At 71.3% G+C, this 54,004-nt stretch carries 56 protein-coding genes and 1 tRNA gene (1 of these 57 cut by a window edge); 17 read left to right on the top strand and 40 right to left on the bottom strand.

Going from position 1 to position 54,004, the window contains the following annotated elements; all coding sequences use genetic code 11:
• Window positions 1-485, bottom strand: the 5' portion of a protein-coding gene (locus BGO91_RS00625; protein ID WP_290470951.1) for a hypothetical protein. Its footprint begins 10 nt before the window's first position; 485 of the gene's 495 nt are visible here — the first part of the coding sequence; the start codon lies at window positions 483-485; the stop codon falls past the left edge of the window.
• 122 nt (window positions 486-607) lie between these two features.
• On the opposite strand from BGO91_RS00625, the gene map reads away from it, so the two are divergent.
• The gene (gene map / locus BGO91_RS00620; protein WP_290470950.1) at window positions 608-1,372 is read left to right on the top strand and encodes a type I methionyl aminopeptidase; all 765 of its coding nucleotides are present in this window, start codon (window positions 608-610) and stop codon (window positions 1,370-1,372) included.
• 11 nt (window positions 1,373-1,383) lie between these two features.
• On the opposite strand, the gene trmD is transcribed toward map, so the two are convergent.
• The gene (gene trmD / locus BGO91_RS00615) at window positions 1,384-2,070 is read right to left on the bottom strand and encodes a tRNA (guanosine(37)-N1)-methyltransferase TrmD (RefSeq protein WP_290470949.1); all 687 of its coding nucleotides are present in this window, start codon (window positions 2,068-2,070) and stop codon (window positions 1,384-1,386) included.
• A gap of 10 nt (window positions 2,071-2,080) precedes the next feature.
• Entirely contained in the window at window positions 2,081-3,286 is a 1,206-nt protein-coding gene (locus tag BGO91_RS00610; RefSeq protein ID WP_290471142.1) for an MFS transporter, read from the bottom strand.
• An 89-nt stretch (window positions 3,287-3,375) separates the two neighbouring features.
• Between BGO91_RS00610 and BGO91_RS00605 the strand changes: the two genes are divergently transcribed.
• Entirely contained in the window at window positions 3,376-4,038 is a 663-nt protein-coding gene (locus BGO91_RS00605; protein WP_290470948.1) for a GntR family transcriptional regulator, read from the top strand.
• A 52-nt stretch (window positions 4,039-4,090) separates the two neighbouring features.
• Here the strand turns inward: BGO91_RS00605 and rimM are convergent, their stop codons facing one another.
• From rimM to rpsP, 3 genes are read right to left on the bottom strand one after another with little or no spacing between them, the layout of a single operon-like run.
• A complete protein-coding gene (gene rimM, locus BGO91_RS00600; RefSeq protein ID WP_290470947.1) occupies window positions 4,091-4,792 on the bottom strand; it encodes a ribosome maturation factor RimM in 702 nt (233 codons plus the stop codon).
• Between the two features lies 1 nt (window position 4,793).
• Window positions 4,794-5,024 (bottom strand): RNA-binding protein, encoded by a 231-nt coding sequence (locus tag BGO91_RS00595; protein ID WP_021758175.1) that lies wholly within the window; start codon window positions 5,022-5,024, stop codon window positions 4,794-4,796.
• A 4-nt stretch (window positions 5,025-5,028) separates the two neighbouring features.
• On the bottom strand, window positions 5,029-5,505 hold the full coding sequence (gene rpsP, locus BGO91_RS00590; protein ID WP_290470946.1) for a 30S ribosomal protein S16: 477 nt from the start codon (window positions 5,503-5,505) through the stop codon (window positions 5,029-5,031).
• Between the two features lie 183 nt (window positions 5,506-5,688).
• On the opposite strand from rpsP, the gene BGO91_RS00585 reads away from it, so the two are divergent.
• From BGO91_RS00585 to BGO91_RS00575, 3 genes are all read left to right on the top strand, one after another.
• Complete coding sequence (locus BGO91_RS00585; protein WP_290470945.1) at window positions 5,689-6,825, top strand: glutamate--cysteine ligase; 1,137 nt, start codon at window positions 5,689-5,691, stop codon at window positions 6,823-6,825.
• A gap of 63 nt (window positions 6,826-6,888) precedes the next feature.
• Window positions 6,889-7,596 (top strand): SGNH/GDSL hydrolase family protein, encoded by a 708-nt coding sequence (locus BGO91_RS00580; protein ID WP_290470944.1) that lies wholly within the window; start codon window positions 6,889-6,891, stop codon window positions 7,594-7,596.
• 88 nt (window positions 7,597-7,684) lie between these two features.
• Entirely contained in the window at window positions 7,685-8,389 is a 705-nt protein-coding gene (locus tag BGO91_RS00575; RefSeq protein ID WP_290470943.1) for an SGNH/GDSL hydrolase family protein, read from the top strand.
• A gap of 72 nt (window positions 8,390-8,461) precedes the next feature.
• Here the strand turns inward: BGO91_RS00575 and ffh are convergent, their stop codons facing one another.
• The 3 genes from ffh to ftsY are packed head-to-tail and all read right to left on the bottom strand — an operon-like array spanning window position 8,462 to window position 11,451.
• Window positions 8,462-10,033: a signal recognition particle protein gene (ffh, locus tag BGO91_RS00570; RefSeq protein WP_290470942.1), complete on the bottom strand. Its 1,572-nt coding sequence runs from the start codon at window positions 10,031-10,033 to the stop codon at window positions 8,462-8,464.
• Window positions 10,034-10,065: 32 nt separating this feature from the next.
• Window positions 10,066-10,566, bottom strand: coding sequence for a DUF2004 domain-containing protein (locus tag BGO91_RS00565; RefSeq protein ID WP_290470941.1), 501 nt, complete (start codon window positions 10,564-10,566; stop codon window positions 10,066-10,068).
• Between the two features lie 9 nt (window positions 10,567-10,575).
• The gene (gene ftsY, locus BGO91_RS00560; protein ID WP_179702360.1) at window positions 10,576-11,451 is read right to left on the bottom strand and encodes a signal recognition particle-docking protein FtsY; all 876 of its coding nucleotides are present in this window, start codon (window positions 11,449-11,451) and stop codon (window positions 10,576-10,578) included.
• 30 nt (window positions 11,452-11,481) lie between these two features.
• Here ftsY and BGO91_RS00555 point away from each other — a divergent pair, with 30 nt between their 5' ends.
• On the top strand, window positions 11,482-12,252 hold the full coding sequence (locus tag BGO91_RS00555) for a CHAD domain-containing protein (RefSeq protein WP_290470940.1): 771 nt from the start codon (window positions 11,482-11,484) through the stop codon (window positions 12,250-12,252).
• Window positions 12,253-12,269: 17 nt separating this feature from the next.
• On the opposite strand, the gene BGO91_RS00550 is transcribed toward BGO91_RS00555, so the two are convergent.
• From BGO91_RS00550 to BGO91_RS00520, 7 genes are all read right to left on the bottom strand, one after another.
• Window positions 12,270-12,581 (bottom strand): hypothetical protein, encoded by a 312-nt coding sequence (locus BGO91_RS00550; RefSeq protein WP_290470939.1) that lies wholly within the window; start codon window positions 12,579-12,581, stop codon window positions 12,270-12,272.
• 16 nt (window positions 12,582-12,597) lie between these two features.
• Entirely contained in the window at window positions 12,598-16,161 is a 3,564-nt protein-coding gene (gene smc / locus BGO91_RS00545) for a chromosome segregation protein SMC (protein ID WP_290470938.1), read from the bottom strand.
• A gap of 102 nt (window positions 16,162-16,263) precedes the next feature.
• Window positions 16,264-16,971, bottom strand: a complete 708-nt coding sequence (locus BGO91_RS00540; RefSeq protein ID WP_366925283.1) for an ABC transporter ATP-binding protein — start codon at window positions 16,969-16,971, stop codon at window positions 16,264-16,266.
• Window positions 16,964-17,860 (bottom strand): ABC transporter ATP-binding protein, encoded by an 897-nt coding sequence (locus BGO91_RS00535; protein ID WP_290470936.1) that lies wholly within the window; start codon window positions 17,858-17,860, stop codon window positions 16,964-16,966. Before BGO91_RS00535 ends, BGO91_RS00540 begins: the two co-directional genes overlap by 8 nt.
• Window positions 17,857-19,098, bottom strand: coding sequence for a branched-chain amino acid ABC transporter permease (locus BGO91_RS00530; protein ID WP_290470935.1), 1,242 nt, complete (start codon window positions 19,096-19,098; stop codon window positions 17,857-17,859). Before BGO91_RS00530 ends, BGO91_RS00535 begins: the two co-directional genes overlap by 4 nt.
• A complete protein-coding gene (locus BGO91_RS00525) occupies window positions 19,095-20,102 on the bottom strand; it encodes a branched-chain amino acid ABC transporter permease (RefSeq protein ID WP_290470934.1) in 1,008 nt (335 codons plus the stop codon). Before BGO91_RS00525 ends, BGO91_RS00530 begins: the two co-directional genes overlap by 4 nt.
• 114 nt (window positions 20,103-20,216) lie before the next feature.
• The gene (locus tag BGO91_RS00520) at window positions 20,217-21,437 is read right to left on the bottom strand and encodes a branched-chain amino acid ABC transporter substrate-binding protein (protein WP_290470933.1); all 1,221 of its coding nucleotides are present in this window, start codon (window positions 21,435-21,437) and stop codon (window positions 20,217-20,219) included.
• A 241-nt stretch (window positions 21,438-21,678) separates the two neighbouring features.
• Between BGO91_RS00520 and BGO91_RS00515 the strand changes: the two genes are divergently transcribed.
• Window positions 21,679-22,749, top strand: coding sequence for a GNAT family N-acetyltransferase (locus tag BGO91_RS00515; protein ID WP_290470932.1), 1,071 nt, complete (start codon window positions 21,679-21,681; stop codon window positions 22,747-22,749).
• A 103-nt stretch (window positions 22,750-22,852) separates the two neighbouring features.
• Here BGO91_RS00515 and mutM read toward each other — a convergent pair whose 3' ends face one another.
• The 10 genes from mutM to BGO91_RS00465 all read right to left on the bottom strand — a co-directional run bounded on the left by mutM (window position 22,853) and on the right by BGO91_RS00465 (window position 33,403).
• Window positions 22,853-23,764: a bifunctional DNA-formamidopyrimidine glycosylase/DNA-(apurinic or apyrimidinic site) lyase gene (gene mutM, locus BGO91_RS00510; protein ID WP_290470931.1), complete on the bottom strand. Its 912-nt coding sequence runs from the start codon at window positions 23,762-23,764 to the stop codon at window positions 22,853-22,855.
• Window positions 23,742-24,470: a ribonuclease III gene (gene rnc / locus BGO91_RS00505; RefSeq protein ID WP_290470930.1), complete on the bottom strand. Its 729-nt coding sequence runs from the start codon at window positions 24,468-24,470 to the stop codon at window positions 23,742-23,744. Before rnc ends, mutM begins: the two co-directional genes overlap by 23 nt.
• Window positions 24,471-24,483: 13 nt before the next feature.
• A complete protein-coding gene (gene rpmF, locus BGO91_RS00500) occupies window positions 24,484-24,687 on the bottom strand; it encodes a 50S ribosomal protein L32 (RefSeq protein WP_021759817.1) in 204 nt (67 codons plus the stop codon).
• Window positions 24,688-24,689: 2 nt separating this feature from the next.
• Window positions 24,690-25,187 carry a DUF177 domain-containing protein gene (locus BGO91_RS00495; protein ID WP_290471141.1) on the bottom strand — a complete coding sequence of 166 codons (498 nt, stop codon included), beginning with the start codon at window positions 25,185-25,187 and terminating at the stop codon, window positions 24,690-24,692.
• A 77-nt stretch (window positions 25,188-25,264) separates the two neighbouring features.
• Complete coding sequence (locus tag BGO91_RS00490; RefSeq protein ID WP_290470929.1) at window positions 25,265-27,532, bottom strand: DUF3488 and transglutaminase-like domain-containing protein; 2,268 nt, start codon at window positions 27,530-27,532, stop codon at window positions 25,265-25,267.
• Window positions 27,525-28,832: a DUF58 domain-containing protein gene (locus BGO91_RS00485; RefSeq protein ID WP_290470928.1), complete on the bottom strand. Its 1,308-nt coding sequence runs from the start codon at window positions 28,830-28,832 to the stop codon at window positions 27,525-27,527. The genes BGO91_RS00490 and BGO91_RS00485 overlap by 8 nt, the downstream gene beginning before the upstream one ends.
• A gap of 1 nt (window position 28,833) precedes the next feature.
• On the bottom strand, window positions 28,834-29,895 hold the full coding sequence (locus BGO91_RS00480) for a MoxR family ATPase (protein WP_290470927.1): 1,062 nt from the start codon (window positions 29,893-29,895) through the stop codon (window positions 28,834-28,836).
• Between the two features lie 13 nt (window positions 29,896-29,908).
• Complete coding sequence (gene coaD / locus BGO91_RS00475; protein ID WP_290470926.1) at window positions 29,909-30,391, bottom strand: pantetheine-phosphate adenylyltransferase; 483 nt, start codon at window positions 30,389-30,391, stop codon at window positions 29,909-29,911.
• A gap of 55 nt (window positions 30,392-30,446) precedes the next feature.
• Window positions 30,447-32,666 carry an ATP-dependent DNA helicase RecG gene (locus tag BGO91_RS00470; RefSeq protein ID WP_290470925.1) on the bottom strand — a complete coding sequence of 740 codons (2,220 nt, stop codon included), beginning with the start codon at window positions 32,664-32,666 and terminating at the stop codon, window positions 30,447-30,449.
• Window positions 32,663-33,403 (bottom strand): hypothetical protein, encoded by a 741-nt coding sequence (locus tag BGO91_RS00465; RefSeq protein WP_290470924.1) that lies wholly within the window; start codon window positions 33,401-33,403, stop codon window positions 32,663-32,665. Before BGO91_RS00465 ends, BGO91_RS00470 begins: the two co-directional genes overlap by 4 nt.
• Before the next feature lie 64 nt (window positions 33,404-33,467).
• Here BGO91_RS00465 and rsmD point away from each other — a divergent pair, with 64 nt between their 5' ends.
• Entirely contained in the window at window positions 33,468-34,040 is a 573-nt protein-coding gene (gene rsmD, locus BGO91_RS00460; RefSeq protein ID WP_290470923.1) for a 16S rRNA (guanine(966)-N(2))-methyltransferase RsmD, read from the top strand.
• Between the two features lie 102 nt (window positions 34,041-34,142).
• Here the strand turns inward: rsmD and thiL are convergent, their stop codons facing one another.
• On the bottom strand, window positions 34,143-35,144 hold the full coding sequence (thiL, locus tag BGO91_RS00455; protein WP_290470922.1) for a thiamine-phosphate kinase: 1,002 nt from the start codon (window positions 35,142-35,144) through the stop codon (window positions 34,143-34,145).
• A 26-nt stretch (window positions 35,145-35,170) separates the two neighbouring features.
• On the opposite strand from thiL, the gene BGO91_RS00450 reads away from it, so the two are divergent.
• The gene (locus tag BGO91_RS00450; RefSeq protein ID WP_290470921.1) at window positions 35,171-35,701 is read left to right on the top strand and encodes a DUF3515 family protein; all 531 of its coding nucleotides are present in this window, start codon (window positions 35,171-35,173) and stop codon (window positions 35,699-35,701) included.
• A gap of 33 nt (window positions 35,702-35,734) precedes the next feature.
• Here BGO91_RS00450 and BGO91_RS00445 read toward each other — a convergent pair whose 3' ends face one another.
• The 8 genes from BGO91_RS00445 to BGO91_RS00410 all read right to left on the bottom strand — a co-directional run bounded on the left by BGO91_RS00445 (window position 35,735) and on the right by BGO91_RS00410 (window position 44,094).
• Entirely contained in the window at window positions 35,735-36,832 is a 1,098-nt protein-coding gene (locus tag BGO91_RS00445; protein ID WP_290470920.1) for a D-alanine--D-alanine ligase family protein, read from the bottom strand.
• Entirely contained in the window at window positions 36,729-37,877 is a 1,149-nt protein-coding gene (locus tag BGO91_RS00440; protein ID WP_290470919.1) for an NAD(P)H-dependent glycerol-3-phosphate dehydrogenase, read from the bottom strand. The genes BGO91_RS00445 and BGO91_RS00440 overlap by 104 nt, the downstream gene beginning before the upstream one ends.
• Window positions 37,870-38,658: a 1-acyl-sn-glycerol-3-phosphate acyltransferase gene (locus BGO91_RS00435; protein ID WP_290470918.1), complete on the bottom strand. Its 789-nt coding sequence runs from the start codon at window positions 38,656-38,658 to the stop codon at window positions 37,870-37,872. Before BGO91_RS00435 ends, BGO91_RS00440 begins: the two co-directional genes overlap by 8 nt.
• Before the next feature lie 19 nt (window positions 38,659-38,677).
• The gene (gene murA, locus BGO91_RS00430; RefSeq protein ID WP_290470917.1) at window positions 38,678-40,048 is read right to left on the bottom strand and encodes a UDP-N-acetylglucosamine 1-carboxyvinyltransferase; all 1,371 of its coding nucleotides are present in this window, start codon (window positions 40,046-40,048) and stop codon (window positions 38,678-38,680) included.
• On the bottom strand, window positions 40,045-40,644 hold the full coding sequence (gene leuD / locus BGO91_RS00425) for a 3-isopropylmalate dehydratase small subunit (protein WP_021763047.1): 600 nt from the start codon (window positions 40,642-40,644) through the stop codon (window positions 40,045-40,047). Before leuD ends, murA begins: the two co-directional genes overlap by 4 nt.
• Window positions 40,644-42,134 carry a 3-isopropylmalate dehydratase large subunit gene (gene leuC / locus BGO91_RS00420; RefSeq protein ID WP_290470916.1) on the bottom strand — a complete coding sequence of 497 codons (1,491 nt, stop codon included), beginning with the start codon at window positions 42,132-42,134 and terminating at the stop codon, window positions 40,644-40,646. Before leuC ends, leuD begins: the two co-directional genes overlap by 1 nt.
• A gap of 119 nt (window positions 42,135-42,253) precedes the next feature.
• Window positions 42,254-43,009 (bottom strand): protein phosphatase 2C domain-containing protein, encoded by a 756-nt coding sequence (locus tag BGO91_RS00415; RefSeq protein WP_290470915.1) that lies wholly within the window; start codon window positions 43,007-43,009, stop codon window positions 42,254-42,256.
• Window positions 43,006-44,094: a TerC family protein gene (locus tag BGO91_RS00410; protein ID WP_290470914.1), complete on the bottom strand. Its 1,089-nt coding sequence runs from the start codon at window positions 44,092-44,094 to the stop codon at window positions 43,006-43,008. Before BGO91_RS00410 ends, BGO91_RS00415 begins: the two co-directional genes overlap by 4 nt.
• A 211-nt stretch (window positions 44,095-44,305) precedes the next feature.
• Here BGO91_RS00410 and BGO91_RS00405 point away from each other — a divergent pair, with 211 nt between their 5' ends.
• The 3 genes from BGO91_RS00405 to BGO91_RS00395 all read left to right on the top strand — a co-directional run bounded on the left by BGO91_RS00405 (window position 44,306) and on the right by BGO91_RS00395 (window position 45,489).
• A complete protein-coding gene (locus tag BGO91_RS00405; protein ID WP_290470913.1) occupies window positions 44,306-44,518 on the top strand; it encodes a KTSC domain-containing protein in 213 nt (70 codons plus the stop codon).
• A gap of 123 nt (window positions 44,519-44,641) precedes the next feature.
• Window positions 44,642-45,004, top strand: a complete 363-nt coding sequence (locus BGO91_RS00400; RefSeq protein WP_290470912.1) for a metalloregulator ArsR/SmtB family transcription factor — start codon at window positions 44,642-44,644, stop codon at window positions 45,002-45,004.
• A complete protein-coding gene (locus BGO91_RS00395; protein WP_290470911.1) occupies window positions 45,001-45,489 on the top strand; it encodes an SRPBCC domain-containing protein in 489 nt (162 codons plus the stop codon). The genes BGO91_RS00400 and BGO91_RS00395 overlap by 4 nt, the downstream gene beginning before the upstream one ends.
• A gap of 58 nt (window positions 45,490-45,547) precedes the next feature.
• On the opposite strand, the gene BGO91_RS00390 is transcribed toward BGO91_RS00395, so the two are convergent.
• The 3 genes from BGO91_RS00390 to BGO91_RS00380 form a co-directional block, all read right to left on the bottom strand.
• Window positions 45,548-45,623, bottom strand: a tRNA-Glu gene (locus tag BGO91_RS00390).
• 80 nt (window positions 45,624-45,703) lie between these two features.
• Window positions 45,704-46,606 (bottom strand): YegS/Rv2252/BmrU family lipid kinase, encoded by a 903-nt coding sequence (locus BGO91_RS00385; RefSeq protein ID WP_290470910.1) that lies wholly within the window; start codon window positions 46,604-46,606, stop codon window positions 45,704-45,706.
• Window positions 46,607-46,677: 71 nt separating this feature from the next.
• Entirely contained in the window at window positions 46,678-48,807 is a 2,130-nt protein-coding gene (locus tag BGO91_RS00380) for a copper-translocating P-type ATPase (protein ID WP_290470909.1), read from the bottom strand.
• Between the two features lie 90 nt (window positions 48,808-48,897).
• Here BGO91_RS00380 and BGO91_RS00375 point away from each other — a divergent pair, with 90 nt between their 5' ends.
• Window positions 48,898-49,536, top strand: a complete 639-nt coding sequence (locus tag BGO91_RS00375; protein WP_290470908.1) for an MBL fold metallo-hydrolase — start codon at window positions 48,898-48,900, stop codon at window positions 49,534-49,536.
• Complete coding sequence (locus BGO91_RS00370) at window positions 49,533-50,924, top strand: deoxyribodipyrimidine photo-lyase (protein ID WP_290470907.1); 1,392 nt, start codon at window positions 49,533-49,535, stop codon at window positions 50,922-50,924. Before BGO91_RS00375 ends, BGO91_RS00370 begins: the two co-directional genes overlap by 4 nt.
• Before the next feature lie 74 nt (window positions 50,925-50,998).
• Here the strand turns inward: BGO91_RS00370 and BGO91_RS00365 are convergent, their stop codons facing one another.
• Entirely contained in the window at window positions 50,999-51,262 is a 264-nt protein-coding gene (locus BGO91_RS00365; protein ID WP_290470906.1) for a hypothetical protein, read from the bottom strand.
• A gap of 39 nt (window positions 51,263-51,301) precedes the next feature.
• Here BGO91_RS00365 and BGO91_RS00360 point away from each other — a divergent pair, with 39 nt between their 5' ends.
• Both BGO91_RS00360 and BGO91_RS00355 read left to right on the top strand, forming a co-directional pair.
• Entirely contained in the window at window positions 51,302-51,484 is a 183-nt protein-coding gene (locus BGO91_RS00360) for a hypothetical protein (RefSeq protein ID WP_290470905.1), read from the top strand.
• A 64-nt stretch (window positions 51,485-51,548) separates the two neighbouring features.
• Window positions 51,549-52,310 (top strand): nuclease-related domain-containing protein, encoded by a 762-nt coding sequence (locus tag BGO91_RS00355; RefSeq protein WP_290470904.1) that lies wholly within the window; start codon window positions 51,549-51,551, stop codon window positions 52,308-52,310.
• A 15-nt stretch (window positions 52,311-52,325) separates the two neighbouring features.
• On the opposite strand, the gene BGO91_RS00350 is transcribed toward BGO91_RS00355, so the two are convergent.
• On the bottom strand, window positions 52,326-53,201 hold the full coding sequence (locus tag BGO91_RS00350) for a metal-dependent hydrolase (protein ID WP_290470903.1): 876 nt from the start codon (window positions 53,199-53,201) through the stop codon (window positions 52,326-52,328).
• Window positions 53,202-53,248: 47 nt separating this feature from the next.
• Here BGO91_RS00350 and BGO91_RS00345 point away from each other — a divergent pair.
• A partial coding sequence (locus BGO91_RS00345) for a lipase family protein (RefSeq protein ID WP_290470902.1) occupies window positions 53,249-54,004 on the top strand: 756 nt, incomplete at its 3' end.

Raw genomic sequence — 54,004 nt, 5'->3', positions numbered from 1 at the left:
TCGTGCCGTTCTTCGACGACGATGTACTCGACGCTGTCGAGGGGAGGCTCCGGACGGCGCACCTGCTGCGGCTGCGCGGCCCGCTCGTAGGCGGCGAACGTCTCCTGCACGCGCGCCCGCATGTCGGTGACGAGCTCCCAGAGGACGAGCCAGAACGTCCCGAGGAAGAACACGACCGCGAGCACCGCCAGCCAGCCGGAGGCGCCGGCCGGGAAGAAGCCGAAGGCGATGACGGAGGCGTGCCAACCCGTCAGGAGCGCGACGTCGCGCCAGGAGACCGCGCGCACATCCCGCGCGCTGCGGCGGGCGACGGTGATGCCGCTGACGGCGAGCTGGGCCAGGAAGAGGATCGGGCACAGGATGAGCAGGCCGAGGAAGCTCCAGCCGCTCCCCTGGCTGAACGCCGCCCAGCCGATCAGCAGCCACACCGGAAGCACCACGGCGGACGGGAAGAGCCACCAGTAGAACGCCTTGCGGATGATCACGCGACCAGCGTAGCCGCGGCCGCCTGTGCAGCGGCTGCGGGTTCGCCGAGGGCCGAAACGCCGTGGAAGACTGGGATGCACCGGGCGCACGACGCGCGCCGCGACTGGAGGAGGACGCACCCGTGATCGAGTTGAGGACCCCCGCCGAGATCGAGCAGATGCGGCCGGCCGGCCGGTTCGTCGCCGAGGTGCTGGCGGAGACCGCCGCCGCCGCGAAGGTGGGCGTCAACCTCCTCGAGCTCGATCGCCTCGCGCACGACCTCATCCGCCGCCGCGGAGCCGAGTCCTGCTACATCGACTACCACCCCTCGTTCGGCGCCAGCCCGTTCGGCAAGGTGATCTGCACGTCGGTGAACGACGCCGTGCTGCACGGCCTCCCCCACGACTACAGGCTGAAGGACGGCGACCTCCTCAGTCTGGACTTCGCGGCCAGCGTCGACGGCTGGGTCGCCGACTCGGCCGTCTCGATCGTCGTCGGTTCGGCGCGCGACGAGGATCTGCGCCTCATCGACACCACCCGTCGCGCCCTCACGGCGGGGATCGCCGCGGCGCAGCCGGGCGGACGGATCGGCGACATCTCGGCCGCGATCGCCGCGGTGGCGCACGCCGAGGGCTACTCCATCAACACGCAGTTCGGCGGCCACGGCGTCGGGCGCACGATGCACGGCGACCCGCACGTGCCCAACGACGGGCGTGCCGGACGCGGTTTCCCGCTGAAGCCCGGTCTCGTCATCGCCATCGAGCCCTGGTTCCTGGAGACCACGGACGAGATCTTCACCGACCCGGACGGCTGGACGCTGCGCAGCGCTGACGGCTCGCGCGGGGCCCACTCCGAGCACACTGTCGCCATCACCGCGGACGGCCCGCTGGTCCTCTCCGCCCCGTAAGGGAGGGGATGCTACGGCAGCAGGTCCGGGCGGACGCGCCGCGTGCGCTCGAGCTGCTGCTCGTGGCGCCAGGTCGCGATCGCGCCGTGGTTGCCCGAGAGCAGCACCGGCGGCACCGCGTGGCCGCGCCACTCGGCGGGCTTCGTGTAGCTGGGGTACTCCAGGAGCCCGTCCTCGTGCGACTCCTGCACCAGGCTCTCCGGGTTTCCGACCACGCCAGGGATGAGCCGGCCGACGGCCTCGATCATGGCCATCGTGGCCACCTCGCCGCCGTTGAGGACGTAGTCCCCGATGCTCATCAGCCGTACGCGTGCGCGCGCCGCCGTGTCGTCGAAGACGCGCTGGTCGATGCCCTCGTAGCGGCCGCAGCCGAACACGAGGTGCTGCTCCTGGGCGAGCTCGCGCGCGATGGCCTGGGTGAAGACCTCGCCCGCCGGCGACGGGAAGATCACGACCGGGTCGTCCGCGCCGTCGCCCAGCACGTGGTCGAGGGCCTCGCCCCACGGCTCCGGCTTCATCACCATGCCGGCGCCGCCACCGTACGGCGTGTCGTCGACCGTGCGGTGCCGGTCGTGGGTGTGGTCGCGGAGGTCGTGGACGCCGAGCTCGATGATCCCGGACTGCCGGGCCTTGCCGAGCAGGGAGATGTCCAGCACATCGAAGAACGTCGGGAAGATCGTGACGATGTCGATGCGCATGCAGACGAGTCTATTCGGGCACGACGGCCAGCTCCCGATCACGCGGGACGAGCGGGGTCGCGACGGCCGGGCAGAGGGCGACGACGGCGAACGCGATCGGGTAGCCGAGCCAGCCGATCAGGCCGCCGACGGCCGGGCCCACCACGGACGCGGCCAGGAACTGCCCCGTGTTCTGCGCGCCGAGCGCACGCCCCGACCAGAACGGCCCGGCGATCTCGGCGACCGACGTGTACGCGAGCCCGTTGTCCGCGACGGTGACGATCGCGGCGACGATCAGGATGACCGCCGCGGGCACCGAGCCCAGCGCGGAGGCCGCCGCCATCAGCAGCATCACCGCGACGGCGGCGAGCGACACCCAGCGCAGTGGACGCAGGTGGCTGCCGACGCGGTCGCTCAGCACGCCCACCCCGATGCGCCCGATCGCGCCGGCGAACTGGCTCACGCCGATGACGATGCCGGCGGCCAGCGACGAGAAGTGCAGCTGGGTGACCAGCCACACCAGACCGAACGTGGACACGGTGAACTGCGGCACCACCAACAGCATCGACACCGAGTGGATGCGCCACAGCAGCGACGTCTCCCGGTACGGACGCCAGGCGGCCTGCCGGTGCGGGGCCTCCCCCGTCGCGGCCTTCCTCGGCGGACGGGGCGGATCCACGATCCCGACGGCGCACAGCACGGCGGAGATCGCGCACAGCACGGTCGGCACGACGAGCGCCGCGGCGATGCCTCCGCTGGCGGCCAGGAGCGGGATCGAGAGCGCGGCGACGGCGACGCCCAGCGGCTGGCACATCTGCCGGATGCCCATGGCGAGGCCGCGGCGCTCCTTCGGGAACCAGCCGATCACCACGCGGCCGCTCGCGGCGTTCGGACTGGCCGCCGCCATCCCGCCGAGCAGGAAGAACGCGCCGAGCGCGAGGTACGACGAGACGAACATCGCGCCGAATCCGGCGATGGCCGTCAGGGCCAGTCCCGACGCGATCACCCAGCGCTCCCCGATCCGGTCGCTCAGCGCTCCCCACGCGATCAGGGTGAGGACGAGCCCGAGCGTCGGGGCCGACGCCAGAAGGCCGGCCTGGGCGAGGCTCAGCCCGCGCTCACTGTGCAGGAGCGGGATGAGGAACGCCGGGGTCGACACGAACACCGTGGAGCTCGCCTGGGCCAGGACGCCGAAGCCGAGCATCAGCCACGGGCGGGGCTGTCGCGGAGAGAACATCATGCGGTATACCCTAGTGGTATACCAAACCGGTGCACCAAATCGGTCCGCCAGAATGGGCGCAGCACCCCGCGTTCCGAGAGGACTCCATGCCAGAGCAGCCGACCGCCTACGAGCGCCTCCGCGCCGAGATCCTCGACCTCGATCGCATCCCGGGATCCCGGCTCACCGAGCGCGGGCTGGAGACCGACCTCGGCGTCTCGCGCACGCCCCTGCGCGCCGCGCTCCAGCGCCTGGAGAACGAGGGCCTCGTCGCACGCGACGGCCGCGCCTGGCAGGTCTCCCCCATCGACCTGGGCGAGATCGCCCGCCTGAGCGAGCTCCGCGATGCCCTGGAGACCGGGGCGGTGCGGCTGACCTGCGCGCGGGCCACCGACGACGACATCGCCGCTCTCGCCGCCCGGCTGGGCTCGTACGACCTCGGTCGCACCCACGAGGACGCGATCGGCGCCGGGACCGGATTCCACGTGCGCCTCGCCGCGCTGAGCGGCAACCACTTCTTCGCCGACTCCGTGGACTCCGCCATGACCCGCCTGGCCCGCACGCGTTGGCTCGAGGTGCGCAGCGAGGAATCGCGCCGGACCGCCTGGGAGGAGCACCGTCGCATCGTGGAACTCGTCGCCGCGCGCGACGCGGACGCCGCCGCCGAGCACATCCACCGCCACATCGTGGCGACGCACGAGCGCCTCGCCGGGGCGCTGGGTTCGGACGCCCGCGGTCTGCGCGCGCGCGGCCTCGCGATCGTCGGCTGAGACGCGAAGAGCCCCGACCAGCTGGTCGGGGCTCTTCGCAGTGCGTGATGGATCAGTCCTCGGTGGACGTCTCCTCCGTGGACGTCTCCTCAGCGGACGCTTCGTCAGTGGATTTCTCCTCGGTGGAGGCTTCCTCGGTCGACGCTTCCTCGGTGGAGGCTTCCTCGGTCGGCTCCTCGTCGGGCAGCTCTTCGAAGAGCCCCGGCGGCGGAGTGAGGGTGACGGTCCCGGCGGCCAGGTCGACCTCCGGCACGATCGCCTTCACGAACGGCACGAGGACCTCGCCGGCGTCGGTCTTGATCGCCAGCAGGTCCTGCGCCGGGAAGTGGTCCACCCGGGCGACGGTCCCGACCTGATCGCCGTCGCGGACGGCGCTCAGACCGACCAGCTGGTGGTCGTACCAGGCGTCCGGCTCCTCCGGGAGTTCCTTGACGTCCTGGCTGACCCACAGGATGGCCTTGACCAGGGTCTCGGCCTCGGTGCGGTCGTCCACGCCCTCGAAGAATCCGACGGCGTGACCGTTGTACCAGCGGAGCTCGGTGAGCGTCAGCGTCTTGCCGTGCCACTTGGAGGCCGTGGGCACCTGGAGGGTGAACTCGGCGCCCGGGACGAACCGCTTCTCCGGCTCGTCCGTGAACAGCTCCAGCTTGAGGGCTCCCTTGAGCCCGTGCGCCTTGGTGAGCCGGCCGATGCGGAGCTCGGTCTGATCCGGCCGCGGGGCGACGTCCTTGCGGGGCAGCTTGTGGTCGGCCACCTCAGTCGTCGACGACGTCGACGCGGACGCGCCGGCCGTCGGCCAGCGCGGACACGAGCGTGCGGAGTGCCTTGGCCGTACGGCCGGAACGGCCGATCACCCGGCCGAGGTCCTCGGGATTCACACGAATCTCGAGGACCTCGCCACGCGGCGAACCTTTGGCCACGACGTGCACGTCGTCCGGGTGGTCGACGATGCCCTTGACCAGATGCGTGAGCGCGGGTGCGAGCAAGGTGTTACGCCTTCTCGCCGTCGGCGTCGGCGACGATCTCTTCGGCCTCGGCGACAACCTCGGCCTCAGCGGCCTCCTCGGCCTCGATCTCGGCCTCGACGACGGCCTCCGCCTCGGCGACGACCGGCTTCTCGGCCTTCGGCTTGAGGACCGGCTTCTTCTTGTCGTCGGCGACGAACGCGACCTTCTCGTCGGCCGTCTTCACGGTCGAGACGGCGTTCTTGTCGCCCTTGAACTTGCCCCAGTCGCCCGTGAGCTTGAGGAGCACGAGCACCTGCTCGGACGGCTGAGCGCCGACGCTGAGCCAGTACTGAGCGCGGTCGGAGTCGACCTCGATGCGCGAGGGCTCCTCGGTCGGGTGGTACAGACCGATCTCCTCGATGACGCGACCGTCGCGCTTGGTGCGCGAGTCGGCGACGACGATGCGGTAGTAGGGAGCGCGGATCTTGCCGAGGCGCTTCAGACGGATTTTGACAGCCACAATTCTCCAGTGTTGATGAGTGCGTTTCGTCGAACTGACTGCCGTGGGCGTGGGGGCACACTCGGCAGGAGGTCTATTGGTATCCCGCCGAACCGGATAGAGGGTCGGGTAAGGCGGAACTCAACTAGCTATTCTGTCAGATACTGCCCTGCTTTGAACAATCGGACGGACGGGACGACACCCTTGCAGATCGAATTCTCGGAGTCCGAGCGCTCCACTGTCGGCATCGAATGGGAGATCGCCCTCGTGGACGGCGCGACGGGCGACCTCGTCCAGATCGCCGACGAGGTGCTCCGCGAGCTCGGAACGCCCGACGGGCGCGAGCACCCCCAGATCACCCACGAGCTGCTCCTGAACACCGTGGAGCTGGTGAGCCGGGTGCACCGGACGGTGCCGGCCGCCGTCGCCGACCTCCAGGAGCTGATCGGGCTGGTCAGGGAGGTCACCGATCCGCTCGGCGTGGAACTGCTCTGCGCGGGGACGCATCCCTTCGCCCAGTGGTACGACCAGAAGGTCACCCCGAACGAGCGCTACGACCGCCTGCTCGACCGCACGCAGTGGTGGGGCCGCCAGATGATGATCTGGGGCGTGCACGTCCACGTCGGCATCGACGAGCGCGACAAGGCGCTGCCGATCGTGAACGGCCTGCTCAGCTACTACCCGCACCTGCAGGCGCTGAGCGCGTCCAGCCCGTACTGGGCGGGCGCCGCGACCGGGTACGCATCGAACCGCGCCCTGATGTTCCAGCAGCTGCCGACCGCCGGGCTGCCCTGGCAGTTCGGCTCGTGGGCCAACTACGAGGAGTACGTGCAGGACCTGGTGACCACCGGCGTCGTCACGGACCACTCCGAGGTCCGCTGGGACATCCGCCCCTCGCCCAAGTGGGGCACCGTGGAGATGCGCGCCTGCGACGGCCTCTCGACGACGGACGAGGTCGGCGCGGTCGCAGCGCTCATCCACTGCCTGACCGATCGGATGTCGGGCGATCTCGACGACGGCGTGGAGCCGGTGACCCTGCAGCCCTGGTTCGTCCGGGAGAACAAGTGGCGCGCCGCCCGCTACGGGCTCGACGCCGAGATCATCGTGGCGCCGGACGGCCGCGAGCGCCTGGTCTCCGAGTCGCTGCGCGAGCTCGTGGACGAGCTGGGGCCGACCGCCGAGCGCCTCGGCTGCGAGGAGGAGCTGGCCGGCGTGCTGCGCATCCTGGACGGCGGCGCGAGCTACCAGCGGCAGCTCGCGGTGGCCGCCGCGAACGGGGGCAGCCTGCAGGCGGTCGTCAGCTCGCTGACGCACGAGCTGCGCAGCGGGCTGACCCGATGAGCGCACAGCGACGACCTCACGCACCCATAGCGAAGTCATAGACTCCGTTCCTAGGCTGGGATCATGCTCACGCACCGACCGCTCGCCGCACTCGCCGCCATGATCACCGTGGCGACGGTCGGCGCCGTGGCGCTGAGCGGATGCTCGACGACCGTGCCGCAGACGTTCACCGGGACACCGGTGGTGAACCCGCACACCCGCGTGGCCGTCATCGGCGATTCCATCGAGTCGGGCCTGGGCCTGATGCCCGGCGAGGCCTGGCCGGACCTCCTCGCCGTCGATCGGCGCTGGGGGCTCGACAACCTCAGCGTCGCCGGCGCGGGCTTCGTCGCCACCGGAACGAACGGGGGCACGTTCGACACGCAGGTGGACGCCGCGATCGCCGACAAGGCCCAGCTGGTCCTGATCGGAGCGTCCGACAACGACCTCGGACAGGATGTGGACACCGTGTCCGCCGCGATGACGGCGGCGATCGACCGCATCCACACCGCGCTCCCCCACGCGCGGATCATCGCCTACGACGCGCTCAGCGGGTCGGCGTCCGACGACGAGCTCGCGCCGCTCGACGCCGCGCTCCAGGCGGCCGCCACGGCCGAGGGTGGCGTCTGGATCGATCTGGGCGAGCCCTACCGCGACCAGGACGGCCTCGTGCAGGCCGACGGCGAGCATCCCACCGCCGCCGGTCAGCAGGCCATCGCCGCGGTCGCGCTGACCGACCTGGACACGCTCGTGCAGTCCCGTGCCGCGGCCGCCGCGACCCCGCACGTGTGACCTTTCGAATCCACGCCTGACCGGGGGTTCGTGACGCGCCGCGCGACACTCAGCATTCACGCAACATCGGGGATCTATCCTGCCCTTCGTGCAGAACACCCGCCCGCGCGCGCGACGCCCCCTCCGCCTCGCGCTGACCATCGCCGCGCTCACCGTCGCCGCCACCGCCCTCGCGGGATGCGCGGCGACCGCTCAGCCCGTCGCTGCGGAAGCCGCAGCGGCCCCCGCCGGACAGGAACGGCCGTCGGCCGTGGCCATCGGCGACTCGATCGCGTTCGGCAAAGGCGTCGGCCCCGACGAGTCCTGGCCCGCCCTCGTCGCCGAGCAGCACGGCTGGCGCCTCGACGATCTGGCCGTCTCCGGATCGGGCTTCGTGAAGGCCGGATGGGACGGCACGACGTACCGCGACCAGGTCGACCGTGCCCTGAAGCTGCACCCGGCATTCATCCTCATCGCCGCCACGCGCAACGACCGCGACCAGGACCCCACCGCGGTCACGTCGTCCGCCGACCGCCTGCTGGGCGAGCTGCGGGACACGTTCCCGCACGCGCACATCATCGGGATCACCGGCATCTGGGGCGCGGACGCCCAGCCGGCCACGCTGCAGCGCGTCGACGACATCGTGGGCGCCGCGGTGCGCGGCGTCGACGGGGACTTCCTCGACCTCGGCAGCCCGCTCGAGGGCAAGCCCGACCTGCTCCAGACGGACGGCATCCACCCGAACGCCGCCGGGCAGCGTGCGGTCGCCGCGCGCGTCGAGAACCGGCTGGCGCCGCTCGCCGCAACGCTCTAGCTGTCGCAGCGCTAGCGGGCCCGGCGCCAGAAACGCCGTGCGCTAGGAGTCCCAGGCGCTCGCAGCCCCGGACTAGCGGCCCAGGAACTTCTGCAGCGAGGCGAGCTCCTCCTCGGAGGGGCCGCCCTTCTGCGCTGCGCCGCCACCGCCGAGACCGAAGCCGCTGCCCGCGGCCGCCGACGACGCGTTCGGGTCGACGCCCGACGCCAGCGCCGCGTTCTCCGCGGCCCGCTTCGCCGGGTTGCCGGAGCGCGAACCCTTCTTCTTCTTGGGCTGCGGCTTGCGGCCTCCGAAGCCGGCGCCCGGGATCGGGCCCATGCCGGGGACGTTCGGGACGCCGCCCTTGGCGACGGTCTTCATCATCTTCGCGGCCTGCTCGAACCGGTTGACGAGCTGGTTGACCTCGGTGACCGTCGTGCCGGAGCCCTTCGCGATGCGGAGGCGGCGCGAGCCGTTGAGGAGCTTCGGGGTGGTGCGCTCGGCCTTCGTCATCGACTGGATGATCGCCTCGGTGCGCACGATCTCGCGCTCGTCGAAGTTGTCGAGCTGCTGCTTCATCTGACCGGCGCCCGGCAGCATGCCCATCATCTTCTTGATGGAGCCCATGTTGCGCAGCTGCTGCATCTGCTTGAGGAAGTCGTCGAGCGTGAACGTGTCGGTCGCGAACTTCTCGGCGACCTTGCGCGCCTCCTCCTCGTCGAAGGCCTCCTGGGCCTGCTCGATGAGGGTGAGGATGTCGCCGAGGTCGAGGATGCGGGAGGCCATGCGGTCGGGGTGGAACGGCTCGAAGTCGTCCAGGCCCTCACCGGTGGAGGCGAAGATGATCGGGCGGCCGGTGATGGAGGCCACCGAGAGGGCGGCGCCACCGCGGGCGTCGCCGTCGAGCTTGGAGAGCACGACGCCGGTGAAGTCGACGCCGTCCTGGAAGGCCTTGGCGGTCGCGACGGCGTCCTGACCGATCATCGCGTCGATGACGAACAGCACCTCGTCCGGGTCCGTCGCCTTGCGGATGTCGGCGGCCTGCTTCATCAGCTCGGCGTCCACGCCGAGACGGCCGGCCGTGTCGATGACGACCGTGTCGTACTGCTTGGTCTCGGCGAACTTCAGTGCGTCCTTCGCGACCTTCACCGGGTTGCCGACGCCGTTGCCGGGCTCGGGGGCGTAGACCGGGACGCCGGCCTGCTCGCCGACGATCTGGAGCTGGTTCACGGCGTTGGGTCGCTGGAGGTCGGCGGCCACGAGGAGCGGCGTGTGGCCGTCCTTGATGAGCCACTTGCCGAGCTTGCCCGCGAGCGTGGTCTTGCCCGCGCCCTGGAGGCCGGCGAGCATGATGACCGTCGGCGGCTTCTTGGCGAACTGCAGGCGGCGCTGCTCGCCGCCGAGGATGCCGACGAGCTCTTCGTTGACGATCTGGACGACCTGCTGCGCCGGGTTGAGCGCCTTGTTGACGTCGTCGCTGAGCGCGCGCTCCCGGACCTTGCCGGTGAACTCCTTGACCACGTCGAGGGCGACGTCGGCGTCGAGCAGGGCGCGACGGATCTCGCGGACGGTGCCGTCGACGTCCGCCGGCGACAGCTTGCCCTTGGTGCGCAGGTTCTTGAAGGTGTCCGCGAGACGGTCGGACAGCGTGCCGAAAGTAGCCATGATCCGATAAGTCTACCGGGCGCGACGGGGTGTCAGCCCTGGGTGTCGACCGCCACGACGTCGCCGCGCACATCGAACGAGACCGTGAGGATCGCGTCGGTGTCGTCCGGGCTGATCGAGTAGTCGAACGTGGCGAAGACCTCGTCCTCACCCGCGTCGTCCGGCTGCAGGACGACATGCAGCAGCTGCAGCGACCGCAGCACGTCCACGGCGATGTCGCCGGAGTTGTGCACGAGGAGGTCGACGAGGCTGTCGCCCATCCGGTCCACGTGCTGGTCGATGTACGTCGACGTCGCGGACTGGCGGGAGCTGAGCTCGGCGATCAGCGCATCCCGCGCCCGGGCGTCGAAGCCCTCGAGCGCCTGGATCAGCGCCGCGGCGGAATCGAGCGCGAACTCGGTGACGGCCGTCTCGTCGTCCGCCAGCAGCTCCACCTCGACGGCCTGGTCCGCCATCTCGACGGTGTCCGACCAGGCGAGGCCGCCCGAGGCGGTCTCGTCGATGACGCCGAAGTAGTCGTGCTCGATCGCCATGGCGCGCCCCTATCCGACCAGCTGCTGTGCGAAGACGTGCGGGGTGAATCCGGTGAGGTCGTTGATGCCCTCGCCCTGACCGACCAGCTTGATCGGGATGCCGGTGCGCTCCTGCACGGCGAGGACGAAGCCGCCCTTGGCCGAGCCGTCGAGCTTGGTGAGCACGAGCCCGGTGACGCCCGCGTGCTCCAGGAACGCCTCCGCCTGGGCCAGGCCGTTCTGCCCCGTGGTCGCGTCGAGCACCAGGAGCACCTCGGAGATCGGGGCCTGCTTCTCGACGACACGCTTGATCTTGGAGAGCTCGTCCATCAGGCCGCCCTTGGTCTGCAGACGACCGGCGGTGTCGATGATGACGATCTCGGTGCCGTCGTTCTTGGCCTTCTCGACCGTCTGGAAGGCGACGGACGCCGGGTCCTGGCCCTGCTGCTGCGGCCGGACGATGGAGGCGCCGGCGCGCTCCGCCCAGGTGGCGAGCTGCTCGACCGCGGCGGCGCGGAAGGTGTCGGCCGCGCCCACGACCACCGTGCGGTCGTACGTGCGCAGGAACTTGGCGAACTTGCCGATGGTGGTGGTCTTGCCGACGCCGTTCACGCCCACGACGAGGACGATGGCGGGGCGCTCGCTGAGCTTGAGGGTCGTGTCGAGGCGGGAGAGCCGCTCCTCCAGCGTCTCGCGCAGCATGCGCTGCAGGTCGGCGGGGTCGGTGGTGTGATAGCGCTCCACCTTGGCGCGGAGGTCGTCGACGATCGCCTCGGTCACGTCCGGCCCGAAGTCGGCGGTGATGAGTGCCGCCTCCAGGTCGTCCCAGGTGTTCTCGTCGATGGTCTTCTTGGCGAACAGCCCGCGGAGGGCGCCCGACAAGGACCAGGGTGTGCGGTCTGCCATGCCACTCAGACTAGTTGCTAGCGTGGGGCCATGTTCTCCCTCGTGGCGGTGTCGGCCGAGCTCGCCGAGCAGCTCGTCGCGATCGAGTCGGGCGGGGAGGATGCCGTGCACCAGGCGCGGACGCGCGTCCGACGCCTCCGCAGCGTGCTCTCGGTCTACCGGAAGGCGTTCGATGCCGAGGAGACCGGGCGGCTGCGTGCACGGTTGAAAGCGCTCGGCACGCGCCTCGGCGAGGTGCGCGACCGGGAGGTCAGGGCGGGCGCCCTGGACGGCCTGCTGCGCGCGGACGACGATCCCGCGCTGATCGACGGCGTCGAGACCCTGGCGGCGCAGGCCCGCGCCGACCACGAGCGGGAGCTCTCCACTCTGCTGGAGCACCTGCGCGGGCGGTCCCACCGGCGGCTGCTGGCCGACCTCCAGGCGTTCGTCGCCGATCCCCCGCTCACGTCCAACGGTCGCAAACACCCGCGGAAGATCACGCGGCACGGTCTGGCGAAAGCCGTGCAGCGCGTCCACGCGGCGCGCGGGGACACGCTCGACGAGCGGCACGCCACGCGCAAGGCGGCCCGCCGGCTGCGCTACACGGCGGAGGCCGTCACCGACGACCTCGGGCGCGACGCCGTGCGCCTCGCCTCGGCCGCGGAGGCGGTGCAGGATGCGCTCGGAGCGCACCGCGACGACACGCTCCTCGCGGCCTTCCTCCGCGAGCACGGACTCGACGCGGCCGCCGTGCGCTGCGAGCGGCGTGCCCGGGAGGCGCTGGACGGGTTGGACGACAAGCTCGCCGCGATCGACCTCTGACGAGCGCCGCGGCCGCGTCAGCGGGAGGTGTCGCGCGGGACCTCGTCCTGGCCGAGCCGGAAGGTGTGCTCCGGGGAGCGCACGGCCAGCCGGTCCACGTACGCCATGACGATGGCGGCGGCGATCAGCGCCGGGCCGAGCACCGGCATCGCGCCGGTCACCACCTGGAGCACGGTCTGGACGGTCACGGCGAGCCCCTGGTCGACGCCGGTGGCGCCGCTCCACCCCGACCAGGCTCCGTAGAAGATCGCGGGCACCACGAGGTTCAGCACGGTCGACGCAACGGTCAGACCGATCCCCCACCACAGCACGACTTTCGGACGCAGCATCGCGTCCCCCCTCCTCTTACGACGCCGCCTCCTGCGCGACGCGCTGGCCGACGACGGCCGACACCCCATCCTGTCGCATCGAGACGCCGTAGAGGGCGTCCGCGATCTCCATCGTGCGCTTCTGATGGGTGATGACGATGAGCTGGCTGTTCTCGCGCAGGTCTTCGAAGATCGTCAGCAGGCGGCCGAGGTTGGCGTCGTCGAGCGCCGCCTCCACCTCGTCCATGATGTAGAACGGGCTGGGGCGGGCCTTGAAGATCGCGATGAGCAGCGCCACGGCGGCCAGCGACCGCTCGCCGCCGGACAGCAGCGAGAGCCGCTCGATCTTCTTTCCTGCGGGCTTCACCGACACCTCGATGCCGGTCGTGAGGAGGTCGTCGGGATCGGTGAGGGCGATGCTGCCCGTGCCGCCGGGGAACAGGATCGGGAACACGCGCCCGAACGCCTCCTGCGTGTCGGCGAAGGCGGACTCGAAGATGGTCTGCATCTTCTCGTCGATCTCCTCGATGATCGTCAGGAGGTCCTTGCGGGTATTGGTGAGGTCGGTCAGCTGCTCGGTGAGGAACTTGTGCCGCTGCTCCAGCGCCGCGAACTCCTCCAGCGCGAGCGGGTTGACCCGGCCCAGCTGGGCGAGCTTGCGCTCGGCGGCCGCGAGGCGCTTCTGCTGCTGCTCGCGGACGAAGGGGATCGTCGGCTGCTCGCCGTCGACGTCCTCACCGCCGGTCTCGTCGTCCGATGCGGCGTCGCGCTCGCGCTCGACGGGGATGCCGACCTCCGGACCGTACTCGGCGACCAGCACGTCCTCCACGAGGCCGAGCTCGCTGCCGACCCGCTCCAGCAGGCTGGAGAGGTGCAGCTTCTTCTCGTAGATCTGCAGCTCCAGCCCGTGCACGCTCTCGGTCACGCCCTGGAGGCGCTCACGCAGGGCGTTCTCGTCGCGGCGCACGGTCGCGAGCTCCTCGTTCTGGCTGGCACGCTCGGCCTCGGCGGTGGCGAGTTCGAGGCGCGCCTGCGCGACCGAGCGGTCGGCGGAGGCGAGCACCGGCGGCAGCGCGTCGACGACGCCCTGAGCCGCGTCCAGTTGGCGGCGGCGGATCACCGCCCGCCGGGCGGCTTCTTCGGCGGCGGCACGCTCGGCCTCCAGCTGCCGGGCCAGGGCCTCGCCGCGCGCCTGCTCGGCGCGGACTCTCTCCTTGGCGGTCTCGACGCCCAGGCGGGACTCGACCTCGGCCTCGCGGGCGGCGTCGAGCTCGGCCGAGAGCGCATCCCGCGCGCTGACGTCGAGGATGGGCCGGGGACGCGACCGGGCGGTCTCGAGCTCGGCCTTCGCCTTCTCGGCCGCGGCCTCAGCCTCGGCGACGCGCTCGGCGGCCTGCTCGTGCGCGCGGCCGAGGCGCTCGGACTCGGCGAGCGCGCCCTCCAGCTGCACCTTCACGCGGTTGAGCTGCTCGGTGCGCGCGGCCAGCTTCGCGTCGAACTCGCGGAGGGCGGCGAGGGCGGCCTGCGACTGCTCCTTGGCCACCTGGAGGACGCCGCGCTGCTCGGCGAGGGTGAAGCCGGCGCGCTCGATCAGGGAGGTGACCTCGCCCAGGCGGTCGGCGGCGGCATCCCGCTCGGCGATCAGCTCGATGCGGCTCTGCTTGGCGCCGGAGCCGCCGCGCAGCACGTAGCGGGTGAGGACGTCGCCGCTGCGGGTGATGAGGGTCACGGGGCCGCCGAGGTCGCGGCCGGCGAACGCGTCCGCGGCCGTGCGGGCGGCGTCGAGGTCGTCGGCGATGGCGGTGAAGGCCAGGACGCCGAGCACTCCGGGCGGCGCGTCGACGACGGTGCGCGCGGGGACGACGCCCGCGACGCCGCTCAGGTCGACGTCGGGGACGACCGCTTCGGCGAGCACGACCTCCACCCGGCCGAGATCGTCGCCGGCGGCATGGGCGACCGCCTCGAACGCCGCGTCGCGGTCGTCCGCCAGCACCGCGTCGGAGAGGGAGCCGAGGGCCGCGGCGATGGCGGCCTCGTAGCCGGGATGCACGCGGACGTGCTCGGCGACGAGCCCGCGGACCCCGGAGAGCCGGGCGGCGACCAGCGCGGCCGACCCGTCCTTCTGGTCCAGGGCGAGCGAGAGCGCGCCGGTGCGGGCGGCGAGGGCGTCCCGCTCGCGCTCCAGCGTGTGGAGCTCCTCCCGCAGCCGCTCGATCTCGCCCTCCGCCTCGAAGACGTCCGCCTGGGCGAGCTCGTACGCCTCGTCGAGGGAGTTCTCGCCCGCGTCCGACTCCTCCGCCTCCGCTTCGCGCTGGTCGAACGCGACCTGCGCCTGCGCGAGCCGCTCGGCGGCGGCGTCGAGAGCGTTCTGCTGACGGAGGACCTCGCCGCGCACGGCGGCGAGGCGCTGGGCGGCGGCGTCGGCCTGCCCGCTCAGTTTCGAGATCTCGAGGTCGTGCCGAGAGACGAGTGCGCTCTGCGCGGCGATCTCGTCGTCGACGGCGTCCAGGCGTTCGCGGGCGGCCCGGGTCGCGGCCTGTGCCGCCACCCACGCGGCCTCCGCCTCGGCGACGACCGCGCGCAGACGCTCGGCCTCGTCGTGGGCGTCCTGCACCATCTGCGGGCTGACGCGCGGGCCGTCGTCGGTGGACTCGGCCTGGCTGCCCAGCAGCGCGAGCCGCTGCGTGGCCAGGGTATAGAGGGAGCGCAGGCGGTCCTGGACCGACTCGAGGGCGAACGCGGTGCTGCGGGCGGCGTCGACCGCGTCGCCGATCTGCGCCTGTTCGAGGCGGGTACGCCGCAGCTGCTTCTGCTCCAGCTGCTCCTGCAGCACGATCTGCTCGGTGTGCCGCTCGGCCTCCGAGCGGGTGTGCACGTCGAGCACGCGGCGCAGGCCGACCACCTCGTCGGCCAGCAACCGGGCGCGCGCATCCCGCACCACCGCGGCGATCGTCTGCGCTTCGCGGGCGATCTCGGCCTGGTGCCCGAGCGGCTTGAGCTGACGGCGCACCTCCCCCGCCAGGTCGCTGAGGCGCGTCAGGTTGGCCTGCATCGCGTCGAGCTTGCGGAGCGTCTTCTCCTTGCGGCGCCGGTGCTTCAGGATGCCGGCCGCCTCCTCGATGAAGCCGCGGCGCTCCTCCGGGCTCGCCCGCAGGACGGCGTCCAGCTGCCCCTGGCCGACGATCACGTGCATCTCGCGCCCGAGGCCGGAGTCGCTCAGCAGCTCCTGCACGTCGAGCAGGCGGCAGGACTGACCGTTGATCGCGTACTCACTGCCGCCGTTGCGGAACAGGGTGCGCGAGATCGTGACCTCGGAGTACTCGATCGGCAGGGCGCCGTCGGAGTTGTCGATGGTGAGCTGCACCTCCGCGCGTCCCAGCGGACCGCGGGTCGAGGTGCCGGCGAAGATGACGTCCTCCATCTTGCCGCCGCGAAGCGTCTTGGCGCCCTGCTCGCCCATCACCCACGCCAGCGCGTCGACGACATTGGACTTGCCGGAGCCGTTCGGCCCCACCACGCAGGTGACGCCGGGCTCGAAGGCGAACGTCGTCGGCTGCGCGAACGACTTGAAGCCCTTGAGCGTCAGACTCTTCAGATACACGCAGGTGAATTTACCGGACGTTCATGCCTGCGCCGCGCTGCGCGGCGTGAGTCGCCGCGCTAGCCGCCCGACGGCGGTCACGCGGCGACCCACGCCCTGGCATCAGCCGACGCCCAGGTACGCCTCTTTGATGGCGGGATCGGCGAGCAGTTCGCGGCCCGTGCCGGACCGGGTGATGGACCCCGTCTCGAGCACGAACGCCCGGTTCGCCCGCGCGAGCGCCTGGTTGGCGTTCTGCTCCACCAGCAGCACGGTGGTCCCCTGCTGGTTGATCTCGGAGATGATCGTGAAGATCTGCTTGATGAACTGCGGGGCCAGCCCCATCGAGGGCTCGTCCAGCAGCAGCAGTCGCGGACTCGACATGAGCGCGCGGCCGATCGCGAGCATCTGCTGCTCGCCGCCGGACATCGTCCCGCCGACCTGCGTCTTGCGTTCGGCCAGCCGCGGGAAGAGCCCGAAGACGCGCTCGAAGTCGGCGGCCATCCCGCTGCGGTCCTTGCGGCCGAACGCCCCCATGTCGAGGTTCTCCATCACCGTCATGCCGGGGAAGATCCCCCGACCCTCCGGCGCCTGCGAGATCCCGCGGACCACGCGGATGTGCGCCTTCATCTTGGTGATGTCCTGGCCGTCGAAGTGGATGGTGCCGTGCGACGGGTTCAGGATGCCCGAGATCGTCTTCATCGTGGTCGACTTGCCCGCGCCGTTCGCGCCGATCAGGCTCACGATCTCGCCCTCCGCGACGGAGAACGACATGTCGTGGATGGCCTCGATGCGCCCGTACGAGACGCTCACGTTCTTCAGCTCAAGCAACGTCATCTTCGGGCTCCCCCAGGTAGGCGGCGATCACGCGCGGGTCGTTGCGGATCGCGGTCGGAACGTCGTCGGCCAGCTTGCGCCCGAACTCGAGCACGACGATGCGGTCGGTGACTCCCATCACCAGGCGCATGTCGTGCTCGATCAGCAGCACGGTGTAGCCGTCGGCCCTGATCGTGCGGATGAGGTCCATCAGGTCCTCTTTCTCCGCGGGGTTGAAGCCGGCGGCCGGCTCGTCGAGGCAGAGCACCTTCGGGTCGGTCGCCAGGGCGCGGGCGATCTCCAGCCGGCGCTGGTAGCCGTACGGCAGCTGCCGGGAGGCCGTGCTCGCGAGGTCGGCGATGCCGACGAACTCGAGCAGCGCCATCCCGCGCTCGATGGACGACTTCTCCTCGCGGATATGCCGCGGGGAGCGCACCAGGGCGCCCGGCACGCTGGTGCGGTGCCGCGCGTCCAGGCCGACGACCACGTTCTCGAGCGCGCTCATCTCGCCGAAGAGGCGGATGTTCTGGAACGTGCGCGCCAGCCCGAGGCGGGTGATCTGGTGCTGCTTCTGCCCCTTGATCGACGTTCCCTCCAGCAGCACGTCGCCGCTGGTGGGCTTGTAGACGCCGGTCATCGCGTTGAAGCAGGTGGTCTTGCCTGCACCGTTCGGTCCGATCAGCCCGAGGATCTCGCCGCGCCGGATGTCGAAGCTCACGTCGTCGAGGGCCGTCAGGCCGCCGAACTTCACCGTGAGGTTCTTCACCTCGACGAGCTTGTCGCCGACGTCGACCGCGATCTCGCGGTCGGGTGCCGCGGCGGCCGCGACCTCCAGGTCGACGTCGAGATCGGCCAGCGCCTCCGGGTCGGTGCCCTCGGGCAGCTCTGCGCGGGGGTCGGTCATGATGCGCCTCCGTTCGGCGTGACGGGCGTGCTCGGCGGCGCGGGCGGCGCCGGCGGTGTCGGCGACGAGGAGGGGGTGCTCCCGGTCGTCGGTGGCGCCGTCGGTTTGCTCACCAGGTACTTGTACGCATTGCGCCCGTAGGCGAGCAGCCGCTGCTTGGCGGGCACGAGGCCCTTCGCGCGGAAGATCATCAGCACCACGAGCGCGACGCCGAAGATCAGGTACTTGTAGTCCGCGATGGCGGTGAAGCGCAGCGGGATGTACGCGACGATCGCACCGCCGAGCAGAGCGCCGACCTTGTTGCCCGTCCCGCCGAGGACCACCGCGGCGAGGAACAGGATCGAGGTCTGCACGTCGAACTTCTGGTTGTTCACGAAGCCGACCTGCCCGGCGAAGAGGGCGCCCGAGAGGCCGCCGACCGCCGCGCCGATCGCGAACGCCCACACCTTGTACTTGAAGGTGGGCACGCCCATGATCTCGGCGGCGTCCTCGTCCTCCCGGATGGCGATCCACGCGCGGCCCACGCGGCTGCGCTCCATGTTGCCGACCAGCAGCAGCACGATGATGATGATCACCAGCGTCAGCCAGTACCAGGGGATGCCGTTGGAATTGGAGAAGATCGGCACGCCCTTCGCGGTCTCCCCCGGCGGGTGGCCGACGTTCTGGAAGCCGACCTGGCCCTTCAGCGCCGGGATGATCGTGGCGAGGATGCGCACGATCTCACCGAACCCGAGTGTCACGATGGCGAGGTAGTCGCCGCGCAGTCGCAGGGTCGGCACGCCGAGCACGACGCCGAAGATCATCGCGACGACCATGGCCACCGGGATGGTCCACAGGTACGGGATCTTGACGAAGGGCGAGTCGGGGCTGGTCAGCATCGCCGCGGTGTAGGAGCCGACCGCGAAGAACGCGACGTATCCGAGGTCGAGGAGGCCGGCGTAGCCGACGACCACGTTCAGGCCCACCGCGATGAGGGCGTAGACCGCCATGCTGAAGCAGGCCAGCGGCCAGTCGTTGCCCGGCTCGGTGGTCAGCGGGAAGAAGTTCAGGTACGGCAGGGCGAAGGCCAGCGCCACCACGATGAGCATCCACAGCCACTGCACCGGGCGCGGGAGCGCGTTCCAGCGGTTGCGGAAGCCCTGCAGCGGGCCGCCTTTCTTCTTCCTGGCCTCGGCCGCGTCGGCCGCCTGTGCGCTGCGCGCGTCCGGGAGCACCCGGGGTCCGTCTGACGTACTCATGCTCTGCTCCTCCCCAGCGAGGTACCGAGGATGCCCGTGGGCTTCACCAGCAGCACGAGCACCAGCACCACGAAGGCGATGACGTCGGTCCACTGCGAGTCGCCCAGCAGGATCTGTCCGTAGTTTCCGATCAATCCGAGCAGGAGGCCGCCCAGGAGGGCACCGCGCACGTTGCCGATCCCGCCGAGCACCGCGGCGGCGAACGCCTTGATGCCCAGCACGAAGCCGCCCGTGTAGATCACGCCCGATGGCACGAGCATCACGTAGAAGAGCGCGGCCGCGCCGGCGAGGATGCCGCCGAGCACGAACGTGATCACGATGATCCGCTCCTTGTTGACGCCCATCAGGGTCGCGGTGTCCGGGTCCTGCGCCACGGCGCGGATGCCGCGGCCGGTGCGCGTGCGCCGGATGAACATGTCCGTGAGGATCATCAGCACGACCGCCGCCACCACGATGATGAGCGACTGGTTGTTGATGATCGTCCCGAAGACGTCGAACACGGCGACCGGCCGGAACATGGTCACCGCCGGCTCCGCGTTCGCGCCGCGGATCACGAAGATGAGCGACTGGATGGCGAAGGAGGCGCCGATGGCCGTGATCAGGAACGCCAATCGTGGCGCGTTCCGTTTTCGCAGCGGTCTGTAGGCGATGCGTTCGAGCAGGAAGGCCGTGACGGCCGAGGCGAGCATGCCCACGAGCAGCGCGAGCAGGAGGTCGCCGACGATGGCCGGCAGCGACAGGTTGGGGATCGACGGGCCGAACCCCAGCGAGGTGAGCGTGATGACGACGCCGTACGCGCCGACGATGAAGACCTCGGAGTGGGCGAAGTTGATCAGGTTCAGCACGCCGTAGACGAGGGTGTAGCCGACGGCGATCAGGCCGTAGATGGCGCCGAACGTGAGACCGTCGAAGGTGGCGCCCCAGAAGTTCTGTATCAGGGAGGGAACGTCGAAGTTGATCCAGGAGTTGTCGATGACCGGGTGGAGGACAAGGGTTTCGAGCATTCAGGCATCCAGATCCATCGTGAAGGGATCTCCGTCGATCCCTTTCGGTGCGGACAGTGGGGACGAAGGATGCCGCGGGCCACGGCGGCCCGCGGCATCCTCACTGTTGTCGCGCTATCCGATGGTGCCGATCGGCACGATCTTCCCGCCTTCGACCTTGTAGCCGTAGACCGTCGGGGCCTGCAGCTCACCCTTGTCGTTCCACTTGTAGTGCTTGCTGAGGCCGTCGGCGTCGTAGTTCTTCACCCAGTCGACCAGGTCGGCGCGGGTCGTCTTGCCCTTGTCGATGCCGGCGAGCAGGACGGTGGTGGCGTCGTAGCCCTCGATCGAGTAGGTGCCCGGCTCGGAGCCCGAGAGCTTCTTGTAGGCGGACTCGAAGTCGGGGATCAGCTCACCCGGGATGCAGGGGCAGGTGAAGTACGCGTTGCTCGACGCGTCGCCGGCCAGCTTGATGAACTGGTCGTCCTTCACACCGTCCGGGCCGACGAACGTGCCGGTGAAGCCCTTGTTGACCAGCTGCTGGTCGAACGGGGCGCCCTCGGCGTAGTAGCCGGCGTAGTAGACGGCGTCGGGCTTCGCGTTCAGGATCTTGGAGACCACGGCCGAGAAGTCCTTCTGCCCGGTGGTCACCTTGTCGGTGCCGACCAGCGCGTCGCCCAGGGCCTGCGAGGTCTGGGTGCCGAGGCCGATTCCGTAGTCGGAGTCGTCCTGGACCAGGTAGACCTTCTTGGCCTTGAGCTGACCGGTGAGGAACTTCGCCGCCGCCGGGCCCTGCACGGCGTCATTGCCGAGGCCGCGGAAGAAGGTCTTCCAGCCGTTCTCCGTCAGGCCGGGGTTGGTGGCCGACGGGGTGATGTGGACCAGGCCCTGCTGCTCGAAGATGTTGCCGGTGGCCTTCGACTCGCCCGAGAACGGGAGGCCGACGACGCCGACGATGTCCGCTTCGTTGACGGCCTGGGTGACCGGGCCGGTCGCCTTGTTCGGGTCGCCCTCGGTGTCGAACTTCTTGAAGCCGACCTGGCAGTCCTTGTTCGCCTCGTTGTGCTGGTTGATGGCGAGCTGGATGCCGTTGTAGATGTTGATGCCGAGCTGGGCGTTCGGGCCCGTCTCCGCGCCGACGTAGCCGATCGTCAGGCCCGCGGGGCAGGTCGCCTTGCCGTCTCCGGCAGGGAGGACCGCGTCCTTGGGCGTGTCGATGGAGGTGATCGCCGGGATGTCGACCTTGGAACCGCTGCTGGTCGATCCGCCGGTCGAAGGCTGGTTGGCGCAACCGGCCAGGAGGAGCGCGACCGACGCTGCAACGGCCGCACCGATGGTGACTTTCTTTCGTAACATCTTCTGCCTCTCGACGTGAAATGCGTCACGAACGTGGCGTAGTTGCCACGTCGCACCACGAATATGTGTGCCGAGACTACATGCAATGCAAGCATTTGCAACCAAGTGGATACCCGGGATTTACACGATCGAAACCAAACCGGTCCGCGCTCTTCCCCCGGGCCACCGGCCGGGATTAGGCTGAGTCGTTCCGGCCCTGGCGACGACGCCCCGGGACACCCGTGGGGGGAGGCGATGCGCGATGGAGGTCCGTCGACTGACCCTTCCCGACCGGCTCGGCACGCCGGAATCGGCCGCCTTCGAAGAGCTGGTGGGCGTGCTCAACGGCATCGTCTACGCCCTCTGGGACGGCGATGACTTCGTGGAGACCGCGGAGGAGGCGCTCGCCGCGCTCCGCGAGCAGGAGTACCACGAGAAGATCATCCTGGTCGCCGTCGAGGAGGGCGCCATCGTCGGCCGGGTCGAGGCCGACTTCCCCCTCGACGAGGACGCGGAGACGGTCTCGCTGCTCGTCGACGTCGTTCCCGCGTTGCGCGGCCGTGGGATCGGGTCGGCCCTGCTCGCCGCCGGCGAGGAGCTCGCCGCGGACGGTGGCCGCACCGTCGTGAGCACGTACACCGAGCATCCCGTACATGCACTGCCCGAGGAGGGCGCGTGGGTGCACGCGCCCGTCGGAACCGCCGGCCTCCCCGCCGGCGACCCCGGCGTCCGCTTCGCGCTGCGCCACGGCTACCGCCTCGGCCAGATCGAGCGGTCGAGCGAGCTCGAGCTCCCCCTGCCGCCCGTCCGGGAGGTCGCCCTCGCGAGCACCGCCGCCACCGCGGACGGCTATCGCGTCGTCTCCTGGTTCGGCGCGGCGCCCGACGAGCTGCTGGAGGCGTTCGCCGCGCTCAAGGAGCGCATGGCGGTCGACGTCCCGCAGAGCGGGATCGCCCTCGACCTCGAGGCGTGGACCGGCGACCGGGTGCGAGCGCAGGAGCGCGAGCTCTCCGCCCGCGGCGAGCCGATGCTCGTGACCGCCGCCCAGCACGTCGCGACCGGCGAGCTCGCCGCCTACACCGAGATCGCCGTCCCCGCCGACGGCGACAAGGCCGAGCAGTACGACACGCTCGTGGCGTCCGCCCACCGCGGCCACCGGCTCGGGACCCTCGTCAAGCTGCACAACATCCACGAGCTCGCGCTCCACGCCCCGCACATCCACCGGCTGCTGACCTGGAACGCCGACGAGAACACGCCGATGATCGCGATCAACCGCGCGTTCGGGTTCCGTCCACACGCGCTGACGGGGACGTGGCAGAAGACGCTGAAGTGACGGGGTAAGCGAGCCCGTGGCCGCTCACAAATGGAGGGTCGGGTCCATCCGCTGGTGCGGGATGCGGATCACGTCGACACGATCGGCGTTCGGGGCGGCCGGCTCACCGCAGCCGCTGGCACCTCGGGCAGAAGTGCGACGACCGGTTCATGAACTTCTCGCGCACGATCGGGGTGCCGCAGCGCGGGCAGGGGCGACCCTCCTGGCCGTAGGCGTTGAGGCTGTGTGCGAAGTAGCCGGAGTTGCCGTTGACGTTCACGTACTGCGCGTCGAAGCTGGTCCCGCCCTCGGCCAGGGCCTTCTCGAGCACGTGGCGCACTTCGGCGAGGAGGGTGCGGACTTTCGCAGCGCTGAGGGAGGAGGCCGGCTGTTCGTAGTGGATGCGCGACGCCCAGAGCGCCTCGTCGGCGTAGATGTTGCCGATGCCGCTCACCAGGGTCTGGTCGAGCAGCGCCCGCTTGATGCCCGTGTTCTTGCGGGCGAGCGCCGCGGCGAAGGCGCGGTCGTCGAAGGCCGGGTCCAGCGGGTCGCGGGCGATGTGCGCGACCTGGGTCGGCACGAGGGCCTCGTCCGTGCCGAGGCCGCCTGCCGCGCCGTCCGCGGTCGGGACGAGCGCGTCCACCGCCATCGACCCGAAGATGCGCTGGTCGACGAAGTGCACCCAGAGTTCGCGACGCGAGCCGTCCGGCTGCGGCGCGGTCTCGATGTGCAGGCGGATGCGGAGCAGACCGGCCTCCACGGCTCCGGGATCGCGGAGCAGGATCTGGCCGCTCATCCCGAGATGCGCGACGATCGCCTGCCGCGGCTCCCCCTCCAGCGGGATCCAGAGGAACTTGCCGCGGCGGACGGGAGTGCGCATCACGCGGCCGGTGAGCAGGGCCTCGAACTCGCCGGCCACGGGGTCGTGGCGCTTCAGCGAGCGCGGTTCGAGCACCTCGACGCCGAGGACGGTCGCACCGGAGACGGCGGGAGCCAGTCCGGCGCGGACGACCTCAACCTCGGGGAGCTCGGGCACGTCGGCTCGTCAGCTCGGTCCAGGCGTTCAGGGCCGCGGCCATCTCGGCCTGCTTCTTGCTGGTGCCCTCGCCCTCGGCCGTCACCAGCTCTCCCACCGAGACCGAGGCGTGGAAGACCTTGGAGTGATCCGGACCGGTGCTGGTGACCGTGTAGACCGGGAGGCCGGCGCCGCGGTGGGCCGCGGCCTCCTGCAGGCTCGTCTTCGGATCCATCGCCGCGCCGAACCGGTCGGGGTCGCCGAGCAGCGGCTCGACGAGGCGCAGCACGAGGGCCGTCGCCTCGGTGCCGCCGAGATCGAGATACGCTGCGCCGATGATCGCCTCGACCGTGTCGGCGAGGATGGAGGCCTTCTCGCGGCCACCGCTCTGATTCTCGCCACGACCCAGCAGCAGGTACTCGCCGAGGCCGATGCCCCGCGCCACCTCCGCCAGCGCGACGGAGCTGACCAGGCTGGCCCGGCGCTTCGCGAGCTCACCCTCGTCGAGGTCCGGGTTCTCGCGGAACAGCTTCACCGTGACGGCCTGCCCGAGGATCGAGTCGCCGAGGAACTCGAGGCGCTCGTTGTTCGGGATGCCGCCGTGCTCGTACGCGTACGAACGATGCGTCAGCGCAAGCCCGAGAAGCTCGGGGTCGATGTCGACCCCGAGCTTCTCGATGAGTTCAGTGCGGTCGGAGTTCTCCCCGGCCAGACTGTGTCCTCTCATTGCTGAGGGACGATCAGACGTCTGCGACCTTGCGGCCCTTGTACTCGAGGAACAGGGCGGTGCCCGCGGAGTCCTCGACGACCTTCGCACGGTGCGGGAGGCTGTAGGTCACCTTGCCGCCTTCGACGGTCTTGACGAGCGTGGGGACCTCGGCCTTCCACTGCGAACGACGGGCGCGGGTGTTGGCGCGAGACTGCTTCCGCTTCGGAACGGCCATGACTATCTCTCTTCTGTGTTCCCGGTGGACGGGGTGGATTCATCGGTGTCGGAAGCCTGGAAAGCCGCAAGCGCAGACCAGCGGGGATCGACGGTCTGGGTGGGCTCCTGGTCCGGTTGATCCGCCAGCCGCTCGCCGGTCTCGGGGTCGAGACCTGGGCAATCCGGCCGGCACACCGGCTGAAACGGCAGTGACAACACCACCGTATCCCTGATCAGAGGTTCAAGATCCACGTGGTCGTCGTGAACCTCATAATCGAAAGCTTCTCCAGAAGGATACGCGAAAAGTTCCTGGAAATCGACTTGGACAGGCTGTTCGATGTCGATCAGGCACCGTCCGCACACGCCGGTCGCGGTGGTGGAGCCCTCCGCGGTGACCAGGATCCCCTCGTGGACGGACTCCAGACGGAGGTCGAGATCGAGGCTCGCACCCTCCGGCACGGCGAGCAGGCCTTCGCCGAGCTTCTCCCGCACGGGGATGCTCAGCTCCTGCTCCTTCATCGATCCGGGACGGTGCACGAGGTCGTACACGTTGACCGTGTATGGAGTGTTCTTGAACGAGGTCACGGTCGGCTAGTCTACGCGGCGGTTCCCGTGCTCGCAGCGATCGGCCAGCCTGCTGGCAGCAACGACACAGGCAGCAGCAGCGCACGCAGCCGGCGAGCCCTGCCCGCGCGCGATTCGAGCGCGTCCAGCACGCACACGAGGTCCTCGGCCAGCCCCACCACCGCCGCGCCGCGCACCGGCGGCCCGTAGGCGTCGCGCTCCCGCACGGCGAGCAGGCTCAGCAGCGCCTGCTCCCCCGGTGTGCCCGCGATCTCGTCGGCCAGGCGCGCCGCGAAGGCGCGCGGGGTCTCGGTCGCGGGCGCGTCCCAGCCCAGGTCGCGCACCGTGTCACGGAGCTCGTCCCACACCACGACAGCGCCTCCCGACGCCCCGGACAATCGTCTCAGTCGATGTCGGCGCCGCACGCGCCGGACGATCGCAGGGATGAGGAGCACCGCGATCACCAGGACGGCGATGGCGATCCCCGAGAGCAGGGGCTGGAGCGCGGACGGCGTCGTGGCCGCCGTCGCGCCCGCGATCTGCGCGGGGTCGGTCGGGACGACCCGCTTCGGAGCCGTGGTGGCGCTGGAGTTCGGGGCGGACGGCGGAGCCGCGGCGGCCGTGTCGGGGCGGGTGTAGCTGGGGATCGTGCCCCGCCCCACCGTCGGCTCGAACGGCACCCAGCCGACGCCGGCGAAGTACAGCTCGGGCCACGCGTGCAGGTCGTCGCTCGTGACGGTGTACTCGCCGGGGTTGTTCGCGGTCCCTCCGCCCGACGCGCCCGGCAGGTAGCCCTCCGCCACCCGCGACGGGATGCCCAGGGAGCGCGCCATCAAGGCCATGGCGGAGGCGAAGTGCACGCAGTAGCCGCTCTTGGCCTCCAGGAAGGCCGCGATCACACGGGCGCCGTCGCCGTCGTAGCCCTGCTTCAGCGGAGTCTGGGTCGAGTACACGAAGCCGTTGTCGCGGAAGTAGTCCTGGAGCGCGACGGCCTGCGCGTACTCCGACGTGGCCCCTTCCGTCGCCGCGATGGCCGTCTTCTGGATGATCGCGGGCAGGCTCGGCGGCAGGAACAGGTCGCGCTGCACGTCCTCCGGCACGACCCCTCCCGCCGCCTTCAGCTGGTCGGCCGTCGGCTGGAGCAGGAGGCTGGTCGCGGTGTAGTCCTGACCCTGGGTGGTCGTGTTGATCCCGCCGATGGTGAGGTCGTCCGGATCCCACGACCAGGTGCCGCTGAGGCCCTTGACCGATTGGACGGGTGCGGGCACCGGCAGCCAGCGGCTCTGCATGTTGTCGATGGTGACCGTGGTGGAGATCTTCGTCGTCGGCACTTCGGCCGACAGGCCGGCGACGGGTCCGATCGGCGTCCCCTCCGCCAGTCGCTTGGTGTCGCGCTCACGGTGCATCCACACCGAGCCGGTGAACTGGTCGAGGGAGGCGAGTTTGAGGTACTGGCCGGTCGGCGCCGTGGTCGTGTACGTCAGCGCGCGCACGGCGGTCGGGCGCCGGAGGTCCTTGCCGAGGTCGATCAGGGGCGTCACCGTGCCGCCGATGTTGATCCCGCCGGCGGTGAAGGACGCCGCTCCCCCGCGGTCGAAGCCGGGGGCCGTCCCGGCGAGCAGGAGGGCGACGGCGGTCGCCGAGGCGCCGACGGCCAGCGCGGCGCCGGGGCGCGGTGAGCCCGGTCGACGGGTGCGCACATCGGCGCGCAGCAGCCAGAGGTAGGCGATGGCCGAGAGCGCGAGGGCGCTCGGGTCCAGCCCGTCGCCCAACAGGGCCCCGGGGACGACGAGCACCGCGCCGACGCCGACCGCGGTGAAGGCGGGCGCACGCACCGCGACGGCGAGCGTGTCGAGGACGACGGCGATGAGGCACGCGCCGCCGACGACGAGGAAGAGGAACTCGGGCAGGCTCTCGGCCGGCGTCCCCTGCTGATAGATCGAGAGCATCGCCTGCTGCAGCAGCTGCCACCAGTGGGCGAACGTGGCGGGCGTCGGGAGGAGGCCGAGCAGTCCCGTCCCTCCCCCGAACACGGCCGTCATGATCATCGCGCCGAGGACGAGCTCGAGGAGCGGGACGATGCCACGGTGCACGCCCAGCGTCCGCAGGCCGGCTCCCGCCACCAGCAGGAAGGCCGAGGTCAGGATGAGGGCGAACCACCAGACCGCGCCCTGGATGAGGCCGACGAGCGCCACGCTGACCGCAAGCATCTGCAGCACCATCGCCCCGGTGAGCCGCCAGTAGCCGACGCGGCCGCGCATCGTGCGCGGGACCGCGAGCGGGACGGACTCGCTAACCATTGGTCACCGCCCGTTGGCGCACGAGCGCGGCCTGCCAGGACGCGGCCGGATCGTCGCCGGGCACGCACGGCACGCACAGCCAGCCGGCGTCGACCAGGACCTCCTCGACCTCGGGCGGCGTGGAGGGGGCGAGGAACGCGACGGCCGGGTCGCCCATCGACCGCAGCGCCGCCAGCGAGCCGAGCTCGCGCGTGCCGCCGAGCAGGAAGGCGAACACCGGGACGGACCGACCGGCGCGGCGGAGGCCGGTCGCGAGCTCGGCGACGGCGTCGTCCCGGGGTTCGACGCCCGGCTCGAGGCTCGCGAGGTCCGCCAGCAGCAGCCGGTCGGCGCCGCCGAGATCGTAGGTGGGGCTCATCGCCCCGAGCGTGCCGGAGCGTCCGGCGCCGCTGCGGCCGTTCAGCTGCCGTTCGGCGGTCTCGACCGCGCTGACGGCGAAACCCTGATCGAGGAGGTGGACGCCGACCGACGCGATCAGGTCGATCTGGTCCTCGAAGACAGCCTCGCCGGCGATCCCCGCGCGGGTGTCCAGCAGGAGCCACGCCTCGGGGTTGCTGCGCTGCTCCTCCTGCCGCACCATCAGCTGGTCGTGCCGGGCGGTCGCGCGCCAGTGCACCCGGCGCAGCGGGTCGCCCGGGCGGTACTCCCGGGCGATCAGCTCGTCCGCGCTCGGGATGCTGTGCCGCAGCAGCTCGTGCTCGGTCCCCTCGCTGTGCGCGACGTCCAGGACGCCGCGCGCCAGCGGCACCACGCGCGGGGTGACCAACAGAGTGCGTGGCTGGCCGAGCGCGTACTCGGCGTACGCGATCCCGAACGGATCGGTGCGGCTGATGACCAGCGGGCCGACCGGGTGCGCGCCGCGCTTGTCGGCGGTCACGTCCTGGCGGAGGACGGCCGTGTCGCGGCCGTTCGCCGTGTTCGGCTCATGCGGGCCGAGGCGAGGGAACGGCGCCCGCCGCTGCACCTCGACGGCGGCCGGCGCGAATTCGCGCCAGCGCGCGGCGGGGCTGGGGCGGCCGACCAGGTTGCGCGCCGTCGTCACGATGGTCGTCTTCTCCCCCACCGCGATCACGTCGGGATGGAAGCTGCGGGTCACCCCGAGCCGGGGCCGGTCCCAGGTGACGGAGATCATGGCGGCCAGCGGCAGCACGGTCAGGAACACGCCGACGAACAGCACGTCGGTCCGCCCCAGGAAGGCCGAGGCCGCCAGCGCCACGATGCCGATCGCGCCCAGCGTCCACCCCCGCGCGGTGGGCCGCGGCTTCGTCAGCGGGCTGGACGCCCGACCGCGGGGAGGCACGCTAGCGCCCGCCCGCGCCGATCGCGCCGGAGCCGACCGGCACCGGCGTGGAGGCCACGATGCGGCGGACGATGTCCGCGATCACGGGGGCGCTCTCATGGTGATGGCCGAGCGCACGGCTGGTCGGCAGCAGCCGGTGGCCGAGCACGGGGACGGCCAGGGCGTCGATGTCGTCCGGGAGCACGAAGTCGCGGCCGTCGAGGGCGGCCAGGGCCTTGGCCGCGCGGATCAGCTGCAGCGTCGCCCGCGGGCTCGCCCCCAGGCGCAGGTCGCGGTCCTCCCGGGTCGCGCGCGTCAGGTCGACCGCGTACTGCTTGACCGGCGTGGAGGCGAACACGCTGCGTGCGGTCGTCATCATCGCCTTCAGCTGCTCCGACGTGACGACCGGCCCGATCCGCGACAGCGGGCTCGACGTGTCGCGCGTGGTCAGCATCGCGAGCTCCGACTCCTCGTCGGGGTAGCCCATCGCGATGCGGGCCATGAAGCGGTCGCGCTGCGCCTCCGGGAGGGCGTAGGTGCCCTCCATCTCCACCGGGTTCTGCGTCGCGACCACGATGAACGGGGCGGCGAGCGGATAGGTCGAGCCGTCGACCGTGACCTGGCGCTCCTCCATGCACTCCAGCAGGGCGGACTGCGTCTTCGGGCTCGCGCGGTTGATCTCGTCGCCGATGACGATGTTGGCGAAGATGGCGCCCGGCTTGAACTCGAACCGGCGCTCGGCCTGGTTGTAGACCGACACGCCGGTCACGTCGCTCGGGAGCAGGTCGGGGGTGAACTGGATGCGGCTGACCGTGCAGTCGACCGACTTGGCGAGCGACTTCGCCAGCATGGTCTTGCCGACGCCGGGGACGTCCTCGATGAGCAGGTGGCCCTCGGCGAGCAGCACGACGAGGGCGGTGCGCACGGCGTCGTGCTTGCCGTCGATCACGGACTCGATGTTCGCCGTGATCTGCTCCGCGGCGCGCCGGAGCTCTGTCAGGTCCATGGTGGGCTCGGCGTCGCCGTGCTCCTCCTCCGGTGCGACCGAGGGCTCCGTGGGCTGGCGCGTCGCGTAGCTGTTCATGGCTCCTGCACTCTCATCTCGATGACAGCAGTTCGAAGACCGCGGGCGGGACGTACGGGCTGACGTCGCCCCCCAGCGCGGAGACCTGGCGCACCAGCGAGCTGGAGACGTGCGCGTTCGCGGGGTTGGGCAGCAGGAAGACCGTCTCGACGTCGGCGAGGTGGCGGTTGACGATCGCCATCGGCGTCTCGTACGCCACGTCGACCTGCGACCGGATGCCCTTGACCAGCACGTGCGCCCCCACGTCCGTGCAGTAGTCGACCAGGAGCCCCATGGACCAGGAGGCGACGACGATGGTGCCGGCGATCCCGGCCTCCTCGATCGACTTCTCCAGCAGGGAGACGCGCTGCGCGATGGGCAGCAGGGCCGACTTGTCCGGGTTGTGGACCACCACCACGTGGACCTCGTCCCAGAGCCGGGCGGCACGCTCGATCACGTCGAGGTGACCGAGGGTGACCGGGTCGAACGATCCAGGGACTACGGCGATCCTGTTCATAGGGCACCAGACTATCCCGCGATAACCGTCATTTCGTTGTGAATCCGTTACCTTGTCACGACTTGCCGAGGTAGGCGCGCTCGGCCTCGTCGAGCCGCCGGGCCAGCGCGGCCTGCAGGGCCGGGACCGCGGCCAGGCCGCCCTCCGCGTCGAGCGTCTCCGCGGCGGCGACGCGCGCCTCGCCGATGAGGTCGCCGTCGGACGCGACCCGCAGGAGGCGCAGCGACGACCGGCCGCCGGACTGCCGCGCGCCGAGCACGTCGCCCTCCCGGCGCAGCTCCAGGTCGACGTTGGCCAACTCGAAGCCGTCGAGCGTGGCGGCGACCGCCTCCACGCGCTCGCGGGCGAGGGACCCCTCCTCGGCGGCCGTGACCAGCAGGCACAGTCCCGGGATGTCGCCGCGACCGACCCGGCCGCGCAGCTGGTGCAGCTGCGAGACGCCGAAGCGGTCGGCGTCGAGCACGACCATGGCCGAGGCGTTCGGCACGTTGACGCCGACCTCGATCACCGTCGTCGCGATCAGGAGGTCGATGCCCCCGGCGGCGAAGGACCGCATGACCTCGTCCTTGGTCTCGCTCGGGAGCTTTCCGTGCAGCACGCCGATGCGCGCGTCGGCGAAGAGCGGGTCGGCGCGCACCTGGGCCGCGACCGATTCGACGCTCGCGACGGCGCGGGGCGGCGCGTCGGCGGACCCCTCCTCCGCGGCGGGCGCCCCCTCCTCGCCGTCGTCCTCGGCCTCCTTGCCGGTGATCGCCGGGCAGACGACGAACACCTGCCTGCCCTTCGCGATCTCCTCGGAGGCGCGCTCCCAGATCCGGCGCTCCCACCCGGGGCGGTCGGAGAGCGGCACCACGAAGCTCTCGATCCCCTGCCGCCCGGCGGGGAGCTGGGCGATCGTGGAGACGTCCAGGTCGCCGAAGACGGTCATGGCGACGGTGCGCGGGATGGGCGTCGCGGTGAGCACGAGGACGTGCGGCGGCGTGCCGCCCTTCGCCCGCAGCGCCTCCCGCTGCTCGACGCCGAACCGGTGCTGCTCATCGACCACGACGAGCCCCAGGTCGAAGAACGTGACGGCATCGCCGAGCAGCGCGTGCGTGCCGATGACGATGCGGGCCTGGCCCGACACGGTGCGCAGCAGTGCCCGTTTGCGCTCCTGCGCGCCGAGCTGGCCGGTCAGGAGGGTCGGCATCAGCTGCGCCGAGAGATCGGGGCCGAGCATCGCCGCGATCGACCGCAGGTGCTGGGCGGCGAGCACCTCGGTCGGCGCGAGCAGGGCGGACTGGCCGCCGGAGTCGGCGACCGCGAGCATCGCACGCAGCGCGACGAGCGTCTTGCCGGAGCCCACCTCGCCCTGCACCAGGCGGTGCATCGCGGCGGTCCCGCCCAGATCGTGCGCGATCTCGCTGCCGACGAGCGCCTGGTCCTCGGTGAGAGTGAACGGCAGGGCGGCGTCGAAGCGCTCGAGCAGCCCGCCCGGCTCGGCCCGGCGCGGCGTCGACGCGACGGTGCGCGCCTCGGCCCGCTGCTGCAGCAGCGCCGCCTGCAGCACGAACGCCTCCTGGAAGCGGAGCGCATCCCGGGCCCGCTGCCACTGCGCGTCCTTCTCGGGGCGGTGGATGCCCTCCAACGCCTCCCGGTACGACAGCAGCCCGCGCTCCGCGGCGATGGAGGCCGGCACCGGGTCCGGCGCGGAGTCGAGCGCGTCGAGGGCGAGCTCGGCGGCCTTCTGCACCTGCCAGCTCGCCACGGTGCCGGTCGCCGGGTAGATCGGGATGGGCGTCTGCGCCCACTCCTTCGCGGCGGCGCTGCCCGGCACCACGGCGTTCTCGGAGTCGGGCTCGAACAGCTCGTAGTCGGGGTGCGCCAGCTGCAGGGCGCCGCGGTACGCGGAGACCTTGCCCGCGAAGATCCCGCGCACGCCCGGCACCAGGTCCTTCGAGCGCCACGACTGGTTGAAGAACGTCAGCGTCAGGATGCCCTCGCCGTCGGAGATCTTCACCTCGAGGATCGAGCCGCGCCGCGCGCGCATCGAGCGCTCCTGCACTCGCAGGACCTCGGCGATGATCGTGACGTTCTCGTCCAGCGGGAGGTTGGCGAGAGCGGTCAGCTCGCCGCGACGGGCGTACCGCCGCGGGAAGTGGTGCAGCAGATCGCCGACGGTGCGCATCCCGAACGCCTTCTCGAAGGCCGAGGCGGTGCGCCCGCCGAGCACGCCGCTCAGCCGCGAGTCGAGGGTGATCGCGCCCTCGGCGGCCGGGACGGAGGCGTTGGTCATGATTCGATCGTAGGCGCAGCCCCCGTCAGCGCGGCGATCTCGGCCTCGACGTGCGGGTCGCCCGGGCGCTCGGCGGCGAGGGCGCGCTGCCGTTCCAGCGCCTCGCCGGCGCGGCCGGCCTCCCGGAGCCCGCGGGCGACCGCCCAGCGCGCGACGAACCGCTGGTCGAGGGTGCCGTGCTCCTCGGCGGCGGCGAGGGCCCGTTCGAACTCGCCGACCGCGGCCGTCGCGTCGCCGCCCTCCAGCAGCGCCCAGCCGCGGTTGTTGTGCAGCGCGACGCGCCAGCGGAGCGTGCGCGGGTCGTCGGACTGCGCGAGGTCGGCGAACGCCTCGGCCGTCCACTGCTCACCGCGCGCCGGGTCGGCGATCGCGAGCATGTGCGCGGCGTCGGCCGCGAGGAAGGTCTCGCCCTCGCGGCGGGCCGCCTGGAGCGCCTCCTCGAGCACGTCGACGGACTCGGGGCCACGGCCCTCGCCTGCGAGCAGCCGGCCCCGCTCGAGGAGGATGCGCACGTGGAGCCGCCCGCTCGCCGGCTCCATCGACTCGAGCAGCGCCTCCGCCTCGGCGAAGCGCCCCTGGATGCCGAACGCCCGCGCGCGCTGCGTCTCCAGCTCGGCCCGCACCACTTCGCCCCGGAACGGCTCGGCGGCCGCGGCCGCGATCCGCTCGGCGGAACCCACCGGATCGTCGACGTCCCACAACGCGTCGAGCTCGGACTGAGCGAGGCGTTCCTCCATGCCCCTATATTGCGGGCGCGGGCGCCGAAAGGCGAGGGCGGGATGCGGCTAGGCTCGGATGGCCATGACCCGAATCGTCTCCGGATACGCCGGCTCCCTCGCCCTGCAGGTGCCGAAGAGCGGCACCCGGCCCACGAGCGACCGGGTGCGCGAGGCCGCCTTCTCCGCCCTCGACGCGCGCGGCGCCGTGCACGGCGCGCACGTGCTCGACCTCTACGCCGGCTCCGGCGCACTGGGTCTCGAAGCGGCGAGCCGGGGCGCGACCGCGGTGACCCTCGTGGAGCGCAGCCCGGCCGCCGCGCAGGTGTGCAAGCGCAACGCCGCCGCCGTCACCAAAGCCGCACCGGCCTCCGCGCGCCCGACGGTCGAAGTGCGCGCGGTGGCCGCCCAGGCGTACCTCGCCGGTGCGTTCGGCCCCTTCGACCTCGTGTTCATCGACCCGCCGTACGACGTGGACGACGCCGAGCTGCTCGGGGTGCTGACCGCGGTCGTGCCGCTGCTGGCCCCGCACGCCTCCGTCTGCGTCGAGCGCAGCACGCGCACCGGCGAGCCCACCCTCCCGGACGGCCTGGCGCTCGTGCGCCGCAAGGACTACGGCGAGACCGCCCTCTTCTGGCTGGAGCCCTCGGGCGCGTAGCGACACGCCGCTGGCCTCGAACGGGTGGTCGCGACACGCCGTCAGCACACCGCCGGAGACGGCATGTCGTGACGACTGGATTGCGAGGGAACGCGGGGCGCGTCAGCCGGCGGCGCCGTCCCACTCCAGGTACGGGTCCCACCCGCCGCGCTCGTCGAACGGGCGGCCGTCGACGAGGAGGCCGTCGCCCTCCCGCACCACGCCGATCCGCCGGAATTCGCCCGGGAGCGCCGTCCCGGGCGGGAACGCGGCGAACAGGGAATGGTCCTCTCCCCCGGTCAACGCCGACCGGACGTCGTTTCCCAGCGCGGCGGGGTCCAGGTCGATCGCGACGCCGCTGGCCTCCGCCACGCGTCGCGCATCCAGCGCCAGCCCGTCGCTGAGGTCGAGCATCGCCGTCGCACCGGCTTCGGCCGCGCGCGGCCCGTCGGCGATGGGTGGACGCGGCCGCAGCTGCGCGCCGACCGTCTCGGGATGCGCGGCGTAGACGTCCGCGAACCGCTCGCGACTCGGGACGCCGTGCTCGTCCACCCCCTCCGCGAACATCAGCCGGAGCCCCTCCGCGGCGGCGCCGAGCACGCCGGACACGGCGACGACATCACCGGGGCGCGCGCCGCTGCGGAGCACAGGGGCGCGCCCCTGGAGGTCGCCGAACGCGGTCACCGCGAAGGTCAGCGTCTCCGAGACGGAGAGATCCCCGCCCACGACGCCGCAGCCGGGCGCGAGCTCCTCGCAGGCGAGCCGGAACCCGTCGGCGATGGCCTCCAGGTCGGCGACAGGCATGGTCGAGGGCGCCGCGATCGCGACGACCAGAGCGGTCGGGACGGCGCCCATCGCGGCCACGTCGGACAGGTTGGTGGCCGCGGCCTTCCAGCCGAGATCCTCCGGCGACGACCAGGCGAGGCGGAAGTCCGGGCCGTGGACCATCATGTCCGTGGTGACGACGTAGCGGCCGTCGGGCGCCGCGAGCACCGCCGCGTCGTCGCCGGGGCCGACCAGTGTGGTCGACGATCCGGGGAGCCGCGGGAAGATGCGGCGGAGCGCCTCCCGCTCGGTGGTCTCGCCCATCGTCGCGCCGGCCGCCGTGCTCTCAGACATTCCCATGTCTGGAAACGCTAGCCTGAATCATCGTGACCGTTCGCCGCACCGCCCTCGCCGCCGTCCTCGCCGCCGCCGCCCTCGCCCTCGCCGGCTGCGCGCCCACCGTCTCGCTCGAGCCCGGCGCCGCCGCGAACGACCCGGGCTGCGCCGAGATCAGCGTGCGCCTGCCCGACACGGTCGCGGACAAGGACAAGCGCATCACCGACGCGCAGGCCACGGGCGCCTGGGGCGACCCGGCCGCGGTCATCCTGCGCTGCGGCGTGCCGCCGATCGGGCCCACGACGCAGCCGTGCGTCAACGTGAACGGCGTGGACTGGGTGCTGATGACGGACCCGACCGCCAAGACCATCGTCTACCAGACCTTCGGCCGCACGCCGGCGACGGAGGTCGTGATCGACCACGTCTCGGGCGTGTCCGACTCGTCGGTGCTCCCGGAGTTCGCGTCGGCGGTCTCGACGATCAAGCAGACCCGTCAGTGCCTCTCGACGCTGGACACCAGCCTCACCCCGACCGACACGCCGACGGCCACCCCGACCCCGACGCCCACGCCGACCCGCTGAGCGGGCGCGACCGGAGGCGCGAGCGTAGCCGCCTCAGGCCGCGGCGCGCGCCAGGGCGACCTGGATCAGCTCGTCGATCAGGTCCGGGTACGACAGCCCCGACTCCTGCCAGCAGCGCGGGAACATCGAGATCGGCGTGAACCCGGGCATGGTGTTGATCTCGTTGATCACGAAGCCGTCGGCGGTGAGGAAGAAGTCCACGCGCGCGAGCCCTTCGCCGCCGATCGCGTCGAACGCGCGCACGGCGAGGTCCGCCATGTCGGCGAGCTCGGCGTCGCTCAGCTCGGCCGGGCAGATGAGGTCGATGCCCGGAGCATCCAGGTACTTCGCTGCGAAGTCGTAGAAGTCGCGGCCCGAGACGACGACCTCGCCGGCGACGGAGGCACGGGCGGGCTCGCCCGGGCGGCCGCCGAGGACGGCGATCTCCACCTCGCGGCCGACCAGCGCCGACTCGATGAGCACCCGGTCGTCCTCGGCGAGGCCGATCTCGATCGCGGCGTCCAGCTCGGACCAGTCCTTGACCTTGGTGACGCCGACGCTGGAGCCGGCGCGCGCCGGCTTGACGAAGGCGGGCAGGCCGAGCGCCTGCGCGCCCTCCCGGACCGCGTCCGGCGCCGTGCGCCAGCGGTGGGCGGTCACGGTCTGCCAGGGGGCGACGGGGATGCCCGCCTGCTGCAGCACGGTCTTCGTGAAGTGCTTGTCCATCCCAAGCGCGCTCGCGAGCACGCCGCTGCCGACGTACGGCAGGCCGGCCAGCTCGAGCAGGCCCTGGATCGTGCCGTCCTCGCCCCACGGGCCGTGCAGGATCGGGAAGACGATGTCGACGTCGCCGAGCGACTCGACCGTGCCGTCCGGGTGCGTGACGGTCAGCTCGCGCGTGGCGACGCTCTCGGGCCAGTGGATGCGCGTGCCGTTGTCCTCGACCTCCGGCAGCACCTCCGCGTTCAGGGCGAAGCGAGCGGCGTCGTCCGGCTGCAGCGTGAAGGCGCCGTCGTGCGTGATCCCGATCGGGATGACGCGGTACGCGCTACGGTCGATCGCCGCGAGGACCCCGGCCGCCGTTGCGCAGCTGATCGAGTGCTCGCTTGAACGCCCCCCGAAGAGAAGAGCCACCGTGGCCGTGTCCGTCATCCGTCGTCCTTTCGCCTTGCGGCTCGTCCGAGTCCGTCGTGAGGTGCGGCGCGATGTCCTTGGGATCGAGCGTGCCGGCGAGCACCTGGCTCACCTGCCGCACGATCGGCATCTCCACCCCGCGCGCCTCCGCCAGGCTCAGCACGGGGGCGACCGAGGCCAGCCCCTCCGCCGTCTGGTTCATCTGCTTCACCACGTCGGTGAAGCTGTAGCCCTGGCCGAGCAGTCGCCCGGCGGTGTTGTTGCGGCTGAGCGACGACTCGCAGGTCGCGATCAGGTCGCCGAGGCCCGCGAGCCCCGAGAGCGTCTGGGCCTCGGCGCCGTACGCCACGGCGAAGTCGGTCATCTCGACCAGTCCGCGCGTGATGATCGACGCCTTGGTGTTCTCGCCGTAGCCGACGCCGTCGACGATGCCGATCGCCACGGCGATGAGGTTCTTCAGCACGCCGCCGAACTCGGTGCCGATCACGTCGGTGTTCACGTAGCTGCGGAAGTAGCGGTTGGTGGCGGCCATCGCGACCGACTGCGCGGTCTCGAGGCTCACCGACGACACCACGGCGGCGGTCGGCTGCTCGCGCGCGATCTCCAGCGCCAGGTTCGGCCCGGAGGCCACCGCGATGCGCTCGGGCTCGATGGGGAGGCCCTGGGCGATCACCTCGCTCATCCGCAGGCCGGTTCCGCGCTCGACGCCCTTCATCAGGCTGACCACGATCGTCGACGGCCCGAGATACGGCTTGATCGCCTCCAGGTTGTCGCGGAGGGTCTGGCTCGGGATGGACACGAACACGACCTCCGCATCCCGCATCGCCTCGCCGAGCTTGGAGGTCGCCCGCAGGTTGCGCGGGAGGTTGATGCCCTCGAGGTAGTCGCTGTTGCGCTTGACCTCGTTGATCTCGCGCGCCAGCTCGGGGCGGCGTGCCCAGAGCACGACGTCCGAGCCGCCGTCGGCGAGGATCTTCGCGAATGTGGTCCCCCAGCTGCCGGCGCCGAGCACCGCGATGCGGCGAGGCGGCGTGGGCGGGGCCGTGCGTGCCGTCTTAGCCATCGAAGCGGCCGGTCTCCTTCTGGTTGTGCTGGGAGGGGTCCCAGCGCTCCGCGGGAGCCTTCTCGCCGCGGAGGTCCTCGAGCAGGGCGGTGATGGCCGCCATGATGACGGCCGTGGCCTCGGCCAGGGTCGCGCTGTCGAGGTTGCGGCCCTCGAACGCCGAGAGGTCGACGGGGTCGCCGAACTTCACGTCGATCGTCTTGCGCGGGAAGAAGCTGATCTTCTTCGAGTACCGCGCCATCACCTGCTGCGTCCCCCAGTGCGCCATCGGGATCACCGGGATGCCGTGCTCGAGCGCCATGCGGGCGGCGCCCGTCTTGCCGCGCATCGGCCACATGTCGGGGTCGCGGGTCAGCGAGCCCTCCGGGTAGACGACGACGATCCGGCCCTCCTCGATGATCTTCTGCGCGGCGTCGAGCGTCGTCGCGCCGCGGGCACCCCCTCCGCGCGCGACCGGCACCTGGCCGGACTTGCGCAGGAACCAGCCCACGACCGGGATCCGGAACAGGCTGTCCTTCGCGAGGAAGCGCGGCAGCCGCCCGAGGTGCCACAGCACCATCCCCACCATCACGGGGTCGATCTCGCTGTAGTGGTTCGGGGCGACGATGTACGCGCCGTGGCGCGGCATCTTCTCACGGTCGACCATGCGGAACCGGGCCATGAGGCTGCCGATCGGCACGACGAGGCCCGCGAGGACCCAGAAGATCGACGGACGGCTCTTCTCGGAACGCTGACGCTTCACCGGGGGACGCTGGACGGCGGGATCTTCGGGATGTGACACATCCCTATTATCCGTGCCGTCACCCTTCGAGGACGAAGTCCGCTCCGAGCTGCTCCAGCTTCGTGATGAAGTTCGCGTATCCGCGGCTGATGATGCCGACGTTGCTGACGGTCGAGGTGCCCTCGGCGGTCAGCGCCGCGATCAGGTGGCTGAAGCCGCCGCGCAGGTCCGGGATCTCGATGTCGGCGCCCTTGAGCTCCGTCGGGCCCATGATGACCGCGGAGTGGTTGAAGTTGCGCTGACCGAAGCGGCACGCGTGGCCGCCCAGGCACTCCTTGTGCACCTGGATCTTCGCACCCATGTCGATGAGCGCGTCGACGAAGCCGAAGCGCTGCTCGTACACGGTCTCGTGCACGATCGACACGCCCTCCGCCTTCGCGAGCGCGATGACGAGCGGCTGCTGCCAGTCGGTCATGAAGCCGGGGTGCACGTCGGTCTCGATCACGACCGGCTTGAGGGTGCCTCCCGGGTGGAAGAACCGGATGCCGTCGTCGTGGATCTCGAACGCGCCGCCGACCTTGCGGAAGACGTTGAGGAAGGTGAGCATCTCGGGCTGGCGGGCGCCGCCGACGTAGATGTCGCCGTTGGTGGCCAGCGCCGCGGCCGCCCAGCTGGCGGCCTCGTTGCGGTCGAAGAGCGCGGTGTGGCTGTAGCCGACGAGCTTCTTGACGCCCTCGATGCGGATCACGCGGTCGGTGTCGACCGAGATGATCGCGCCCATCTTCTGCAGCACGTTGATGAGATCCATGATCTCGGGCTCGATCGCCGCGCCCGAGAGCTCGGTGATGCCGTCGGCGCGGACCGCCGTCAGCAGGACCTGCTCGGTGGCGCCGACGCTCGGGTACGGGAGCGAGAGCTTCGCGCCGTGGAGGCCGTTGGGGGCGCTCAGGCGGATGCCGGTCGGGCGCTTGTCGACCACGGCGCCGAACTGGCGCAGCACGTCGAGGTGGTAGTCGATCGGGCGGTCGCCGATGCGGCAGCCGCCGAGGTCGGGGATGAACGCCTCGCCGAGACGGTGCAGCAGCGGCCCGCAGAACAGGATCGGGATGCGGCTGGAGCCGGCGTGGGCGTCGATGTCGGCCATGTGGGCCGACTCGACGGCGCTCGGGTCGAGCAGGAGCTCGCCGTCCTCGCCGCCGTCGGTCACCTTGACGCCGTGGACCTCGAGCAGCCCGCGAACGACGCGGACGTCGCTGATGTCCGGCACGTTCCGCAGGACGCTCGGGCCCTCGCCGAGGATCGCGGCGACCATCGCCTTGGTGACGAAGTTCTTGGCCCCGCGGACCTCGATGCGGCCCCGGAGCGGGATGCCGCCGTTGATCGTGATGCGGTCGCCCTTGAGGCCGACGCGTGCTCCAGCTGCCTGAGCGTCCTGAAGAAGTGAGTTCAAAGTTTCACCGGGAGTGTCTTGGGCCGCCAACCAGCGCGGCCGCTTTCGTATTCGGAGATGCGCGCCTCGTCGCGCAGGGTCAGAGCGATGTCGTCCAACCCTTCGAGCAAACGCCAGCGAGTGTAATCGTCGATGTCGAAAGACACCTGGACCTCACCGATCGTCGCAGTCTTGGCAACCAGATCCACCGTCGCCGCTATTCCCGGCTGAGCCTCGATGGCCGCCCAGAGACGCTCCGCGTCCTCCTCCGTGATCTGCCCGGCGAGCAGTCCCTGCTTGCCGGAGTTGCCGCGGAAGATGTCGGCGAAGCGCGGGCTCAGCACGACGCGGAAGCCGTAGTCGCGCAACGCCCAGACGGCGTGCTCGCGCGACGACCCCGTGCCGAAGTCGGCGCCGGCGACGAGCACCGAGGCGCCCTGGTACGGAGCCTGGTTCAGGATGAAGTCCGGGTCTTTGCGCCACTCGTGGAAGAGGGCGTCGTCGAAGCCGGTCTTGGTGACGCGCTTGAGGAACACCGCAGGGATGATCTGGTCGGTGTCCACGTTGGAACGGCGCAGCGGGACGGCCACGCCGGTCACGGTCTCGAACTTCTCCATCAGGCGCCCACCTTCTCCCCGGCGCGGGTGTCCACGCCGTCGCCGGACGGCGTGTCGCCGCCATCGTTATCCAAATCCCAGGGACTGGACAGGGTGCCGCGGATCGCGGTCGCCGCCGCGACGAGCGGGGAGACCAGGTGGGTGCGGCCGCGCTTGCCCTGGCGGCCCTCGAAGTTGCGGTTCGAGGTGGAGGCGCAGCGCTCCCCCGGCGCCAGCTGGTCCGGGTTCATGCCCAGGCACATCGAGCAGCCCGCGAAGCGCCACTCGGCGCCGAACTCCTCGACGATCTTGTCGATGCCCTCGGCCTCGGCCTCGATGCGCACGCGGGCGCTGCCGGGCACGACCATGACGCGCACGTTGTCGGCCTTTTTGCGGCCCTTGATCAGGGAGGCGAAGGCGCGGAGGTCCTCGATGCGGCTGTTGGTGCAGGAGCCCATGAAGACGGCGTCGACGGGGATGCTCTTCATCGGCGTCCCGGCCTCGAGGTCCATGTACTCCAGTGCGCGCTCGGCGGCGGCACGGGCGTTCGCGTCCTCGATCTGCGCCGGGTCCGGCACGGACTGGCTGAGCGAGACGCCCTGCCCGGGGTTGGTCCCCCAGGTGACGAACGGCTCGATGTCGGCGGCGTCGAGGTAGACCTCGGCGTCGAACACGGCGTCGTCGTCGGTCGCGAGGGTGTCCCAGTAGGCGACGGCCTCGTCCCAGTCGGCGCCTTCCGGCGCGTGCGGGCGGCCCTTCAGGTACGCGTAGGTGGTCTCGTCCGGGGCGACCATGCCGGCGCGCGCGCCCGCCTCGATCGACATGTTGCAGATGGTCATCCGGCCCTCCATGGAGAGCGCGCGGATGGCACTGCCGCGGTACTCGAGCACGTAGCCCTGTCCGCCTCCGGTGCCGATCTTCGCGATGACGGCCAGGATGATGTCCTTCGCGGTCACGCCGGGGCGCAGGTCGCCCTCCACCGTGATCGCCATCGTCTTGAACTGCTTCAGCGGCAGCGTCTGCGTGGCCATGACGTGCTCGACCTCGCTGGTGCCGATGCCGAACGCCATGGCGCCGAACGCGCCGTGGGTGGAGGTGTGGGAGTCGCCGCAGACCACCGTGATGCCCGGCATCGTCAGACCCAGCTGCGGGCCGACGACGTGGACGATGCCCTGCTCGACGTCGCCCAGCGAGTGCAGGCGCACGCCGAACTCCTCGGCGTTGCGTCGCAGCGTCTCGATCTGCGTGCGGCTGGTGAGGTCGGCGATCGGCCGGTCGATGCCGACGGTCGGGGTGTTGTGGTCCTCGGTCGCGATCGTGAGGTCCGGGCGCCGCAGCGGGCGCCCCGCCATCCGCAGGCCGTCGAAGGCCTGGGGGCTGGTGACCTCGTGCACGAGGTGCAGGTCGATGTAGATCAGGTCGGGCGAGCCGTCCTCGCCCTTCACGACCAGGTGGTCGCGCCAGACCTTCTCGGCGAGGGTCAGCGGAGTGCGATCGGTTTCGGTCGTCATTGTGCTCGTTCTCCTTAGCTTGCGTGCGGATCAGCCGTCGACGGACTCCGCGGCGAGGGTGGCCTGAGAACTAGGACTCGCCGCGGCGGCTAAGGAGGAGAAGACCCGCGTGCACGGAGTCAGGATATCACCGTCGTTGCGTCGGCCTCGTCAGCGGCGATGACGAGCACCGTCACATTGTCGTGACCGCCCGCCTCGACCGCGGCCTCCACGAGCGCGCCGGCCGGATCGTCGGGCTGCGCGGCGAGGATGGCGGCGATGCGGCTGTCGCTGAGCTCGCGCGTCAGGCCGTCGGAGCAGATGACGAACACGCGGCGCCCCTCGTCGGGGAGCAGCTCGGTGTCGGTGTCGACGAAGTCCTCCGCGCCGAGCGCGCGCGTGATGATGTTGCGCTCGGGATGGACGGCCGCCTGCGCCTCGGTGATCAGCCCGGCGTCGACGAGCTCCTGCACGGCGGAGTGGTCGACCGTGAGCTGCGAGAGCGTCGTGCCGTCCCACGCGTAGACGCGCGAGTCGCCGACGTTGACGACCATCCACTGCTCCGCCGCCCGCTCGGGGACGCGCACGCGGACGACGCCCGCCAGGGTCGTACCCGCCACCGCGGGACCGGACTCGTCCACTCCCGACAGGGCGCGGACCGCCGCGTTGGCCTCGTCGATCGCCGCGATCACCTCGTCCGGCGTCGGCCGGGTGCCCGGCTGCAGCGTGCGGGCGAGGCTCGCGACGGCCGTCTGGCTGGCCAGGTCGCCGCGGGCGTGGCCTCCCATGCCGTCGGCCACGACGTAGACCGGGTCCTCCGCGAGGAATCCGTCCTCGTTCACGTGGCGTACCGCCCCGATGTCGCTCCGGGCGCTCACGCCGACGTGTGAGGTCATGTGCGGGGGTCCTCCTGCTGATCGCGCGGGACCGCGACCTCTCCGGCCCCGGCCGCCGGGGCCTCGTCGGCCTCGTCGTCGTCATCGCCGTGGATCGCCTCGGCGAGCGTGGATCCGCTCATCCTGAGCTTCACCAGACTTGCAATGGTAGCGACAACCATCGACCCCACGATGACCGCGAGCGACGTCCAGGTGTCGATGTCGGGCGCCCACTCGATGTGGTGGCCGCCGTTGATGAAGGGCAGCTCGTTCTCGTGCATCGCGTGGAACACGAGCTTCACGCCGATGAAGGCGAGGATGAACGCGATCCCGTACTTGAGGTACACGAGCTTGTCGAGCAGGTGACCGAGCAGGAAGTACAGCTGGCGCAGCCCCATCAGCGCGAACACGTTCGCGGTGAAGACGATGAACGGGCTCTGCGTGATGCCGAAGATCGCGGGGATGGAGTCCAGGGCGAAGAGCAGGTCCGTCGTGCCGAGGGCGATGAAGACGATGATCATCGGGGTGAACATCCGGCGCCCGGCGACCGTGGTGCGCAGCTTGTTGCCCTCGTACTGGTCGGACACCTTGAGCCGCTTGCGCGAGAAGCGGATGAACCAGCTGTCCTTCTGGCCCTCGTCGTCGTGGTTGCCGAAGGCCTGGTTGATCGCCGTCCAGAGCAGGAACGCGCCGAAGATGTAGAAGATCCAGCTGAAGCTCGCGATCAGGCTGGCGCCGAGCACGATGAAGACTCCGCGGAAGATCAGCGCCAGGATGATGCCCACCATGAGCACCTCCTGCTGGTACTTCCGGGGCACGGCGAACCTGCTCATGATGATCACGAAGACGAACAGGTTGTCGATGCTCAGGCTGTACTCGGTCAGCCAGCCGGCGAGGAACTGCCCGGCGTGCTCTGCATCCCCGATGAGCAGCATCAGGAGCGCGAAGACCAGCGCGAGCGCCACGTAGAACGACACCCACAGCGCCGACTCCTTGGGGCTCGGGATGTGCGGGCGCTTGAAGACGATCAGCAGGTCGAACGCGAGGACGAGCAGCAGCACGACCATCGAGCCGATCTCGAACCAGAGCGGGAGGGCGAGTTCCATGAAGGGACCTTTCGAAGGGCATCGTAAAAGAGCCGAAAGTCTCTCCCGCACCCTGTCGGGTGCCGCTGTGCCCGGGTCCAGAGCGGACCGTGATGACGTTCACAGCGCCGGCGGCGGTGCGTGCACCGCGGCCGTCCGGGATACTCCCCTTCGCGATCACCCATTCTACCGGACTCCCCCGCGCCCCGCGCACACGCGTACAGTTCGGCGCGTGGAGTGGGTCGAGTTCGAGAGCGCGGTCGTCGCCGCGGCGGGCTTCGACAGCCGCGAGCACATCCTCGAGATCGTCTTCATGTCGGGGGCGCGGTACCGGTACCGCCTCGTCTCGGAGCGGGTGTGGCGCGAGTTCCGCACGGCGCCGTCGGCCGGGCAGTACTTCACGGAACGCATCCGCGACCACTTCCCGACGGAATGGCTCCCCTGACGCCGCTCCCCGCCCGCCCACATTTGTGCCAAATGCGGGGAATGGCGGGCCCAAAGGGGACATTTGGCACAAATCTGGGTATGTACCCTTTTGGTTACGTAACGGAATGGGTACATTGAGGGCATGGACGCTCTGCTGCATGCGCTGGCCGACGAGAGCCGGCGCACCATCCTCGAACGGTTGCGGACGGGACCGGCGACCGCCGGCGAACTGGCCGACGCCTTGCCGATCGCCCGGCCCGGGGTCTCGCGACACCTCCGCGTGCTCCGCGAGAGCGGGCTCGTCGAGGTCGACCAGCGGTCGCAGTGGCGCGTGTACCGGCTCCGCCCGGAGCCGCTGATCGAGCTGGACGCCTGGCTCGACCGCTATCGCGCCACCTGGGAGCAGCGGCTCGACGCCCTGCACACCGAGGTCGCGCGCGGCAAGCGCCGGACGGATCCGCCCGCTCGGCAGAGCACGACCGAGCAGAACAGGAGAGCAGAGTGAACCGCATCATCGGCACCATGCGCCGGCTGGACGACCAGCGCGGCGCCGTCCGCGTCGAGGACGTCTACGACACCGCCATCGACGACCTCTGGTCGGCGATCACGCAGCCCGCGAGACTCGCCCGCTGGATGGCCGACGTCGAGGGCGAGCCCGTTCTCGGCGGGACGTTCCACGCCGTCTTCACGAGCGGCTGGGAGGGACCGGGGCGCGTCGACGTCTGCGAGGCGCCCGGCCGCCTCCTCGTGACCCTCTCCCCCGGCGCGGACGATGAGACGGTCGTCGAGGCGCGGCTCACGGCCGAGGGCGACCGCACCCGCTTGGTGGTGGAGGAACGGGGACTGCCCCTCGAGGTCCTGCACTTCCACGGCGCCGGCTGGCAGGCGCATCTCGAGGACCTCGGGCGCGCGCTGGCGGGCGAGGACTCCGTGTGGCAGCCGCGCTGGAAGGAGCTCACGCCCGTATACGAGGCGCTCGCGGTGCCGTGAGCATCCCGAACACACGAAGAAGCCCTCCCGGACATGGTCCGAGAGGGCTTCTTCTGAGTGGTGACCCCAGCGGGATTTGAACCCGCGTTACCGCCGTGAGAGGGCGACGTCCTAGGCCGCTAGACGATGGGGCCGTGTTTTACAACTCAATGATCATGCCACAGTTCTGGTTCTTCCTCCAAAACGAGCGCGAAATCCGGGTGTGTCGCGACCCTCAGGCCAGCATCCGGAGCGCCCCGGGGACGATGCCGACCTCGACCGGGAGGGGGCCGATCCGCTCCCCGTCCGCGTAGGCGACGACGCCCTCCGCCTCGATCCTGGCGGTGGTCAGCGGGCGGAACGCGACCTCCGGCAGGTCGGTGTGCTCGCCGCGGAACACCCGCGGGAACACGCGCAGGAAGCGTGTCTTCGACATCCGGCGCACGATGAAGAGGTCGAGTCGCCCGTCGTCGAGGGACGCGTGCGGGACGATGCGCATGCCGCCCCCGAGGGAGCGGTTGTTCGCGACCGAGACGAGCATCGCCTCGGTCGCGAACTCCTCGCCGTCGGCCGTGATGCGGTACGGGCGGGGTGCGAGGGTCGCCAGCTCGCGGAGGAGGGCGAGGATGTACCGGCTGCGGCCGCGCGGGCGCGTCATCAGGTTGGCGCGCTCGTTCACCGTCGCGTCGAAGCCGGCCGACAGGACGCCGCCGAAGAAGGTGGTCAGCCCGCCATGCCGGACCACGCCGGCGTCGATCGTGCGCGGCTCGCGGTCGAGGGCGGCCAGCAGGTGCGCGATCGCCGCCTCCGTGTCGCCCACCGGGATGCCGAGCCCGGCGGCGAGGTCGTTGCCGGTGCCGCTCGGCACGATGCCGAGCGGCACGGGGGTCTGCGCGACGATGTTGATGCCGAGGTTGGCCATCCCGTCGCCGCCGACGACCACGAGCGCGTCCGCTCCGGCCTCCACGATCCGGGAGGTCTCGCGCCGGAGGAGCTCGATGTTCGCCTCGTCGACGGGGATGGCGACGTGGCCGGCCTCGCGCAACCGCTGGACGACGTGCGGCCCCACCTCGCGGCGATGCCCGAACGAGGCCATCGGGTTGATCGCGACCACGACGGTCCTCTGGTGTGCGGCCATAGTGCACGATGATGGCACACGACCTCGCCACGCCGGGGACGCTGTGGCGGGCGTCCCCGGCGGGGCGACGTCTACAGGCGCACGCGGCGCAGCAACTGAGCGTTGAGGGCGACGACGATCGTGGAGACCGACATGAGCACGGCGCCGAACGCCGGGGACACGACGACGCCGATCCCGGTCGCCACACCCGCTGCGAGCGGGAGCGCGATCACGTTGTACCCGGTGGCCCACGCCAGGTTCTGGAGCATCTTGCGGTACGTCGCCCGGGAGAGCTCGACCACCTTCGCGACCCCACGCGGATCGCTGGAGGCGAGCACGATGCCAGCGGACTCGATCGCCACGTCCGTCCCGGCGCCGATCGCGATGCCGACGTCCGCCTGGGCGAGCGCCGGGGCGTCGTTCACCCCGTCGCCGACCATCGCCACGCGCGATCCGTCGCGCTGGAGGCGCGCCACCGTGCCGGCCTTGTCTCCGGGGAGGACCTCCGCGTAGACCTCGTCGATGCCGAGTCCGGCCGCAACCGCCTCCCCCACCGCGCGGGAGTCGCCGGTGAGCATCGCGACGCGGATTCCACGGTCCCGCAGGGCGCGCACCGCCTCCGCCGACTCGGGACGCACGACGTCGGCGAGGGCGATCGCCCCGGCCACGCGCTCGCCTTGCAGCACGTACACGACGGTCTGGCCGAGCCGGGATGCGGCGTCGGCCGCCGCAGCGATGCGCTCGCCCGCAGACGCTCCGCGCTCCGCGAGCAGCCGGGGCGCGCCGACGACGATCCGCTCCCCCGCGACGGTGCCCGCCGCGCCGCGTCCGCCGAGCGCCTCGAAGTCGGTCACCGGCGGGATGGTGATCCCGCGCTCCCGGGCGGCAGCGACGATCGCGCGGCCGATCGGGTGCTCCGCGGGCGCCTCGACGGCCGCTGCGAGCGCGAGGAGTGCGTCCTCGTCCTCACCCTCCGCCGCGACGGACGCGACGCCCTGACGTCCCTCGGTGAGGGTGCCCGTCTTGTCGAACAGGACGACGTCGATGCGCCGGGCGTCCTCCATGGCATGCCGGTCGCGGATGAGGAGGCCGTTGCGGGCACCGATCGCCGTGGAGATCTGGGCGACGAGCGGGATGGCCAGGCCGAGGGCGTGCGGGCAGGCGATGATGAGGACGGTGACGACGCGTTCGAGGACGAAGGCCGGGTCGCCCGGACGCAGCAGCACCCACACGACCAGGGTGACCGTCGCCACGGCGAGCGCGACGTAGAAGAGCCACGCGGCCGCCCGGTCGGCGAGGATCTGCGTTCCCGACTTGCTGGCCTGGGCGTCGGCGACGAGCCGCATGATCCCGGCGAGCGCGGTGTCGCCTCCGGTCTTGCCCACCCGCACCACGAGCGAGCCGCTGCCGGAGATGCTCCCGGCGACGACCTGCTCACCGGGACCACGGGTGACCGGCTTGGACTCGCCGGTCAGGAGGGACTCGTCGAGGTCGCTGCGGCCGTCGACGATCTCGCCGTCGACGGGGACGCCGGCGCCCGGACGGACGCGAACCAGGTCGCCGACGCGCAGGTCCGCCACCGGCACCGGCTCGGGATCCGCGCCGGGATCGGCGACCCGCTCCGCCGTGTCGGGCAGGAGCTTCGCCAGCTGCCCGAGGGCATCCTGCGCGCCCATGACCGCGGACATCTCGATCCAGTGCCCCAGCAGCATGATCAGGATCAGGGTGGCGAGCTCCCACCAGAAGTCCATGCCGGGCAGGCCCAGCGTCACCGCGAGGCTGTAGCCGAAGGCGACGACGATCGCGAGCGAGATGAGCGTCATCATGCCCGGGCGGCGGCTGCGCAGCTCGTCGACGGCGCCGCGCAGGAACACGAGGCCGCCGTAGAAGAAGATCGCGACGCCGAACACCGCGGGGATGTACTGGCTGCCGGGGAACCGCGGGCCGGAGAGGCCGAGGATCTCCTGCAGGCCGTGCGAGAAGACGAGCGTCGGGATGGTCAGGACGAGCGTGAGCCAGAACTTGCGCCGGAAGATCGCGGGGTCGTGCCCGGCGTGACCACTGTGGTCGTGGCCGCCGTGCGCGTCGTGGCCGCCGTGCGCCTCGTGCCCCGCGTGCGCGTCATGAGCGTCATGCCCCGCGTGCGCGTCATGCGCGTCGTGCCCCGCCGAGCCGTGCTCGTGGGCCGTGTGCTGGTCCTCGTGTGCGTTCATGCTGTCCATGTCGTCTCGAACAATACCCCTCCCGGGTATATTCCACCACCCCGGAACGGTCGGCTTGCACGCTCCGCCGGATCGGTATTTCCTTGTGGCATGAGACTCACGAAGTTCGAACACGCCGCACTGCTCCTCGAGGACTCCGGTAAGAAGCTGTTCGTCGACCCGGGCAGCTTCACGACGCCCCTGACCGACACGGCCAACACCGTGGCCGTCGTCATCACGCACGAGCACGCCGACCACTGGACCCCCGAGCAGCTCAAGCGGGTGCTCGACATGAACCCGGACGCGAAGATCTTCGCCCCCGAAGGCGTCGCCCGGGCGGCCGCGGACTTCGACGTGACGGTCGTGCACGCCGGTGACGTGGTGGAGGCCGAGCCCTTCACCCTGCAGTTCTTCGGCGGGACGCACGCCGTCATCCACTCGAGCATCCCCACCGTCGACAACCTCGGCGTGCTGATCAACGACCAGCTCTACTACGCCGGCGACTCCTTCACGATCCCCGAGGGCATCGAGGTGGATGTGCTGGCGGCTCCGGCCGGCGCGCCCTGGATGAAGGTCGCCGAGGTGATGGACTACGTGCTCGCGGTGAAGCCGAAGCGCAGCTTCCCGACGCACGAGATGGTGCTCTCGCGAGCGGGCAAGGACATGTCCAACGGCCGCATCGCCTGGGCGACGGAACAGAACGGCGGAGAGCACTTCCCGCTGGAGCCCGGCGACACGATCGACCTGTGAGCACGGCCGCCCGCGACGACCGGGAGCTCTCCCCGGTCGTCGTCTGGTTCCGCGACGACCTGCGCGTCGCCGACAACCCTGCACTGCGCACCGCCGCCGACTCGGGCCGCCCCGTGCTCTGCCTCTACGTCTGGGACGAGGAGTCGGAGGGGGTGCGCCCTCCCGGCGGCGCCGCGCGGTGGTGGCTGCACCACTCGCTCTCCGCCCTGGCGGAGGAGCTCGATCGGCTCGGCGCGCACCTGACGGTGCGTCGCGGGCCGGCCGAGCGGGTCGTCGCGGAGGTGCTGCACGAGACCGGCGCCGGCGCCGTGTTCTGGAACCGCCGCTACGGCGGCGCCGAACGACGCATCGACGAGGCGATCAAGACCGCCGCGCGCGAGCGCGGCCTCGAAGCGGCCAGCTTCGCCGCCTCCCTGCTCTTCGAGCCCTGGACGATCCGCACGGGAGCGGGAACCCCGTTCTCGGTCTATACGCCGTTCTGGCGCGCCTGCCTCGCCGCTCCCCCGCCCCGCAAGCCCCTTCCGGCGCCCACAGAGCTGGTGGCCGCCGATCCGATCGACGGTGTGGGCATCGACGACCTCGGTCTGCTGCCGACGGATCCCGACTGGGCAGACGGGCTGCGGGACGCCTGGAAGCCGGGCGAGCGCTCCGCCCGGCGGCGCCTCGCCGCGTTCCTCGACGAGGATGTCGCCCGCTACCGCGACGACCGGGACACCCCTGGCATCGACGCGACCTCCCGGCTGTCGCCCCATCTGCGCTGGGGCGAGCTCAGCCCGCACCAGGTCTGGCACGCGACCTCCGACGCGCGCGACCGCGCGAACGCCGAGGGCGCGAGCACCTTCCTCAGCGAGCTGGGCTGGCGGGAGTTCGCCCACCACACGCTCTTCGCACACCCCGATCTGGCGACCGTCAACATCCATCGCGAGTACGACTCCTTCCCCTGGCCCCGCCTGCACCGTGCGGCTCTGCGGGCCTGGCACCAGGGTCGCACCGGCATCCCGCTGGTGGACGCGGGAATGCGAGAACTGTGGACAACCGGGACCATGCACAATCGCGTGCGCATGGTGGTCGCGTCGTTCCTCATCAAGAACCTGCTGATCGACTGGCGCCTCGGCGAGCAGTGGTTCTGGGACACCCTGGTCGACGCCGACGCCGCGAGCAACCCGTTCAACTGGCAATGGGTCGCGGGCAGCGGCGCGGACGCGGCACCCTACTTCCGCGTCTTCAACCCCGAGCTCCAGCGCACCAAGTTCGACCCGCACGGCGACTACGTGCGCCGGTGGGTGCCGGAGTGGGACACCGCCGACTACCCCGAGCCGATCGTCGACCTGGCGGAGACCCGCAGGGCCGCCCTGGCCGCCTTCGACGAGGTCAAGAAGGCACGGTGACGAAGGCGCGCTGACGAAGGCGCGCTGACGAACGCGCGCTGAAGCGCTGACGGACGCGCCGACGCGGCCCCCGGTCAGCGCCCGTGCTCGGCGAGGATCTGGTCCACGTCGATGCTGGCGAGCAGCGCGTCCCAGTCGAGGTTCCGCGCCTGCTCGGCCTGCGCCTCCTCGGCCAGGACCTTCCCGCTGCGCTCGACGACAACGCCAGCGGGCAGGCGGCGGTTGAGTTCGGCGAGGATGGCGTCGTCGACGGCCTCTGCGTCGAAGTCGGCCCCGACGCGGGCGAAGTAGTCGCCGGAGACGGTGTAGGAGACGATCCCGGTTTCGATGCGGCTCATGGGGCGCATGCTACTCCCGGGGCGCGTACTGTGCGCCGTATGACCGATCGAGACGAATTCCGCGCCGACGACGACGATGAGGACCTGACCAGGGCGGAGGCGCTGGCCGAGGCGGTGTCGGGCCTCGGCCAGACGCCCGAGGACCAGCTGGACGCCGTGGCCGAGCACAACGACTCCCTGGAGGAGCGGCTGCCGGAGTCCGGCTCCCCCGAGCAGGGGTAGGCCGCGGCGGAGCGGCCCGGAGTGGGGACTGCCGGGCCGCGGGCGCCCCGGATACCGTGGCGCGATGGACAACGGACGGATGAGCGATCGGGCCCCCGGGACGGCGGTGATGGCGCAGGTCGTGCGCCTGCACGACGCGGCTCCGCCCCGCTCTCCGTTGGCCCGCGCCCTCGGGGTGACGCCGCTGGCGGACGAGACCGTCCCGTGGTTCGTAGGAGCGCTCGGCGAGCGGGAGATCGGCGCCCGCCTCGCCCACCTGCCCGCTGGGTGGCGCGTCTTCCACGCGCTGCCCGTCGGGAACGGGGAGGCGGACCTGGACCACCTGGTGGTGGGCCCGGGCGGCGTCTTCGTCGTCAACACCAAGCACCGCCGCGGCGCCCGCGTCGGGGTCGCCGACCGCGCGCTGCTCGTCAACGGCGCCAAGACGACCTACCTGCGCAACGCCGACCTGGAGACCTCGCGGGTGCGGGGCCTGCTGACGGCCGCGGGCATCGAGGCGCCGGTGCGCGCGGTGGTCGCGATCCTCGGCGCGAAGGAGTTGCGGGTGCGCGCTCAACCGCGGGCCGTGGACGTGGTCCGCGGGGAAGCGCTCGCGCGCTGGCTCGTGCGACGCCCCGCGGTGCTCGATGCCGCGACGGTGGAGGCCGTCGTGCGGCTCGTCGACGCTCCCGGGACGTGGCGCCAGGCCGAGCCCCGCGCCGATGTCGCCGACCGGTTCGCGCTGATCGAGCGCGAGGTCCGCAGCGCGCGGCTGGTGCGGGTCGGCTGGGCGATCGCCGCCGGGCTGGCGCTGCTTGCCGCAGCGATGCCGTTCCTGCCGCGCTGAGCGGCCGCCGCCTCCCTAGTGCGCCGGGCGCGCCGACGTGGTCATGACGATGGTCAGCGCACCGTCGGCCTCCGCGGTCTCCAGCGCGATCTCCACCGCGCCGAGCTCGGCCAGCGAGCGCAGGTGGGTGCCGCCGCACGGGATGGACGCGGTGCCGTCCGGCAGCTCGCACGTCCACAGGCGCCGGTCGCCGAGGCCGTCGGCCTCCCGCTGCACCGACACGGGGGCGCCGGACGCGACCCAGCCGGCGAGCAGTGCGTTCGCCGTGGCGACGACCTCGTCGAGTCGGCCGGGAAGCTCGGCCGCGGGGAAGCCCTTCTTCCGCAGGCTCTTGCCGACGCGGTACTCGTCGCGCGAGCCGTCCGGGAGGATGCGGGACGACACGATCGCCAGCCGGTCGAAGTCGGGGCGGCCGCGGCCGTCGCCGGGCACCTCCTTCGTCCACAGCGGCGCGAGCGCCTGGTTGAGGGCGAGGGAGGCGAGATGGCAGGCGGTGTGACCGGAGGACAGCGCGCGGCGCAGCTCCGGATCGACGTCGACGGTCACCGTGGTGCCGGGCTCGAGGCCGGTCGCATCGTCGACGAGGTGGCACACCACGAACGCCCAGCCCTCGGTGCCGGTGCGCACGGGCGCGTCGCCGACGTGGAAGGCCTCCCCGTCGGTCGCGCCGACGACGGCGTCGACGATCGGGCGGGAGCGGCCATCGACCGACAGGGTTCCCGCGTCCGCGGGCTGGTCGGGCCAGACCGGGTCGACGGCGTGGAACGCGGTGCGGTCCAGCACGACGGCGGTGCGCCCGTCGGGCAGCAGCGCCGTGTGCACGACGGTTCCGGTCGAGGCGAGGTCGCCGTCGGGGTAGGTGACGACCGTGTCGGTCCGCGGGAGGGTCATCCCTCCAGCGTACGTGGCGCCCGCGGTGCTGCGGGTAGGCTGACGCGGTGATCAGACGAGCGACCGGTGCGCTGGCGGTGCTCGCCGTGGCCGGGCTCCTGGCCGCCTGCACGCCGGTCCAGGCGCAGCGGCTCGAGGACGACGCGGCCTCGGCTCCTGGCATCGCCCGGTTCTACGACCAGCCCGATCCGCTGCCCGCGGGCGGACCCGGCGCCGTCATCCGCTCGGCGCCCACGCTGGGCGCACCCGCCGGGGCTGTCGCGACGCGCATCCTGTTCCACTCGACCGACCTGAACGGCCGGCCGGTCGTGAACTCCGGGCTGCTGGTCGCACCCGACTCCCCCGCGCCAACGGGAGGGCGCACGATCGTCTCGTGGGGCCACCCGACGACCGGGGTCGCCGAGGGCTGCGCGCCCTCGCGCTCGTTCGACCCGTACGACAGCGTCGAGGGGCTCACCGACTTCCTGAACCGCGGGTACGCCGTTGTCTACACCGACTACACGGGGATGGGCACGGCCGGCCCCGACTCCTACCTCGTCGGCGACACGGAGGGGCGCAACGTGCTCGACGCCGCCCGTGCGGCGCGGGCCGTGCTCGGCCGTGACGGCAGCGACCGGATCGTGCTGTGGGGCCACTCCCAGGGCGGGCAGGCGGTGCTCTTCGCCGCCCGGCTCGCGCGCTCATACGCGCCCGAACTCGACGTGCGGGCTGCGGCGGTCGCGGCGCCGGCGACGGATCTCGCGTCGCTGCTGCGCGACGACATCGGGGATGTCTCGGGCGTCACGATCGGCTCCTACGCGTTC

The organism is Leifsonia sp. 71-9, from assembly GCF_001898805.1.
In the GTDB taxonomy this organism is placed as follows: Bacteria; Actinomycetota; Actinomycetes; order Actinomycetales; family Microbacteriaceae; genus Leifsonia.
Note: the sequence above shows the minus strand (reverse complement) of the source record. Positions and strands in the feature narration are given on the sequence as shown.

What these genes read in the sequence shown, in the direction of transcription:
- trmD (WP_290470949.1), bottom strand. Translation starts at nt 2,070, where the DNA reads ATGCGCATCGACATCGTCACGATCTTCCCGACGTTCTTCGATGTGCTG.
- BGO91_RS00610 (WP_290471142.1), bottom strand. Translation starts at nt 3,286, where the DNA reads ATGTTCTCTCCGCGACAGCCCCGCCCGTGGCTGATGCTCGGCTTCGGC.
- BGO91_RS00605 (WP_290470948.1), top strand. Translation starts at nt 3,376, where the DNA reads ATGCCAGAGCAGCCGACCGCCTACGAGCGCCTCCGCGCCGAGATCCTC.
- BGO91_RS00580 (WP_290470944.1), top strand. Translation starts at nt 6,889, where the DNA reads ATGCTCACGCACCGACCGCTCGCCGCACTCGCCGCCATGATCACCGTG.
- ffh (WP_290470942.1), bottom strand. Translation starts at nt 10,033, where the DNA reads ATGGCTACTTTCGGCACGCTGTCCGACCGTCTCGCGGACACCTTCAAG.
- BGO91_RS00565 (WP_290470941.1), bottom strand. Translation starts at nt 10,566, where the DNA reads ATGGCGATCGAGCACGACTACTTCGGCGTCATCGACGAGACCGCCTCG.
- ftsY (WP_179702360.1), bottom strand. Translation starts at nt 11,451, where the DNA reads ATGGCAGACCGCACACCCTGGTCCTTGTCGGGCGCCCTCCGCGGGCTG.
- BGO91_RS00555 (WP_290470940.1), top strand. Translation starts at nt 11,482, where the DNA reads ATGTTCTCCCTCGTGGCGGTGTCGGCCGAGCTCGCCGAGCAGCTCGTC.
- BGO91_RS00550 (WP_290470939.1), bottom strand. Translation starts at nt 12,581, where the DNA reads ATGCTGCGTCCGAAAGTCGTGCTGTGGTGGGGGATCGGTCTGACCGTT.
- BGO91_RS00535 (WP_290470936.1), bottom strand. Translation starts at nt 17,860, where the DNA reads ATGACCGACCCCCGCGCAGAGCTGCCCGAGGGCACCGACCCGGAGGCG.
- BGO91_RS00530 (WP_290470935.1), bottom strand. Translation starts at nt 19,098, where the DNA reads ATGAGTACGTCAGACGGACCCCGGGTGCTCCCGGACGCGCGCAGCGCA.
- BGO91_RS00525 (WP_290470934.1), bottom strand. Translation starts at nt 20,102, where the DNA reads ATGCTCGAAACCCTTGTCCTCCACCCGGTCATCGACAACTCCTGGATC.
- BGO91_RS00520 (WP_290470933.1), bottom strand. Translation starts at nt 21,437, where the DNA reads ATGTTACGAAAGAAAGTCACCATCGGTGCGGCCGTTGCAGCGTCGGTC.
- BGO91_RS00515 (WP_290470932.1), top strand. Translation starts at nt 21,679, where the DNA reads ATGGAGGTCCGTCGACTGACCCTTCCCGACCGGCTCGGCACGCCGGAA.
- rnc (WP_290470930.1), bottom strand. Translation starts at nt 24,470, where the DNA reads ATGAGAGGACACAGTCTGGCCGGGGAGAACTCCGACCGCACTGAACTC.
- rpmF (WP_021759817.1), bottom strand. Translation starts at nt 24,687, where the DNA reads ATGGCCGTTCCGAAGCGGAAGCAGTCTCGCGCCAACACCCGCGCCCGT.
- BGO91_RS00495 (WP_290471141.1), bottom strand. Translation starts at nt 25,187, where the DNA reads ATGAAGGAGCAGGAGCTGAGCATCCCCGTGCGGGAGAAGCTCGGCGAA.
- BGO91_RS00490 (WP_290470929.1), bottom strand. Translation starts at nt 27,532, where the DNA reads ATGGTTAGCGAGTCCGTCCCGCTCGCGGTCCCGCGCACGATGCGCGGC.
- BGO91_RS00480 (WP_290470927.1), bottom strand. Translation starts at nt 29,895, where the DNA reads ATGAACAGCTACGCGACGCGCCAGCCCACGGAGCCCTCGGTCGCACCG.
- coaD (WP_290470926.1), bottom strand. Translation starts at nt 30,391, where the DNA reads ATGAACAGGATCGCCGTAGTCCCTGGATCGTTCGACCCGGTCACCCTC.
- BGO91_RS00470 (WP_290470925.1), bottom strand. Translation starts at nt 32,666, where the DNA reads ATGACCAACGCCTCCGTCCCGGCCGCCGAGGGCGCGATCACCCTCGAC.
- BGO91_RS00465 (WP_290470924.1), bottom strand. Translation starts at nt 33,403, where the DNA reads ATGGAGGAACGCCTCGCTCAGTCCGAGCTCGACGCGTTGTGGGACGTC.
- rsmD (WP_290470923.1), top strand. Translation starts at nt 33,468, where the DNA reads ATGACCCGAATCGTCTCCGGATACGCCGGCTCCCTCGCCCTGCAGGTG.
- thiL (WP_290470922.1), bottom strand. Translation starts at nt 35,144, where the DNA reads ATGGGAATGTCTGAGAGCACGGCGGCCGGCGCGACGATGGGCGAGACC.
- BGO91_RS00445 (WP_290470920.1), bottom strand. Translation starts at nt 36,832, where the DNA reads ATGACGGACACGGCCACGGTGGCTCTTCTCTTCGGGGGGCGTTCAAGC.
- BGO91_RS00440 (WP_290470919.1), bottom strand. Translation starts at nt 37,877, where the DNA reads ATGGCTAAGACGGCACGCACGGCCCCGCCCACGCCGCCTCGCCGCATC.
- leuD (WP_021763047.1), bottom strand. Translation starts at nt 40,644, where the DNA reads ATGGAGAAGTTCGAGACCGTGACCGGCGTGGCCGTCCCGCTGCGCCGT.
- leuC (WP_290470916.1), bottom strand. Translation starts at nt 42,134, where the DNA reads ATGACGACCGAAACCGATCGCACTCCGCTGACCCTCGCCGAGAAGGTC.
- BGO91_RS00415 (WP_290470915.1), bottom strand. Translation starts at nt 43,009, where the DNA reads ATGACCTCACACGTCGGCGTGAGCGCCCGGAGCGACATCGGGGCGGTA.
- BGO91_RS00410 (WP_290470914.1), bottom strand. Translation starts at nt 44,094, where the DNA reads ATGGAACTCGCCCTCCCGCTCTGGTTCGAGATCGGCTCGATGGTCGTG.
- BGO91_RS00400 (WP_290470912.1), top strand. Translation starts at nt 44,642, where the DNA reads ATGGACGCTCTGCTGCATGCGCTGGCCGACGAGAGCCGGCGCACCATC.
- BGO91_RS00385 (WP_290470910.1), bottom strand. Translation starts at nt 46,606, where the DNA reads ATGGCCGCACACCAGAGGACCGTCGTGGTCGCGATCAACCCGATGGCC.
- BGO91_RS00380 (WP_290470909.1), bottom strand. Translation starts at nt 48,807, where the DNA reads ATGGACAGCATGAACGCACACGAGGACCAGCACACGGCCCACGAGCAC.
- BGO91_RS00375 (WP_290470908.1), top strand. Translation starts at nt 48,898, where the DNA reads ATGAGACTCACGAAGTTCGAACACGCCGCACTGCTCCTCGAGGACTCC.
- BGO91_RS00365 (WP_290470906.1), bottom strand. Translation starts at nt 51,262, where the DNA reads ATGAGCCGCATCGAAACCGGGATCGTCTCCTACACCGTCTCCGGCGAC.
- BGO91_RS00360 (WP_290470905.1), top strand. Translation starts at nt 51,302, where the DNA reads ATGACCGATCGAGACGAATTCCGCGCCGACGACGACGATGAGGACCTG.
- BGO91_RS00355 (WP_290470904.1), top strand. Translation starts at nt 51,549, where the DNA reads ATGGACAACGGACGGATGAGCGATCGGGCCCCCGGGACGGCGGTGATG.
- BGO91_RS00350 (WP_290470903.1), bottom strand. Translation starts at nt 53,201, where the DNA reads ATGACCCTCCCGCGGACCGACACGGTCGTCACCTACCCCGACGGCGAC.